At 76.3% G+C, this 56,928-nt stretch carries 47 protein-coding genes and 1 riboswitch (2 of these 48 cut by a window edge); of the genes, 16 read left to right on the top strand and 31 right to left on the bottom strand.

Going from position 1 to position 56,928, the window contains the following annotated elements:
- From ACFSJS_RS08290 to ACFSJS_RS08315, 6 genes are all read right to left on the bottom strand, one after another.
- A protein-coding gene (locus tag ACFSJS_RS08290) for an NADP-dependent isocitrate dehydrogenase (protein ID WP_380898444.1) crosses the window boundary here: on the bottom strand, positions 1–502 show its 5' end (the start). The gene continues 1,718 nt to the left of window position 1, outside the view; only the first 502 of its 2,220 coding nucleotides appear in the window; it begins with the start codon at positions 500–502; its stop codon lies off the left edge, out of view.
- 197 nt (positions 503–699) lie between these two features.
- On the bottom strand, positions 700–1,746 hold the full coding sequence (locus ACFSJS_RS08295; RefSeq protein WP_380898446.1) for a transglycosylase family protein: 1,047 nt from the start codon (positions 1,744–1,746) through the stop codon (positions 700–702).
- 11 nt (positions 1,747–1,757) lie between these two features.
- Positions 1,758–1,958, bottom strand: a riboswitch (cyclic di-AMP (ydaO/yuaA leader).
- Between the two features lie 406 nt (positions 1,959–2,364).
- On the bottom strand, positions 2,365–3,117 hold the full coding sequence (locus tag ACFSJS_RS08300; RefSeq protein WP_380898448.1) for an ABC transporter ATP-binding protein: 753 nt from the start codon (positions 3,115–3,117) through the stop codon (positions 2,365–2,367).
- A 43-nt stretch (positions 3,118–3,160) separates the two neighbouring features.
- Positions 3,161–4,111, bottom strand: a complete 951-nt coding sequence (locus tag ACFSJS_RS08305) for an ABC transporter ATP-binding protein (protein WP_380898450.1) — start codon at positions 4,109–4,111, stop codon at positions 3,161–3,163.
- Positions 4,108–6,933 (bottom strand): thioesterase domain-containing protein, encoded by a 2,826-nt coding sequence (locus ACFSJS_RS08310; protein WP_380898452.1) that lies wholly within the window; start codon positions 6,931–6,933, stop codon positions 4,108–4,110. The genes ACFSJS_RS08305 and ACFSJS_RS08310 overlap by 4 nt, the downstream gene beginning before the upstream one ends.
- Before the next feature lies 1 nt (position 6,934).
- Positions 6,935–10,255: an FtsX-like permease family protein gene (locus tag ACFSJS_RS08315; RefSeq protein WP_380898454.1), complete on the bottom strand. Its 3,321-nt coding sequence runs from the start codon at positions 10,253–10,255 to the stop codon at positions 6,935–6,937.
- 345 nt (positions 10,256–10,600) lie between these two features.
- Between ACFSJS_RS08315 and shc the strand changes: the two genes are divergently transcribed.
- A complete protein-coding gene (shc, locus tag ACFSJS_RS08320) occupies positions 10,601–12,604 on the top strand; it encodes a squalene--hopene cyclase (protein ID WP_380898456.1) in 2,004 nt (667 codons plus the stop codon).
- A gap of 48 nt (positions 12,605–12,652) precedes the next feature.
- Here shc and ACFSJS_RS08325 read toward each other — a convergent pair whose 3' ends face one another.
- The 5 genes from ACFSJS_RS08325 to ACFSJS_RS08345 form a co-directional block, all read right to left on the bottom strand.
- A complete protein-coding gene (locus ACFSJS_RS08325; RefSeq protein ID WP_380898458.1) occupies positions 12,653–13,477 on the bottom strand; it encodes a hypothetical protein in 825 nt (274 codons plus the stop codon).
- Positions 13,474–14,106, bottom strand: coding sequence for an ABC transporter ATP-binding protein (locus ACFSJS_RS08330; protein ID WP_380898460.1), 633 nt, complete (start codon positions 14,104–14,106; stop codon positions 13,474–13,476). The genes ACFSJS_RS08325 and ACFSJS_RS08330 overlap by 4 nt, the downstream gene beginning before the upstream one ends.
- A 14-nt stretch (positions 14,107–14,120) precedes the next feature.
- The gene (locus ACFSJS_RS08335) at positions 14,121–15,020 is read right to left on the bottom strand and encodes a UbiA family prenyltransferase (RefSeq protein WP_380898462.1); all 900 of its coding nucleotides are present in this window, start codon (positions 15,018–15,020) and stop codon (positions 14,121–14,123) included.
- Between the two features lie 56 nt (positions 15,021–15,076).
- On the bottom strand, positions 15,077–16,144 hold the full coding sequence (locus tag ACFSJS_RS08340; protein WP_380898463.1) for a polyprenyl synthetase family protein: 1,068 nt from the start codon (positions 16,142–16,144) through the stop codon (positions 15,077–15,079).
- Between the two features lie 600 nt (positions 16,145–16,744).
- Positions 16,745–17,392, bottom strand: coding sequence for a class I SAM-dependent DNA methyltransferase (locus ACFSJS_RS08345; protein WP_380898465.1), 648 nt, complete (start codon positions 17,390–17,392; stop codon positions 16,745–16,747).
- 898 nt (positions 17,393–18,290) lie between these two features.
- On the opposite strand from ACFSJS_RS08345, the gene ACFSJS_RS08350 reads away from it, so the two are divergent.
- Positions 18,291–19,679 carry an MFS transporter gene (locus ACFSJS_RS08350; protein ID WP_380898467.1) on the top strand — a complete coding sequence of 463 codons (1,389 nt, stop codon included), beginning with the start codon at positions 18,291–18,293 and terminating at the stop codon, positions 19,677–19,679.
- A 36-nt stretch (positions 19,680–19,715) separates the two neighbouring features.
- Here the strand turns inward: ACFSJS_RS08350 and ACFSJS_RS08355 are convergent, their stop codons facing one another.
- From ACFSJS_RS08355 to ACFSJS_RS08375, 5 genes are all read right to left on the bottom strand, one after another.
- A complete protein-coding gene (locus tag ACFSJS_RS08355; RefSeq protein WP_380898469.1) occupies positions 19,716–21,608 on the bottom strand; it encodes a helix-turn-helix domain-containing protein in 1,893 nt (630 codons plus the stop codon).
- Between the two features lie 104 nt (positions 21,609–21,712).
- Complete coding sequence (locus ACFSJS_RS08360) at positions 21,713–22,576, bottom strand: 3-hydroxybutyrate dehydrogenase (protein ID WP_380898471.1); 864 nt, start codon at positions 22,574–22,576, stop codon at positions 21,713–21,715.
- Positions 22,577–22,586: 10 nt separating this feature from the next.
- A complete protein-coding gene (locus tag ACFSJS_RS08365) occupies positions 22,587–23,114 on the bottom strand; it encodes an NUDIX hydrolase (RefSeq protein ID WP_380898473.1) in 528 nt (175 codons plus the stop codon).
- Between the two features lie 77 nt (positions 23,115–23,191).
- Positions 23,192–23,992: a glutamate racemase gene (locus ACFSJS_RS08370; protein WP_380898474.1), complete on the bottom strand. Its 801-nt coding sequence runs from the start codon at positions 23,990–23,992 to the stop codon at positions 23,192–23,194.
- 87 nt (positions 23,993–24,079) lie between these two features.
- Positions 24,080–25,369: a TerD family protein gene (locus tag ACFSJS_RS08375; protein ID WP_380898476.1), complete on the bottom strand. Its 1,290-nt coding sequence runs from the start codon at positions 25,367–25,369 to the stop codon at positions 24,080–24,082.
- Positions 25,370–25,622: 253 nt separating this feature from the next.
- On the opposite strand from ACFSJS_RS08375, the gene ACFSJS_RS08380 reads away from it, so the two are divergent.
- Positions 25,623–26,120: a DUF6643 family protein gene (locus ACFSJS_RS08380; RefSeq protein ID WP_380898478.1), complete on the top strand. Its 498-nt coding sequence runs from the start codon at positions 25,623–25,625 to the stop codon at positions 26,118–26,120.
- 703 nt (positions 26,121–26,823) lie between these two features.
- Here the strand turns inward: ACFSJS_RS08380 and ACFSJS_RS08385 are convergent.
- Positions 26,824–28,134: a GAF domain-containing protein gene (locus ACFSJS_RS08385; protein WP_380898480.1), complete on the bottom strand. Its 1,311-nt coding sequence runs from the start codon at positions 28,132–28,134 to the stop codon at positions 26,824–26,826.
- 218 nt (positions 28,135–28,352) lie between these two features.
- Entirely contained in the window at positions 28,353–29,291 is a 939-nt protein-coding gene (locus ACFSJS_RS08390; protein ID WP_380898482.1) for a universal stress protein, read from the bottom strand.
- 258 nt (positions 29,292–29,549) lie between these two features.
- On the opposite strand from ACFSJS_RS08390, the gene ACFSJS_RS08395 reads away from it, so the two are divergent.
- Both ACFSJS_RS08395 and ACFSJS_RS08400 read left to right on the top strand, forming a co-directional pair.
- The gene (locus ACFSJS_RS08395) at positions 29,550–30,131 is read left to right on the top strand and encodes an Rv1733c family protein (protein WP_380898484.1); all 582 of its coding nucleotides are present in this window, start codon (positions 29,550–29,552) and stop codon (positions 30,129–30,131) included.
- A gap of 142 nt (positions 30,132–30,273) precedes the next feature.
- Positions 30,274–32,748: a right-handed parallel beta-helix repeat-containing protein gene (locus tag ACFSJS_RS08400; RefSeq protein WP_380898486.1), complete on the top strand. Its 2,475-nt coding sequence runs from the start codon at positions 30,274–30,276 to the stop codon at positions 32,746–32,748.
- Between the two features lie 52 nt (positions 32,749–32,800).
- Here ACFSJS_RS08400 and ACFSJS_RS08405 read toward each other — a convergent pair whose 3' ends face one another.
- Positions 32,801–35,251: a hypothetical protein gene (locus ACFSJS_RS08405; protein WP_380898488.1), complete on the bottom strand. Its 2,451-nt coding sequence runs from the start codon at positions 35,249–35,251 to the stop codon at positions 32,801–32,803.
- Between the two features lie 215 nt (positions 35,252–35,466).
- On the opposite strand from ACFSJS_RS08405, the gene ACFSJS_RS08410 reads away from it, so the two are divergent.
- The 3 genes from ACFSJS_RS08410 to ACFSJS_RS08420 all read left to right on the top strand — a co-directional run bounded on the left by ACFSJS_RS08410 (position 35,467) and on the right by ACFSJS_RS08420 (position 37,715).
- Positions 35,467–36,303: a DeoR/GlpR family DNA-binding transcription regulator gene (locus ACFSJS_RS08410; RefSeq protein ID WP_380898490.1), complete on the top strand. Its 837-nt coding sequence runs from the start codon at positions 35,467–35,469 to the stop codon at positions 36,301–36,303.
- A gap of 236 nt (positions 36,304–36,539) precedes the next feature.
- Complete coding sequence (locus ACFSJS_RS08415; RefSeq protein WP_380898492.1) at positions 36,540–36,866, top strand: hypothetical protein; 327 nt, start codon at positions 36,540–36,542, stop codon at positions 36,864–36,866.
- Positions 36,867–37,106: 240 nt separating this feature from the next.
- Complete coding sequence (locus ACFSJS_RS08420) at positions 37,107–37,715, top strand: ATP-binding protein (RefSeq protein WP_380898493.1); 609 nt, start codon at positions 37,107–37,109, stop codon at positions 37,713–37,715.
- A gap of 66 nt (positions 37,716–37,781) precedes the next feature.
- Here the strand turns inward: ACFSJS_RS08420 and ACFSJS_RS08425 are convergent, their stop codons facing one another.
- A complete protein-coding gene (locus ACFSJS_RS08425; protein WP_380898495.1) occupies positions 37,782–39,014 on the bottom strand; it encodes an ROK family protein in 1,233 nt (410 codons plus the stop codon).
- A gap of 333 nt (positions 39,015–39,347) precedes the next feature.
- Between ACFSJS_RS08425 and ACFSJS_RS08430 the strand changes: the two genes are divergently transcribed.
- Positions 39,348–40,136, top strand: a complete 789-nt coding sequence (locus ACFSJS_RS08430) for an AfsR/SARP family transcriptional regulator (RefSeq protein WP_380898497.1) — start codon at positions 39,348–39,350, stop codon at positions 40,134–40,136.
- Between the two features lie 127 nt (positions 40,137–40,263).
- On the opposite strand, the gene ACFSJS_RS08435 is transcribed toward ACFSJS_RS08430, so the two are convergent.
- A complete protein-coding gene (locus ACFSJS_RS08435) occupies positions 40,264–41,472 on the bottom strand; it encodes a geranylgeranyl reductase family protein (protein ID WP_380898499.1) in 1,209 nt (402 codons plus the stop codon).
- Positions 41,473–41,633: 161 nt separating this feature from the next.
- Between ACFSJS_RS08435 and ACFSJS_RS08440 the strand changes: the two genes are divergently transcribed.
- Entirely contained in the window at positions 41,634–43,022 is a 1,389-nt protein-coding gene (locus tag ACFSJS_RS08440) for a dipeptidase (protein WP_380898501.1), read from the top strand.
- Positions 43,023–43,116: 94 nt separating this feature from the next.
- Here ACFSJS_RS08440 and ACFSJS_RS08445 read toward each other — a convergent pair whose 3' ends face one another.
- Both ACFSJS_RS08445 and ACFSJS_RS08450 read right to left on the bottom strand, forming a co-directional pair.
- Positions 43,117–44,154 carry an NUDIX hydrolase gene (locus ACFSJS_RS08445; protein ID WP_380898503.1) on the bottom strand — a complete coding sequence of 346 codons (1,038 nt, stop codon included), beginning with the start codon at positions 44,152–44,154 and terminating at the stop codon, positions 43,117–43,119.
- 138 nt (positions 44,155–44,292) lie between these two features.
- On the bottom strand, positions 44,293–45,234 hold the full coding sequence (locus ACFSJS_RS08450; RefSeq protein ID WP_380898504.1) for an ROK family protein: 942 nt from the start codon (positions 45,232–45,234) through the stop codon (positions 44,293–44,295).
- Positions 45,235–45,412: 178 nt separating this feature from the next.
- Here ACFSJS_RS08450 and ACFSJS_RS08455 point away from each other — a divergent pair, with 178 nt between their 5' ends.
- The 3 genes from ACFSJS_RS08455 (at position 45,413) to ACFSJS_RS08465 (ending at position 47,664) form a co-directional block, all read left to right on the top strand.
- On the top strand, positions 45,413–46,405 hold the full coding sequence (locus ACFSJS_RS08455; RefSeq protein WP_380898933.1) for a LacI family DNA-binding transcriptional regulator: 993 nt from the start codon (positions 45,413–45,415) through the stop codon (positions 46,403–46,405).
- Positions 46,406–46,492: 87 nt separating this feature from the next.
- Positions 46,493–47,266 carry an SDR family NAD(P)-dependent oxidoreductase gene (locus tag ACFSJS_RS08460; protein ID WP_380898506.1) on the top strand — a complete coding sequence of 258 codons (774 nt, stop codon included), beginning with the start codon at positions 46,493–46,495 and terminating at the stop codon, positions 47,264–47,266.
- Positions 47,267–47,292: 26 nt separating this feature from the next.
- A complete protein-coding gene (locus tag ACFSJS_RS08465) occupies positions 47,293–47,664 on the top strand; it encodes a MerR family transcriptional regulator (RefSeq protein WP_380898508.1) in 372 nt (123 codons plus the stop codon).
- 98 nt (positions 47,665–47,762) lie between these two features.
- Here ACFSJS_RS08465 and ACFSJS_RS08470 read toward each other — a convergent pair whose 3' ends face one another.
- The 4 genes from ACFSJS_RS08470 to ACFSJS_RS08485 form a co-directional block, all read right to left on the bottom strand.
- On the bottom strand, positions 47,763–48,725 hold the full coding sequence (locus ACFSJS_RS08470; protein WP_380898510.1) for an electron transfer flavoprotein subunit alpha/FixB family protein: 963 nt from the start codon (positions 48,723–48,725) through the stop codon (positions 47,763–47,765).
- Between the two features lie 65 nt (positions 48,726–48,790).
- The gene (locus tag ACFSJS_RS08475; RefSeq protein WP_380898512.1) at positions 48,791–49,576 is read right to left on the bottom strand and encodes an electron transfer flavoprotein subunit beta/FixA family protein; all 786 of its coding nucleotides are present in this window, start codon (positions 49,574–49,576) and stop codon (positions 48,791–48,793) included.
- A gap of 211 nt (positions 49,577–49,787) precedes the next feature.
- Positions 49,788–50,321, bottom strand: a complete 534-nt coding sequence (locus tag ACFSJS_RS08480) for a flavin reductase family protein (RefSeq protein WP_380898514.1) — start codon at positions 50,319–50,321, stop codon at positions 49,788–49,790.
- 119 nt (positions 50,322–50,440) lie between these two features.
- A complete protein-coding gene (locus tag ACFSJS_RS08485) occupies positions 50,441–50,869 on the bottom strand; it encodes a TlpA family protein disulfide reductase (RefSeq protein ID WP_380898515.1) in 429 nt (142 codons plus the stop codon).
- Between the two features lie 161 nt (positions 50,870–51,030).
- On the opposite strand from ACFSJS_RS08485, the gene ACFSJS_RS08490 reads away from it, so the two are divergent.
- The gene (locus ACFSJS_RS08490; protein ID WP_380898517.1) at positions 51,031–51,441 is read left to right on the top strand and encodes a DUF4395 domain-containing protein; all 411 of its coding nucleotides are present in this window, start codon (positions 51,031–51,033) and stop codon (positions 51,439–51,441) included.
- Positions 51,442–51,583: 142 nt separating this feature from the next.
- Entirely contained in the window at positions 51,584–52,303 is a 720-nt protein-coding gene (locus ACFSJS_RS08495) for a lysophospholipid acyltransferase family protein (protein WP_380898519.1), read from the top strand.
- Between the two features lie 13 nt (positions 52,304–52,316).
- On the opposite strand, the gene ACFSJS_RS08500 is transcribed toward ACFSJS_RS08495, so the two are convergent.
- Genes ACFSJS_RS08500 through ACFSJS_RS08515 form a run of 4 tightly spaced genes read right to left on the bottom strand, consistent with a single transcriptional unit; the run spans position 52,317 to position 56,307 of the window.
- Positions 52,317–52,958, bottom strand: a complete 642-nt coding sequence (locus tag ACFSJS_RS08500; protein WP_380898521.1) for a transglutaminase-like domain-containing protein — start codon at positions 52,956–52,958, stop codon at positions 52,317–52,319.
- 30 nt (positions 52,959–52,988) lie between these two features.
- Complete coding sequence (locus tag ACFSJS_RS08505; RefSeq protein ID WP_380898523.1) at positions 52,989–54,077, bottom strand: threonine aldolase family protein; 1,089 nt, start codon at positions 54,075–54,077, stop codon at positions 52,989–52,991.
- Positions 54,056–54,835 carry an SDR family oxidoreductase gene (locus ACFSJS_RS08510; RefSeq protein ID WP_380898525.1) on the bottom strand — a complete coding sequence of 260 codons (780 nt, stop codon included), beginning with the start codon at positions 54,833–54,835 and terminating at the stop codon, positions 54,056–54,058. The genes ACFSJS_RS08505 and ACFSJS_RS08510 overlap by 22 nt, the downstream gene beginning before the upstream one ends.
- Positions 54,836–54,894: 59 nt before the next feature.
- Positions 54,895–56,307, bottom strand: a complete 1,413-nt coding sequence (locus ACFSJS_RS08515) for a DUF6421 family protein (RefSeq protein ID WP_380898527.1) — start codon at positions 56,305–56,307, stop codon at positions 54,895–54,897.
- Between the two features lie 321 nt (positions 56,308–56,628).
- Here ACFSJS_RS08515 and ACFSJS_RS08520 point away from each other — a divergent pair, with 321 nt between their 5' ends.
- On the top strand, positions 56,629–56,928 hold the beginning of the coding sequence (locus ACFSJS_RS08520; protein ID WP_380898529.1) for a glycerophosphodiester phosphodiesterase. 387 nt of this gene lie beyond the right edge of the window; 300 of the gene's 687 nt are visible here — the first part of the coding sequence; its start codon is at positions 56,629–56,631; its stop codon lies off the right edge, out of view.

Here is a 56,928-nt window from a genome sequence, read left to right on the forward strand (position 1 = left end):
CGGGGGTCCAGGCGCCCATGCGGTGCGGGTGGGCCTTGGCGTAGTTCTTCACCGAGGCGGGGGCGCGGCGGTCGGAGTTGCCCTCGCGCAGCACCGGGTTGACGGCGCTGCCCTTGACCTTGTCGTAGCGGGCGCGGATCTCGCGCTCCTCGTCGGTCCTGGGGTCGTCCGGGTAGTCCGGCAGGGCGTACCCCTGCTCCTGCAGTTCGGCGATCGCGGCCTTCAGCTGCGGGATCGAGGCCGAGATGTTGGGCAGCTTGATGATGTTCGCGCCGGGGGTCCTGGCCAGCTCGCCGAGTTCGGAGAGCGCGTCACCGATCCGCTGCTCCTCCTTGAGGTACTCGGGGAAGAGCGCGATGATCCGGCCCGCCAGGGAGATGTCACGGCTCTCCACGGCGACACCGGCCTTGGAGGCGTAGGCCTCGATCACCGGCAGGAACGAATAGGTCGCCAGGGCCGGGGCCTCGTCGGTGTGTGTGTAGATGATGGTCGAGTCAGTCACCGTGTGCTCCGCTCCACGTCTGCAACATTGCTCGACATCAAGATATCCCGTGACCGGCCCTCCCTCTAAGGGACCCTGCCCCTCCGGCCCCTCCGGGGCGCCCGGCGGGCCCGCCCCGCGGCCGGGACGGCCGCGGCCGCCCGGCGCCGCCCCGTGCGGGAGGGCGGCACCGGGCGGCCGGGACCGGTCGGTGCGGATCAGTACGGGCCGTTGACGTTGTCAATCGAGCCGTAGCGGTCGGCCGCGTAGTTGCAGGCCGCCACGATGTTGGCCACCGGGTCGTACTGGCTGTCGGCCGTGCCCGCGACGTGGTAGGCGTCGAAGGTCGGCTTGATGACCTGGAGCAGGCCGATGGAGGGGGTGCCGCGCTGGGCGTTGATGTCCCAGTTGTTGACCGCGTTCGGGTTGCCGCCCGACTCCCTCATGATGTTGCGGTGGATCCCCTCGTAGGTGCCGGGGATGCCGTTGGCCCGCATGATGGCCAGGGCCTCGCGGATCCAGCCGTCCAGGTTGTCCGGGTAGCTCTCGGCGGGCTGCTGCGCGGTCTGCCGGGCGTCGGGGCCCGCCTGCGCGCGCTGCGAGCGGTCGGCGCGGTCGGCACCGGTCCGGTCCGTCCGCAGGGTGAGCTCCTGACCGGGGAGGATCAGGTGCGGGTCGGCGCCCACGGTCTCCCGGTTGGCCTCGTAGACGGCCTCCCAGCCGCCCTCGACGCCGTGGTCGGTGGCGATCCCGTGGAGGGTGTCGCCGCTGACGACGGTGTAGGAGTCCGCGGCTGCGGTCTTCCCCTTCCCGCCGCTCTTCCCGGCCGGGGCGGCGGAGCCCGTCTGCGGGGCGGGGTCGTTGCCGGGCGTGCTGCCGTCCCGGCCGAGTCCGGCCGCGGGGCCGCAGGTGGGCCAGGCCCCCGGGCCCTGGAGTTCGAGCAGCTTCTCGGCGGCGGCGATCTGCTGCTCCTTGGTGGCCAGGTCGGCGCGCTGGGCGTACCGGGTGCCGCCGGCGGCCTCCCAGCTGGACTGCGAGAACTGCAGCCCGCCGTAGTAGCCGTTCCCGGTGTTGACGGACCAGTTGCCGCTGCTCTCGCACTCGGCGACCTTCTCCCACACGGAGACGGAGGCCGCGTTGGCGCTCCCCGCGGCGACCACCGGAGCCGCGATTCCCGCGCCGCCGGCCGCGGCGACCAGGGAGATGCGGGAGAGTTGACGGGTTATCAGGGGCTTGCGCGGACGGCGGTGGCGACCACGAGACATGGGTGTGAGTCCTCTCCCACGCCTGCGAGGTTAGCTGTCGGATTCGGGCCGGAGCAGCCCGGCCTCTCCCCGGTGCCCAAGGGCACCCGGAGACAAGGCTTCACCCCGAGCCGGACCGCCGGAAAACGCGCGGTCACGGCACTTACTCGGTTTCCCCGCTCCTGCCGCGGTCGACTGCGCTCCCTCCACCGGCCGGGCGGCAGGATTCGGCGTCCCGGCGGTGGAACCCCCGCGATGCAGCGGAGGCGAGGACACATAAACACAACCGATTCACGGAGACAAGGGACGGAAAAGCCGCGGTCCGCGAATGTGTCACCGAGCCGTGGATTTCGACCGCGGTGCGCACAGGATCTTCACCGGGGCGCGGCACCCCGGAGGAATCGAAAGGCGGTCAGATACCCGCTCACGGCGGACAGTCCGAAGGGAGGGAATATCGATCTTCCATTCCGGGAAGGCGGAGGAGGCCGCATGTGTGACTCCCGGCACACCTTCGGCGGCCGCTCGCTCATATCGCCCCATTGCGCGCCTATCGGTTCTATCTCCCAGGCGGGAGAAAACAGCCCGATTCACTGGATTACCGCCCCGCCGCCCCGGTGTCCGGCGGGCCCGGGACCGTCCTCACCGCTGCCCGGCCCCCTCCGCCTCCCCGGCCAGCAGGCCGTCCCGCAGCTCGAACACCCGGTCCGCGCGCTCCAGCAGGTCCTCGTCGTGCGTGGTCACCAGGGCGGTGGCGCCCTCGTCCTCCACCGCGGCGCGCAGCAGGTCCGTCACCACCCGGCGGGTCTCCGCGTCCAGCTGGCTCGTCGGCTCGTCCGCGATCAGCAGCGCCGGGCGATTCGCCAGCGCCCGGGCGATCGCCACCCGCTGCTGCTGGCCGCCGGAGAGTTCCCCGGGCCGCTGGGCGGCGTGCTCGGCCAGTCCGACCAGGGAGAGCAGGTGCCCCACCCTCTCCTCGCGCTCGCGCCAGGGGGTGCGGAGCAGCCTCAGCGGGACGCCCACGTTCTCCGCCGCGGTCAGAACGGGGACCAGCCCGAAGTTCTGGAAGACGAACCCGATCCGCTCGCGCCGGAGCCGCAGCAGCCGCTTCTCACCGGCCCGGGACAGGTCGGTGCCGTCCACCACGACCTGCCCGCCGTCGGGCCGGTCCAGGCCGCCGACCAGGTTCAGCAGCGTCGTCTTCCCCACGCCCGAGGGCCCGCGGACGGCCACCAGCTCGCCCCGCGGCACCTCCAGGTCCACCCCGCGCAGGGCGTGCACGGCGGCCGGTCCGCCGCCGTAGGTGCGCACCAGGCCCCGTACGGTGACCATCGCCTCCGGTCCCGTCCGCTCCCGCTCGCCCCGTGCGGGCGTCCCGGCGCTGCTCACGGGCATGTCGTCCTCCGCCTCCGCGGTCGTCGGTCTGCGCTTCGCCGGCCTACCCGGCATGGGAGTCGTCCCGGTGGACGGTGATGTGGTCCGGCTGCAGGGCGACGCGGGCCCGGTTGCGGATCGCCAGCTTCTCGGCGAACCCGGCCGGCAACTGGAGACGGCCCGCCCGGTCGACCGTGACGTACTCCTGGGCCACCACGACCTCGGTGCCGTGCTCGTCGACCGCCGCCCGGCGCAGCACCTCCGAGGAGGTCCGCCCGTCGCGGATGGCGACGGTGCGGCGGACGGCCGAGGCGACCGACGCGTCGTGCGTGACGATCAGGACGGTGGTGCCCAGCTCCTCGTTGACCGTGCGCATGGCCGCGAGGATCTCGTCCGCCGACCGCGAGTCCAGCTCGCCGGTCGGCTCGTCGGCCAGCAGCAGGGCCGGGGAGTTGGCCAGCGCCACGGCGATGGCCACGCGCTGCTGCTCACCGCCGGACATCCGCTCCGGCCGGCGATCGTGGCAGTGGCCGACGCCGAGCAGCTCCAGCAGCTCCCGGACCCGTCCGGCCCGCTGCCGCCGCGGCACCCGGTCACGGGCCAGCTGCATGGGCAGGCAGACGTTCTGCGCGGCCGTCAGGTAGGGCAGCAGGTTGCGCGCCGCCTGCTGCCAGACGAACCCCACCACCTCGCGCCGGTAGCGCAACCGGGCGGCCGCGTCCATCGCCACCAGGTCGAACCCGGCGACCTCGGCGGCCCCCGCCGAGGGCGTGTCCAGTCCGGCCAGGATGTTCAGCAGGGTGGACTTGCCGCTGCCGGAGGCCCCGACGAGAGCGGTCAGCTCCCCCGGCCCGACGACCAGGTCGAGGCCCTGGAGCGCCTGCACCTCGACGCCGTCCGCCGTGAAGATGCGCACCAGCCGGTCGCAGACGACCAGCGCCTCCCGCCCGGGCCGGGCCCCGCCGCGGGACCGCGCCGCCGTCCCGTCCGCCGCGGCCGCCGTCGGTCCGCTCATTCCCGCTCCCCCGTCCTCAAGCGTTCTGCCTCCTCACGCACGCCGCCCGTCCCGGCCTGCACGGCCGCGACCACGCAGGTCAGGGCGAGCAGCAGCAGCGACGGCCACACCAGCGACCCCGCGTCGGGCACCAGCGCCGCCCGCACGGTCTCCTCGCCGGCGGCACGCACCTGCGCGGTGAAGGCCAGCGGCGTCAGGTCCACACCGGGCCGCAGCAGCGCCACGGTCGCCGGCGCCGCCACCGCCCCGCCCACCACCCCGAGCACCGCCAGGGGCAGCGTCTCGGCCCACACCAGGGCGCGGCCCTGGCCCCGGCTCGCCCCCATCGCCCGCAGCCGGGCCAGGAGCGTCCGGCGCCCGGGGGCCGACTGCAGCAGCCACAGCAGCAGCGCCAGCGCACCGTAGCCGATGCCCGCGGCCACCGCCGCCGCGTGCACCAGCCGGGTGCCGTCCTGCAGCGGACCGGACTCGTAACCGGCCTCCCGCTCCGCGCGCACGGTCACCGTCACGTCCTCCCCCTCCTCCCCGGCCGCGGCCCGCAGGGCGCGGCCGTCCAGCCCGGTACCGCTCACCAGCACCGTGGTGGGGCGCAGCGCGTGGCTGCCGCGCCGGTCGGGGTGCGCCCCGGCGAAGGCGGCGGACGACACCACCGCGAACTCCCCGGTGACGGCGGGGGTGCGGCCGCGGACGGCGACGGCCCGGACGGGCGTGTCGCCGACGACGGCGTCGACCTCCGCCTCCCCGCCCTCGCCCAGGGCCTCCGCCAGGCCGGGCGAGACGACCGCGGGCACCGCTGCGCCCTCCCCGCCGGCCCGGCCCAGCTCCCCGGCCGGGAACGGCCCGTCGCCGTCGAGCCCGGTGCGGGCGGTCAGACGCGCGTAGGTCTCCGGGTCCACGGCGACCAGCGCGAAGGGGGCGGCCCGGACGCCCTTCAGGCTCCGGCCGTTCTCGATCCGCACGGCACTGGTGCCGCTCACCCCCTCGACGCGGCGGAGGCGTTCCTCCAGGTCCTCGGGGAAGACGCCGGGAACCTCCACGCGGGCGTCGGCGCCCACCTCGGCCAGCGCGGCGTGGGCCCTGCCCGCGGTGACGCCGGCCAGCACCGAGCCGCCGAAGGCCGACACCGTCAGGGCCACCACCATCGCCAGCAGGGGCAGCACCGAGGCGGCCGGGGCGCGGCCCAGGCGCGCCAGGGCCAGCGGCAGGACCAGTCCCCGGAGCCGGGCCGCCGGGCGGGCCGACAGGCGCAGCGGCAGCGGATAGACCCGCAGCAGCACCACCGCGGCCACCACCGCCGGCAGCACCGGGGCGGCGGCGGTCAGCGGATCGACGGCCGTCCCGGCACCCGGTCCGGCGCCGGTGCCGCGCCGTACGGCGACCAGCCCGCCCGACGCCAGGGCGACGACGGTGAGTTCCGCGACCGTGCGGCGGCGGGAGGGGCGGGCGGCGGCCACGTCGCCGCGCACCGGCGGGCCCGGTCTGCGGTGGGCCGCCACGGCGAGCAGGGGCAGCGTCAGGCAGGCCGCCAGGGCCACCGCCGCGCCCATCGCCAGGGACGCCGCGACCCCGGGCGCGGGCACCCACAGCAAGGCGGCCGCGGTGCCCGCCGCGGCGGCGGGGACCGCGACGGCCGAGGTCTCCCCCAGCAGCCGGAGCCCGATCCCGGGCAGGCTCCCGCCGCGGGCCCTCAGCAGCTCCAGCTCCGGGCGGCGGGCGGTGACGGTGAGGACGCCGGCCAGCACCAGCACGACCGCGGCGGCCGTCCCGACGCCGACGACCGCGGTCGTCACCAGGGCCCGGGAGGTGGCGCGCTCCTGCTCGAACGCCTCCAGCAGCCCGGCCGGGCCGTCGGCGTCCACGTCCGGGTCGGGCAGCGGGGAGCGGTCCCTCAGCCGGGCCTCGTCCGCGCCCGAGGAGAGCGAGACCAGCGCCGCGAGCAGGGCGGAGGCGTTCGCGGCCGTCACGTCCCCGACGCGCAGCGGATGGTGCCCGTAGATCGCGGCCCCGCCGTCGCAGCGCAGCAGCACCTCGCGCGCGCCGCTGTCGATCAGCGCGGTGAAGTGCCAGTACTCCAGCGGGGGCGGCATCTTGGTGGGCACGGCGCGCAGGCTGGGCTCCAGCAGGTCGGTCTCGATCCTCCAGTGGGCGGAGTCCGGGTCGCGGGGGGCGGCGACGCCGCTGACGCGCACCGTCACCGGGGTGCCGGTGACGTCGGGGAAGACGACGGTGGAGCCCGTCTTGAGGTTCATGGTCTTTGCGGTGCGCTCGGTGACCACGGCCTCGACGGTGTCCTCGCGCACCGTGGGCGAGGGCATCCGGCCGGAGACCAGCCGCAGGTGCCTCTCCGCCTGCAGCGGCGCGGTGTGGAGGGTCAGCTGGGGGTCGATCCCGGAGGGGCGGGGCAGCCCGTGCCCGTCGACCGTGACGGGCTCCTTGGTGCGGATGCCGTTCACCGCCCGGTCGCGGTCCGGTGCCAGGGGCGGGCGGGCGGCGTCCCGCAGGGCCCGCGCCCCCTCTTCCAGCGCCGCCGGGCCGGGGAGCCGGTACCCGTCGCGCACCGCCACGTGGTGGACGTCCGCGGTGACCGTGACGCTGCGCCGCTCCAGCGGCGCGCCGGCCAGGGCCTGCCGCAGCTCCTCGTCCTCCTGGGCGGCGGTCTGCCGCGGCACGGCGGCGGCCAGGAAGGCCGTCACCAGGACCAGCAGGCCCATCGCCAGGGAGCCGGCCGCCGACGTCCGCAGCCGGGCGCGGACCCAGGGGGCCGCCGCGCCCCGCGCGCCGGGGGCGGTGCGGGCCGTCTCCCGCCGTTCGCCGTCGGCCATGTCACTCCTCCATCCTGCGCAGCGCGTCGGCGGGGCGCCCGCGCCGCGCGGCGGCGGCCGCGGTCACCGCCGCCGGGACGGCCGCCGCGACGGCCGCCAGGACGGGCAGGAGCCAGCCGGGCAGGACCACGGCCACGTCGGGTTCGGGCCGCGCCCCCTGCGCGGTCACGACGGTCAGGGGCACGATCAGGCGGGTCAGCGCCACGCCCGCGAGGGCACCGAGTCCCACGGCCGCCACCGCCAGGAAGCCCTGTTCGGCGGCGATCGACGCGGCGATCCGCGGCCGGGGGGCGCCCAGGGCCCGCAGCACGGCGAGGTCGTCGGCGCGTTCGCGCAGGGCCCCGACGGTGACCACCGCGAAGGCGGCGAGAGCGAGGAGCGCGCCGGCGAGCGCGACGGCCGTCAGGGCCGTGCGGGGTCCGGCGCCCAGCGGATCGGAGGCCAGCTCGCGGGCCAGTTCGTCGCGCACGACCAGCGTCATCCCCTCGGGGCGGGCGCGCAGCGCCCCGGCCACCTGGGCGTCCCGGCCCGGCTCGGCCGCCAGCCACCACTCGGCGGGCTGCACCCCCTGGGCGGAGCGGGCCAGCAGTGCGTCCTGGAGGGTGCGCAGGTCCATCAGCAGGGCTCCTCCGGCGGCCTCCCCGTCGTGCGCGGAGAGGGTGGGCAGGGCGCGCACCGCCCCGGCGACGCGGACGTCCAGGCGGACGCCGGAGACCTCCACGGTGGTCGTCTGGCCGACCCGCGCGCCCTGGGCCGCGAGGAAGGCGTCGGTGGCCACGGCCGCCGGCACCCCGGGGTCGCCGGCGACGCGCAGGGTGAGCGTGCCGCGGTGGCGGCTCTCCCACGGCGGGGGCTCCGGTTGCGCCCCGCTGCCGTAGCGGACGTCGAACACGGTCCCCTTCCGGGCGGCGGCGGGGGTGCCGGCCTCCATCTCCACGTACCCGCGCTCCGGCGCGGCCCGGAAGTCCGGGTCGTCGACCCGGGCCAGGGCCTGCCAGTCCGCGTCCGCGGGCCCCTCCACCTCGGTGGTGCCACCGCCGGTGACGGCCCGCAGCCCGTCGACGGTCAGCCGCAGCCGCTCGGGGCGGTCCGGCAGGGGGTGGTCGACCGTCAGCCGGACCAGGCCCAGCGGCCCGGCGGGGGCGCCCGCGGCGCCGGCCGCGGCGGCGAAGTCCGCCGTCAGCCCGTGGGTTTCGCCGTCGGCGGGGAGCGTTCCCAGGGAGAAGGTGTGGGGGGTGCCGTACCGGTCCCGGAAGACGGCCCTCACCTCCCCCTGCCCGACGGCGGCGCCCCCGCCGCGCCCGGACCCGTCGGCCCGCAGCCGCGCGGCGAGGACCAGCCGCCGGGTGTCGGCGGGCAGGACGATGCCGGACGGCTCGCGGCCGCCGGGGCGCAGCGGGGCGTAGAGCCGGCCGGCGGGTGCGTCCGCCAGGTCCGGGCGCAGGCGCACCACGTCGGCCGCCCGCCGGGTGTCCATCGCCAGCAGGGTCGCCGTGCGGTTTCCGGTGAGCACGACCCGCTCGCGCGCCACGGGTGCGACGGCCGCGATCCCGTCGATCCCGTCGTACGCGCCGCCCTGCCCGAAGACGGGGGTGGAGGAGCCGGTGACCCTCAGGTCGGCGCCGGCGGCGTGGTCGGCCCGGTCCTGCTGCGACCGGTCCCAGCTCGCTGCCTGGCCCGCGGTGAGGGTGACCGCGGCCACGGCCAGGACCCCCAGCAGCATCGGCCCGGCGGCGCGGCCCGGGCGCCGCGAGAGCTGCCAGTGGGCGGCGGCCGTGGCGAGTCCCCGGCTCCGCCCGGCCGCCCAGCGGGTGGCCCGCAGCACCGCGGGCAGCAGCCGGACCGCCGGGACCGCCGCGGCCAGCAGGCAGCACGCGGGCGCCAGGACGAGGACGGGGTCGGCGCCGAGCAGTCCGCCGCCCCCCGGGGACGCCCCGCCGTCCTCCGCGTGCCGCGCCAGCTGCTGGTAGGCCGCCACGGCGACGGCCAGCAGCCCGGCGTCGGCCCCGGCGCGCAGCGCGGTGCCGACGGCCGGACGGCGCAGCCGGGCGGACCGCTCCCGCACGTAGGCGCCCCGGCGGCGCAGGGCGGGTGCGGTCAGCACGGCCGCGCAGCCCAGCGCCGTCGCGGCGGCGACCGCCCAGGTGCGGCCGTCGGCCGCCCCGGGGGCCCGGACCCCGGCGAGCGCCCGGGGGCCGTACCCGGCCAGCAGTTCCGTCAGGGGTCCGGCCGCCAGCGCGGCGACGACGGCGGCGGGGAGCGCCAGCAGCAGGGCCTCGGCGGCCGTGAGGGCCGCGAGCCGCCGGCCGGTGCCGCCCCTGGCCCGCAGCAGGGCGCCCTCCCCGGCGCGCGGCTCGTGCAGCGCGCCGGCCACCAGGACGATCGCGCATCCGGCCAGCAGGGCCAGCTCGGCCGCGCCCACCAGCACCGCCGACCGGCTCACCCGCAGCGACCGCTCCGCCTCGGCCAGCAGCCCGGGCAGCCCGGTGCCGGCCTCCACGCCCGGGACGGCGCCGAGGCGTTCGGCGGCGCGCTCCGCGGACTCCCGGATCCGGTCGGCCCGGTCGGCGGTCACCGTCGAGAAGTCGGCGCGGGCCTGCCAGGACACGGCGGCCGGCGCGGCCCGGCCGCCGGTGAGGGCCGAGGGGTCGGCGAGCAGCGGCCCGTAGGTGGTGAAGTCGACCGTGCGGATCCCCCGGCCGGCCAGCGGGTCGAGCCGCCAGTAGGGGTCGTCGCGGTCGGCCGGGCGGTACAGGCCCGTCACCCGGACCTCCAGCGGCTCGCCGTCGCGCCGGTCGGCGAGGGTCACGCGGTCCCCGGGCTCCAGGCCCAGGGCCCGGGCGGCGGTCTCGTGCACCGCGACCGGGACGGCGCCCTCCTCCCCGTCCCGCACCGGACCGGGGCGCGCTCCGGCGGTGAAGGCCACGCGGGAGGCGTCGAAGGTGGCCAGCAGCGTCAGCCGGGGTCCGTCGCCGTCCCCGTGCTCCCCCTCCACCGCCCGCGCGTCGCGCGGCAGTTGGTACGGGCCCGTCCTGGTGCTGGCGTGGACGCTCACGGGCAGTCCGCCGTAGGCGTCCTCGGCGGCCTCGCGCACCAGGGCGTCCAGCCGCTCCCGGTCCGCGGCCCCGACGTCGGCCTCGGCCTCCAGCAGCGCCCGCGCGGCCGACCGGTCGGTGAGCACCCGGCGCAGCCCGGCGTCGGCCACGGCGTCCCCGTACGCCGCGAGCGCGGTCAGCGCGCAGCCGGTGAGCGTGACGGTGAACAGCACGGCGGCGACCAGCGACCGCTGCGCCCACGCCCGGCGGACGAGGAATCCCAGCACGCTACCCCCGTGGCGTCTCCCCCGATTCCGGTAAGCGATCACCGCTCACCGGACGCCCCAGTGTGCCCGATCCTCCGTGAAAAGTCAGCCGGTTGTTCGGATTCCCCGGTGCGCCTGCGGGACCGGCCGCCGCGCCCTCCGGCCGGGCCGGTGCCGGCGGGTCCCGCGCGCCCCGGTGCGAACTTCCGCCGGTTATGGGTAGTTTTTGCTCACACGTCCCTCGCGAGGCCGCCGTGCCCGCGGCACGCGCCGCCGACGCCCCGGCCCCGGTGCCCGGTGCCCGGCGGCGCGTCCCGAGGGCGTCCACACACCAGACCCAGACCACGAGTGATGTGCGGGAGTGCCATGACGACGACGGCCGGCGGCGCGTCACGAACCAACGACCCGGTCCCCGCGGCGGACGCCCTCGCGCGTTACGCCCTCCCCGCCTCCCACCCGGTGGAGGAGGCGGCCCGGCGGGCGGTGCTGCGGGCCGCGGAGCACCTGCTGGCGCGGCAGCACGCCGAGGGGTACTGGAAGGGCGTCACGCAGTCCGACGTCGCCTACGAGGCCCAGGACCTGCTCCTGCGCCGGTTCCTGGGGATCCGGGACGAGCGCGTGACCGCGGCGACCGGCCGGTGGATCCGTTCGCGGCAGCGCGCGGACGGCACCTGGTCGCTCGTCCACGACGGCCCCGGCCACCTGGGCACCACCATCCAGGCCTACGTGGCCCTCAGGCTCGCCGGAGACCGTCCGGACCAGGCGCACATGCTCCGGTGCGCCGCGTGGGTCCGCAGCAGCGGCGGCGTGGCGGCCGGCGAACTGACGGCCCGCATCTGGCTCGCCCTGTTCGGCTGGTGGAGCTGGGACGACCTGCCCGAGGTGCCCCCCGAGATCATCGCGCTGCCGGCTCGGGCGCCCCTGAGCATCCACTCCTTCAACTCCTGGATCCGCCTGGTGCTCGTGCCGCTGGCGGTCGTCAGCGCGCACCGGCCGGTGAGGCCGGCGCCCTTCGGCATCGAGGAGCTGTTCGCCCCCGGCGGTCCGCCCGCCGGCCCGGCGGCCGCGGGCCCGCATGGCGGCTGGGAAGGCGCGTTCCGGCGCCTGGACCGCGTCCTGCGCGCCTGCCGCGGGGCCACCCCCGGCCCGGTGCGCCGGGCGGCGCTGACGGCGTGCGTCCGCTGGATCCTCGAACGCCAGGAGGCGGACGGCAGCTGGGGCGGGTTCGGCCCGATGACCGGCTACGCGGTGCTGGCCCTGCACGCGCAGGGCTTCCCGCTGGACCACCCGGTGCTCAGGGCCGCCCTCGGCGCCCTCGAGGACAGCGCGGTCTGGACCGGGGACGGCATGCGGATGACGGAGACGGTCCAGTCCCCGGTCTGGGACACCGCCCTGTCCGTCACCGCGCTCGCCGACGCGGGAGTGCCCGCCGGCCACCCGGCGCTGCTGGGGGCCGCGGACTGGCTGCTCACCCGGCAGACCACGCGGCCCGGCGACTGGGCCGTGCGGCGGCCCCGTCTCGCCCCGGGCGGCTGGTCCTTCGAGTTCCACAACCAGACCTACCCCGACAACGACGACACCTCCGAGGTGATCCTCGCGCTGCGCCGGGTGGCCCCCCGCGACGAGGCCCGCGTCGACGACGCCGTGGAGAGGGCGGCGCGGTGGACCGGCGGCATGCAGAGCCGGGACGGCGGATGGGGCGCCTTCGACGCCGACAGCACCGGCACGCTGGTCAACAGGCTCCCCTTCTTCGACATCGGCGACTACTGCGCCGACCCGCCCACCGCCGACGTCACCGCCCACGTGGTGGAGATGCTCGCCGCCCTGGGGCGGCGGGACGACCCCCGCACACGGCGCGGCGTCCGATGGCTGCTGGACCACCAGGAGGACAGCGGCGCGTGGTTCGGCCGCTGGGGGATGAACCACCTCTACGGCACCGGCTGCGCCGTCCCCGCCCTCGTCGCCGCCGGCGTCCCGCACGACGCCCCCGCCGTCCGGCGCGCCGTCGCCTGGCTGGCCTCCGTGCAGAACGCCGACGGCGGCTGGGGGGAGGACTGGCGCTCGTACGACGACCCGGCGTTCGCCGGCCGGGGCCCGTCCACACCGTCGCAGACGGCCTGGGCGCTGCTCGCGCTGTTGGCCGCAGGAGAGCGGGACGGCTCCGCGGTCCGGGCCGGGGTGGCCTGGCTGACCGGGGCGCAGACGGAGGACGGCTCCTGGGAGGAGCCGCAGTTCACCGGCACGGGCGTCCCCGGGGTGCAGGCCCTCAACTACGGCCTGTACCGGCACGTCTTCCCGCTCACCGCCCTGGGCCGCTACACCCGGCGGCAGAACACCGGGGCCGTCTCGGCCCGGTCCGCGCCGAACTGAACGCCCTTCCGCCCTCCGCCCGCGGGCGGAGGGCGGAAGGCGGCACCGCTAACCGGACACCGGCGGGAGGACCGGCGCGGCCGTCTCCGGCGGTGCGGGCGGCGCCGCCGCGACGGCCGTGCCGTAGGAGCGGGTGCGGACGTGGAAGACGGCCAGGGCGAGGGCGCCGGCCGCGGCCGACCAGACGAGGGGCAGCAGGGCGTGGTCCCAGGGGCCGGCGGAGGTGAAGGCCCCGGCCAGCGCCGACTGGTTCGCGCCGTACAGCGGGAGGGCGCCGCGGCCGGCGACGTCGACCACGTTCAGGGACGGGTTCTGCAGGCCGGTGTCGAGCAGGCCGAGCATGATGACCAGGAAGAACCCCTCCAGCTCCCCGCGCACCACGGTGCCCAGCAGCAGGCCGATGCCGCCGTAGGCGAGACCGGCGCCGAGGGCGGCGAGGGCGAGGGGGGCCGGCTGCCGCACGGGGGTCGAGACGACCAGCAGGGCCGTGGTGTAGAGGGCCAGGAGGACGGCGACGACGACGAGGGCGGCGACCTTCGCCAGCAGCAGGGGGACCCGGGGGTAGCCGGCCAGCACCAGCCGGCGGTCCATCTCCCCGGCCTTGAAGGTCTCCATGAACATCATGAACCCGCTGACCATCGTCACGGCACCGAGCGCGTTGGTCACCTGGCCGACGTGGTTGGCCTGGGCGGCGGCCTGGGAGACCGCGGCGTCGAGGGGGAAGCGCACCGTCCGGGCGGAGGCGCACACGTGCGTCACGGCGATCCACACCGGGATGAACGCGCCCGCCAGGACCACCGCCAGGCGGTTGCGCCGGTGGCCCAGCAGGGTGCAGCCCAGCATGGCGGCGAACGCCGCCCCGTGGCGTGTCATCGGATGTGCTCCTCGCGGACCAGACGGCCCTCGCGCAGGTGGCGGACCGCGTCGAAGTGGTGGAGGTCGTGCAGCAGGTGCGAGACCACGACGATCGACCGCCCCTCGCCGCGCAGCCGGTCCGCCAGGGCCCAGAAACGCTGGTGGGTGTCCCAGTCGAAGCCCTGGTAGGGCTCGTCCAGCACCAACAGCTGCGGATCGTGCATGAGGGCGAGCAGCAGGTTGAGCTTCTGCCGCGTCCCCCCGCTGAGCTCCCCGGCGCGCCGGTGCAGGCAGTCGGCGAAGCCGAGGAGCTCCATCAGCTCGCGGGCCCGCTCCAGGGCCGGCAGCCGGTAGGCCACCTGGAACAGCCTCAGGTGCTGCAGGACGGTGAACGTGTCGTTCAGCACGGACAGTTGCGGGCAGTACCCCAGCGACCCGGTCCGCACCACCGTTCCCCTCTCGGGTGTCAGCTGCCCCACGGCGATCCGGAGCAGCGTGCTCTTGCCGGCGCCGTTGCTGCCGACGACCCCGACCAGCGCCCCGGCGGGCACGTCGAGGTCGGCGCCGCGCAGGACCTGCCTGCGGCCGTACGCCTTCCACACCCCGCTGATCCGCAGCCGCGACTGCCGCCCGTCTTCCGTCCGCACGTCGGCCCCTCCGGTCAGCGGAGTGTGTAGAGGGTGGAGGCGAGGGCGAGGGTGTACCACTGCTCCACCAGGCGGTAGGTGCGCTGGTCCTCCTCCGGTCCGCGCAGCAGCACCACCCGGGCCGCCAGCAGCAGGCTCAGGCCGCCCAGGAGCACGTCCGTGGCGACGATCCACCAGTGCGGGCCGGCGGGCGCCATCAGGAAGTGGTGGATGGCCGCGGGGCCGACGGCGAAACCGGCGCACAGGAAGACCCGGGTGCGCCTCTCCCCGAAGACCAGGGGCATGGTGGAGCGGCGGACCGCGCGGTCGCCGGTGATGTCGCGGAGGTCCTGGACGGACATGAGGAAGGTCACGGTGACCGTCAGGGTCACGATCCACCGCCAGGCGTCCGGTGTGAGGGCGGTGACCATCTCCCACGCGGCCGCCAGCTGGGCGATGACCCCGATCCCGGCGTAGAGGTTCCGGCCCGCCCAGTGGCGGCCCCAGCCGTACTCGTGCTGGAGCAGGGAGAGGATCTGCCACAGCAGCGCCCACTCCAGGACGCCGAGGCAGTAGCCGTACGCGGGGAAGGCGATCCGGACGGCGGCCAGGCGCAGCCGGGCGCCGCGGATGCTGCTGTCGCCGGTGACCAGCGGGCGGAAGGGCTTGTTGACACGGTCCTCCTCCACGCCGACGAGCTGGTTGGCCAGGGTGTGCTCGTAGACGAACAGCCAGAAGTACAGCGCGCCCAGGGCGACCGCGACCACGGCCTCGTGGAGGGCCAGCCGCGCGTGGACGGCGGCCGCCGTCACGAAGCAGGTGGCGGGGAACACGGTGGTCCAGCGGTCGGCGCGGATGAAGAGCCAGCTCAGGCGGATCTCCCGCCAGACGGTCTGCAGCACCGCCGCGGGAGCGCGGGTCGTCAGGGTGGTCATCGCTCGGTTCCGTACTCCGTGCTCCTCGGGCGGGCGGCCCACGGCCCGCCCCTGTCTCAGGCCGTCCGGCGTACGGCCGCCTCCGCGACGGCCTCCAGCGTGCGGACCACGCCGTGCGGGAAGGGCGCCGAGGCCAGGGCGTCCAGGGCCTGCCGGTGCCTCTCCTCGATCATGCGCTCGACCGCGGCCCGGGCCCCGGTGCCGGTGAGGATGGCGCGGACCTCCGCGGCCTCCTGCTCGCCCAGGTGCGGATCGCCGATCAGCGCGCGCAGCCGCGCGGCCTCGGCGGGGCCGGCGGCCCGCAGGGCGTGGACGATGAGGCTGGTGCACTTGCCCTCGCGCAGATCGTCCAGGTGCGACTTGCCCATCCGGTCCGGGTCGCCGAACACCCCGAGCACGTCGTCCCGGAGCTGGAACGCCTCGCCGAGGGGAACCCCGTAGGCGCTGCAGGCGTCCATGACCGGCTGCCCGCCGCCGGCGAGGGCGGCCCCCACCTGCAGGGGCCTTTCGACGGTGTACTTGGCCGTCTTGTAGCGGACGACGGTCAGGGCCGTCTCGACGCTCACGTCGAGGTCGCCGGTGGTCAGCAGGTCGAGGTGCTGACCGGCGATCAGCTCGGCGCGCGCGAGGTCGACGCAGCGCAGGACGGCCGTGCGGTGGGCGTCGGGCATGGGTGTGGTGTGCAGGAGCTCGTCGGACCAGACGAGGGCGAGGTCGCCCACCAGGATGGCCCCGGCGGCACCGAACCGCTCGGCCATCGACGGCAGGCGGTGGTGGCCGGCCAGCAGCCGGTGGATCGTGGGGCGCCCGCGCCGGCTGTCGGCCGCGTCCATGATGTCGTCGTGGATGAGGGCGCAGGCGTGGGCCAGTTCGATGGAGGCGGCCAGCCGGACGGCCGGTGCGGAACTCCCCTGTCCTCCCGCCGCGTGCCATCCGGTCACGCACAGCAGGGGGCGGACCCGCTTCCCTCCGACGAGGAAGTCGCGCAACAGGAGGGCGAGTGCCGACTGGCCGGGCACGGAGGCGGAGTGCGCCTTCTGCGTCAGGAACTCGCCCAGCAGGTCGTCGATCGCCGCGCGGGGGGCGAAGAAGTCGGACTCGGCCGACAGCGTCTCAACACTCATGGCAGGCGCGCGTCCCCCGTCCGGAGCCTGCCCCGTGCGCCCGCCCGGCAGGGCGGGGGACCCCCCGCCGGGCGGGCGCACGGCCGCCGCATGCGGTGCCGGGCCGGTGCCGGTGTCCGGGGCCGCGGCGTGTGCCGCCCGGCACGGCCGGACTCCGCCGGGCGGGTTCGTGGTTCATTCATCCGATCCCTCGGTCGGCACCTGCACGAATCCGGTCGGAAGTGCGGGCGCAGCGAATTTGCACCGAAAATACGCTGGTTCGCCCCTTATGTCATTCACCGTCCGCCCACCGTTTCCCCGGTTGTGCGGCCGACGGCCGAAGCACACCCCATAAGCGCTGGTCAGCGCCGCTCGCCGAGGGCCGGGAAGACACCGCCGCGCCGCGGGCGGCGAGTCCGCCGCCCGCGGTGTGCACGAGCCGGCCGGCGCCACCGCCCCGGCCCGCTCCCGGAGCCGCGGCGCCGCTCCGGACCCCTCGCAACCCCCTCCGCGCACCGGCAGCCCGGACGGTGCCGCCACGCCTCGCCCTTTCCGGAGCCCGGGGCGGGCTCCCGCCCGGCGGACCGCACGCGGCCGCGTGCCCGGCCGGACAGCTCTCGCTCAGGCCTTGCGGGCCAGTAGCTGGACCTCCTGGAACTGCCGCCGGTCGGTGGGCTGGGGCTCGCGGACCATCCGGGCCACCTCGGCCAGCCCGGAGTCGCGCAGCATCCCGGCGAGGTGGTCGGGCGACCACCGGTAGGCCGGCGCGACCGTGTGGTCGAAGACCTGCGTCGGACGAGACGGGCCGTCACTCGCCCAGAAGCCGATCAGAAGGTGGCCGCCGGGCGCCAGCACACGGTGGAACTCCACGAGCACGGCGGGGAGTTCGCGCGGCGGGGTGTGGATGACGGACCAACGGGAGAGGACACCGCCCAGCACGCCGTCGGCGATGTCCAGCGCGGCCATCGAGCCCACGTCGAACCGCAGCCCCGGATAGGCCTGCCGAGCCAGCTCGACCATCGCGGGCGAGGCGTCGACGCCGAACACCGCCACTCCCAGCTCGCCCAGGTGGGCGGTGATGTGGCCGGGCCCGCACCCCAGGTCCGCGACCCGGCCGTCCCCACTGCCACGGACCAGTTCGGCGAAGGCGCCCAGGACCGCGCGGTCCAGGGGCCTGTCGCGCAGTTCGCCGCGGAACAGCTGCGCATAGGTGGAGGCGACGGCGTCGTAGGCCTCGCGAGTGGCACCGAGGACATCGTGTTCGACCATGCCCGCGACAGTAGCGCCCGGCACCGAGGCGGGCCCGGGGAACCACGACCCTCCCGTCCGTCCGGGCCGCCGCCGGCGGCTCGCCGGGCGAGCCTGGCCGGGAGGTCGGTCCACTGCCGGTCCCCTGTCCCCGCAGCCGGCGTCAACCCGGCACGGGAGAGGGGGGACAAGCAGCGGTGTGGGTTTTCAGCCGCCACCGGACCAGCACGGGGAGCGGCACGGCACCTTCGGGCGGTACTCGGGCGATGCGACTCGGCGGTCCTCTCCGCGCCCCTGCCGACACCGACTTCCTCGAACCCCAGGCGCGCCGTGACCGCGTCGCCGATCGGCACCACCATCGAGTGGTACGGCAACTCACTCGGTCGAAGCTTGTACCGGCAGTCTTCCCTCCTCCGACTCTGCGAAGTCGGCACCGACCCAACACCGGAGAGGTCGCTGCTGGTCGAGGGGTGCAAGTCTGCACGGTTCTGCAGGCAGCGCCCCTGAGGAACCGTCCCCGCAGGTGCGGGGAGCACGTGAGCAGGAGTCGCATCGCGGCGGTCGATCAGGGACCATCCCCGCGGGTGCGGGGAGCACACTGAGTGACCTGCGACTTTATCTGCCGGAACCGCGGTTCCCGAGCGGTTTCGAGAACTCCGGCACACCTGCCATGTGGCGCCCACCGCCCTCGACTTGCCATCTTGCCCGCGCCCCGGGAGGCATCCTACGAGCCGATGCCCCTCCTCCGGTCCCGCCGTGCCCCTCGCGGGGGCGCCGGCCGCGGTGGCCGCCTCCATGGTGGGTGCGCGCACTCCCGCGCCCGAAACTGTGGCTTCCCGCCACATACGCCTCCCACCTGTGTGTTCCTACGGTGTGGCGACACGCAACCGTCCCCGTCGAACGCCAGGAAGTGGTGCCGATGTCCTCCTCCGCGGCCGCTCCGCCGACGCCCTCGAACCTCAGGCGCGTCGTGACCGCGTCCCTGATCGGCACCACCATCGAGTGGTACGACTTCTTCCTGTACGGGTCGGCCGCCGCGCTCGTCTTCGACAAGCTGTTCTTCCCCGGCTCCGATCCGCTGGTGGGCACCCTGCTGGCCTTCCTGACCTACGCCGTGGGCTTCGTCGCCCGCCCGGTGGGCGCGCTGGTCTTCGGCCACTACGGCGACCGGCTCGGCCGCAAGCGGCTGCTGGTGGTCAGCCTGCTGATGATGGGCGGCGCCACCTTCGCCATCGGGCTGCTGCCCACCCACGCCCAGATCGGCTCGGCGGCGGCGGTGCTGCTGACCGTGCTGCGGCTGGTGCAGGGCTTCGCGCTCGGCGGCGAGTGGGGCGGCGCGGTGCTGCTGGTCTCCGAGCACGGTGACGCCCGCAGGCGCGGCTACTGGGCCTCGTGGCCGCAGACCGGGGCGCCCGCGGGCCAGTTGCTGGCCACCGCCGTGCTGGCGGTGCTCACCGCGGTGCTGCCGGACGCGGCGTTCGAGTCCTGGGGCTGGCGCGTGCCGTTCCTGCTCTCCGGGGTGCTGGTGCTGCTGGGCCTGTGGATCCGGCTCTCGGTGGACGAATCGCCCGTGTTCAAGGCGGCACTGGCCAGGGCCGAGGCGCGGAAGGCCGAGGAGCGGGAGGCGGAGGCCACGCCGCTGCTGACCGTGCTGCGGGAGCACCGGCGCGACGTGCTGACCGCGATGGGCGCCCGGATGGCCGAGAACATCGGCTACTACGTCATCACGGCCTTCGTCCTGACCTACGGCACCAAGCACCTGGAGATGGACCGGCAGACGGTGCTCAACGCGGTGCTGGTCGCCTCCGCGGTCCACTTCGCGGTCATCCCCGCGTGGGGCGCGCTGTCGGACCGGTGGGGCCGCCGCCCGGTCTACCTGCTGGGCGCGGTCGGCATCGGCCTGTGGGCGTTCCCCTTCTTCCGGTTGCTGGACACCGAGGACTTCGGCCCGGTGCTGCTGGCCGTCACCGTCGGGCTGGTCCTGCACGGGGCGATGTACGCGCCCCAGGCGGCGTTCTTCTCGGAGCTGTTCGCGACCCGGGTGCGCTACTCCGGGGCCTCGATCGGCGCGCAGTTCTCGTCGGTGGCGGCCGGAGCCCCCGCCCCGCTGATCGCCACCGCTCTGCTGGCGGACTTCGGCAGCGCCACCCCGGTCGCGCTGTACCTGATCGCCGCCGCGCTGCTGACCGTGCTGGCGGTCGGTGCCGCGAAGGAGACCCGCATGCGGGACCTGGAGCGGATCGGCGAGGACGGCCGGGAGGCCGGTGCCGGGGCGGCCGCGGACCCGGCGCCGGCGAAGTCCCTCTGAGGCGCGGCCGCCGCCCGCCCCGGCGGGCGGCGGCGGTCAGCGGGCGGCCATCCGGTGCAGCCGCAGCGCCAACTGCACCTCCAGGGCCCGCTCCGGGCTCTGCCAGTCGCTCCCCAGCAGCCGGCCGACCCGTTCCAGCCGCTGGGCCACGGTGTTGACGTGGACGTGGAGGACGTCCTTGGTGCGGACCGGGCTGGCACCGGAGGCGAAGTACGCCTCCAGGGTCCCCACCAGGTCCGTGCCGCGGCGCTCGTCGTAGTCCAGGACCGGGCCCAGGGTGCGGCGGACGAAGCCCCCCACGTCCCGGCCGTCGGCCAGGAGCAGCCCGAGGAAGCCCAGGTCGTCGGCGGCCGCGCCGTCCCCGTGCCGGCCCAGCAGCCGCAGGGTGTCCAGGCAGCGGCGGGCCTCGTCGCAGGCGGCGGCGACCGTGCCGGGCGCCGCGGCGGGCGCGGGCACCGGCGGGGACGCCCCGACGGTGACGGGGACGTGGACGGCGGCGCCGAGCTGGGCGGCGACCTGCCGCGCGGTGTCCCCGGCGCTCTCGCCCCCGCGCAGCGGCAGCAGGAGCACGGTGCCGCCGTCGCGGACGGCGGCCAGGCCGTGCCGGGTGGCGGCCAGGTGGGAGGCGGCCGACCACAGCCGCTGCCGGTCGGTGGTCTCCCGCTGCCCGGTTCCCCCGGTGGCCGGGCGGGCGGCGAGGACGACGTGGGGGACGTCGAGGTCGGCGCCGAGCCGGGCGGCGCGCTCGCGCAGCAGCCGGGGGTCGCGGCCGGTCGCGTCCAGCAGGTCGTCCAGGAGTTCGCCGCGCACCCGCTGCTCGGCCTCGCCGGCCGAGCGGCGGGCGAGCAGCAGCAGGGAGGTGACCATGGCCGCGCGCTCCAGGGTGCGCTGGTCCACCGGGTCCAGCTCGCGGTGCCCGCCCAGCACCAGGGCGCCCAGCAGTTCGCCGCCCGCGGAGACGGCGGCCACCCAGGCGTCGCCGTCGCGTACCGCGTGGCCGTCGCGCCGGGAGCGCTCGACGGCCCGGGCGCGCGCCCCCTCGCCCTCGGCGAACTCGACCGTTCCGGCCAGGACCTCGGAGACCGCGGCGGCCACGTCCTCCACGCCCCCGCCGCGCAGCACCAGTTCGGTGAGGCGGTCGTGCACCTCCGAGGAGCGTTCGATGGCGGCGCTGCGGTCGCGGATGATGGCGTTGGCCGCCTCCAGCTCGGCCATCGCCTCGCGGGTCTCGGCCAGCAGCCGGGCGGTGTCGATGGCGACGGCGGCGTGGGCGGCGAAGGAGGCCAGGAGGGCGACCTGTTCGCGTTCGAAGACGCGCACCCGGCGGTCGGCGGCGTACAGCACGCCGATCACCTCGCGGCCCAGGACCAGCGGCACGCCCAGGATCGCCACCAGGCCCTCGTCGCGGACGCCGGAGTCGATGGTGCGGGTGTGCAGGAAGCGCTCGTCGCGCATGTAGTCGTCGGTGACGTAGGGGCGGGCCGTCTGCGCGACCAGTCCGCCCAGCCCCTCCCCCAGGCCCAGGCGGAGCTGCTGGAAGCGGGCGGAGACCGATCCCTCGGTGACGCGCATGTAGGTGTCGCCGCGCTCGGGGTCGTTGAGGGTCAGGTAGGCGACCTCGGCGCCCAGCAGCGAGCGGGCGCGCTGCACGATGGCCCGCAGCACGTCGTCCAGGCCCCGCACCCCGGCCAGGTCGTGCGCCGTCTCGAACAGCGCGGTCAGCTCCGCCTCGCGCCTGCGGCGCCCCTCCAGTTCGGAGCGCACCCGCAGGGCGAGCAGGCGGGCGCGGTCGTGGCCGCGCAGCCCCGGGCGCTCGTACTCCTCGGCCGGCGCGCCGCGGGCGAGGAGTTCGAGGAACTCCAGGGGCGCCGTCCCGGAGGGACCGGCGGGCCGGGCGGAGGCGGGTTCGGGGGCGGGGTGCTGGGACATGGGCACAGGGATACCTGCCGGTCGTGCGGGTGCGCCAGGGCCGGTGCGCCGGGGATGCGCCGGAGGTGCGTCCGTCGTGCGCCGGCGCGGACCGGGCGCGCGGGTCAGTGCGCCGTCCAGCCGCCGTCCATCACCAGGGAGGTGCCGGTGACGAAGGACGCCTGCGGGCCGCACAGGTAGGCGACGGCCTCGGCGACCTCCTCGGGCTCGATCAGCCGCTTGACGGCGGCGTCGGCGAGCATGATCTCGGAGACCACGCGGTCGGCGGGTATGCCGTGCGCCCTCGACTGGTCGGCTATCTGCTTCTCCACCAGCGGGGTGCGCACGTAGGCGGGGTTGACGCAGTTGGAGGTGACGCCGTGCGCGGCGCCCTCCAGGGCGACCACCTTCGACAGGCCCTCCAGGCCGTGCTTGGCGCTGACGTAGGCGGACTTGTAGGCGGAGGCGCGCAGACCGTGGACGGAGGAGATGTTGACGATCCGCCCCCAGCCCCGGGCGTACATGTGGGGCAGGGCGCCGCGCACCAGGCGGAAGGGGGCCTCCAGCATCACCGTCAGCACGGTGTGGAAGACCTCCGGCGGGAACTCCTGGACGGGGCGCACCAGTTGCAGCCCGGCGTTGTTGACCAGCACGTCCGTCCCGGCGGCCGCCCGCTCCGCGGCGTCGAGGTCGGTGAGGTCGAGGTGGACGGGCTCCACCTCGCCGGGCAGTCCGGCCGCCGGGCCGGTCAGCCTCTTCAGCCCCTCGGCGTCCCGGTCCACCGCGCGCACCCGGGCGCCCGCGGCGACCAGTCGCAGGACGCAGGCCCGGCCGATGCCCCCGGCGGCGCCGGTGACCAGGGCGGTGCGCCCGCCGAGGTCGAGGGGCGCGGCCGCGGGCCCGGTGCCGCCGGCGGGACGGGGCCGGGGGGCGGGGCCGGCGGGGGCCGGGGGAACGGGCTCGGTACGCGGGGTTCGCGGCGCGGTCATGGCCAGCACCCTAGGCAGGGGCCGCTCCCTCACCGATGGGCCGCGCACCCATACTTCGGGTGTCGACGGTGGTCTCGAACCACGTGGGAGCGCCGTCCTGCCGCGCCCGCCGGATGCGTGTCAGCGCGAACTCCTCCAGCGGCGGCAGGGCGTCCGGCGCGAACCACCCCACCTCCACCGACTCCTCGTCGTTGACCCGCGCCTCGCCGCCGACCGCCCGGCACCGGAAGGTCATGTCCACGAACTGGCAGACGTCGCCGTTGGGGTACTGCACCGGGGCCAGGGTCTGCACCAGCACCAACCGTTCGGGCACGGCGTGGACGGCGGTCTCCTCGTGCACCTCGCGGACCGCCGCGTCGGCGGGCTGCTCCCCGGGCTCGGGGATGCCGCCGATGACCGACCAGCGGCCGTTGTCGGCCCGCCGGCCGAGGAGGACCCGGTCCGCGTCGTCGAGGACGACCGCGGTGACCCCGGGCAGGAAGAGCAGTTGCCGGCCCGCGCTGGCGCGCAGCCGCCGGATGAATTCGGGAGTCGCCATGCGGCGAGCCTACGCACGGATCCCGCCCGGGGCCGTACACGGGCGCCGGCCGGCGACGGCGGGTCCGCCCCCCCCGCTCAGCCGGCGGCCCGGACGGCCCCGGACCCGGCCTCGGCCAGCAGCCGCCCCTCGGCGTAGCTCCGCGCGGGGCGGGGAAGCCCGGCCGGACGGCCGCCGAGGAGGACGGTGAGGCCTCCGGTGGGTGCCGCCTGCGGATCGGGGGCCAGGCCGGTGCGGCGCAGTGCCTGGGCCGCGACCGCGGCGGCCGATCCGTACAGGGCGGGTCCGGGTGCCCCCTCCGCGGCGAGGGCGGCGCGGATGCGGTCGGCGACCAGCTCGTAGTGGGTGCAGCCGAGCACCACGGCCCGCACTCCGCGGGGGGTGAGGGCGGCCGCGGCCGCGACGGCGGCGTCGACGGCGCCGGTGTCGCCGCTCTCCACCGCGTCGGCCAGGCCGTGGCAGGGCACCTCGGTGATCTCGGCCCCGCCGCCGAAGTCCGCGATGAGGCGGCGCTGGTAGGGGCTGCCGGTGGTGGCGGGGGTGGCCCAGACCGCCACGGAGCCGCCGCCGGCGGCGGCCGGCTTGACCGCGGGCACGGTGCCGACGACGGGCACCGCGGGCTCCAGCTCGGCGCGCAGCACCGGCAGGGCGTGCACGGAGGCGGTGTTGCAGGCGACGATCAGCGCGTCGGGGCCGTAGCGGGCGGCCGCGCGCGCGCAGGCCAGGGCGCGGCCGGTGATGTCGTCGGCCGTCCTCGGTCCCCAGGGCATGCCGCCGGGGTCGCTGGACAGGACGAGGTCGGCGTCGGGTCGTGCGCGCCGCACCGCGGCGGCGGCGGCCAGCAGCCCGATCCCGGAGTCCAGAAGGGCGATCTTCACGGAGTACAGCCTACGGGCACCGGTCCGGGACGTCCTCGCCGGAGGCCCTGCGGGGGGACGGGCGCGGCGCGGCCGGCGCGCCCGTCGTCACTTGCGGCCGGGCGTCCACTGCATCCCCCAGCCGTAGGCGTGGTCCACGGTGCGCTGCGGACTCACCCCGCGTTCGGGGATCAGGTAGCGCGACTCGCGCTGGACGACGAGGTCTCCGCCGGTGTTGGTGATCAGCGCCAGGGCGCAGACGGGCGAGGGGACGGTGCACTCGTCGAGGGAGAAGTCGATGGGGGCGCCGCCGTGCGGGGTGAGGGTGACCGTGGCGTTGAGGTCGGAGAAGCTGCGGGCGCCCTCGTAGATCGTGACGAAGACGAGGATGCGCCGGAAGCGCTCCTTGTGGTCGAGGTTGATCGTCAGGTTCTCGCCGGCCTCGACCGCGCCGGTGCGGTCGTCGCCGTCGAGGTGGATGTACGGCGGCCGGTGCAGCGAGCCGAAGGCGTTGCCGAGGGCCTGGACGACCCCCTTGCTGCCGTCGGCGAGCTCGTACAGGGCGCACAGGTCCAGATCGAGGCCGGCGTGCAGGGCCATGGCCCGTCCCAGCCGGGCGCCCCAGCCCTTGGACTGCCTGTGCACCTGCCAGTTGAGGTTGACCCGCATCGCGCCGGAGGTGCCGCCCTGCTTGGCCAGGGAGACCCGCGGCGCCTCCTTGGTGAGCGTGACCTTGGTCAGCCGCACGGGCTGCGGCGCCGCCGGGGGCGCGGGGTCGGGCGCGGGGGGCGCGGGCGGCGGCTGGGGGGCGGGTGCGGGTGCCGTGGGCGCCGGGGCGGGGGCGGGCGGGGCGGGGGCGGGCGGGGCGGCGGGCCCCTCGTCGACCGTGATCCCGAAGTCGGCCGCCAGTCCGGCCAGTCCGCTGTCGTAGCCCTGGCCGACGGCGCGGAACTTCCAGGCGCCCTGCCGGCGGTACAGCTCGCCCAGGACGAAGGCCGTCTCCACCGTGGCGTCCCGGCTGTCGAACCGGGCGAGTTCGGCACCCCCGGCGGCGTCGAGCACCCGCACGTACAGTCCGGGCACCCGGCCGAAGGCGCCCCCGTCCGCCGACGCGGCGACGACGATCGTCTCGACGGCGGGCTCCACCCGCGCCAGGTCGACGGCGAGGGTGTCCGTCACGGAGCCGCCCGCGGGGCGCTTGCCCTCGTGGCGGACGGCGCCGGAGGCGTGCCGCGCCTGGTTGTAGAAGACGAAGTCGCCGTCGGAGCGCACCCTGCCCGAGACCAGCAGCAGCGCCGACGCGTCCACGTCCGGCGCCCCGGGGCCGGTGCGCCACCCGACCTCCACGCGGACCGAGTCCGCGGGGACCGGGACGTTGGTGCCCTTGAGCATGCTCATCGCTTCCCCTCCGCCTGCCGTCCGCCCCGCGCCCGCGGCACGGTCTCGATCCCAACCTACTCGCACTCGGCGGCGCTCACGCGGGGGAGCGCGGCGCCCGGCCTCCCACCGGATGTTCCCGGGGACATCCGGGAACGGAACGGCTGTTTTCCCCGTCTTTGACCACAGCGGTGGTCGATGGCCACCGAGACCCCGTCAAATGACCTTCGGATCGCTCTCCCCAACCAGCACATCGTGGGCTTAACTTATGAGCATGACGTCCCCCCGCAGCACCTACGGCGGCGGTGGCTACTACAGCACGCCGTCCTTCGCTGACACCCCGATCTACGACAGCCTGGTCGCCGAGCGGGGCAAGCCTCAGATCGCTCCCATCCGCGTCCCGGCGGCCCCCTACGAGACCGCCGACCACCTGCCGGCCCTCCCGGCCGCGCTGCCCGCGCTGCCCTCCGGGCCCTCCTACCAGGCGCAGCAGCCGACTCCGGCGCGGGGCTACCCGGCCGCGGGCCACCAGCCCGCACCCGGGCAGCAGCCCGCGCCGCTGCAGCAGGCTCCCGCGCCCTACATCCCCCAGCAGGCCACCGCCCCGCGGGGCGGCTACGGCTATCCGAACCAGCCCCAGCCGCAGATGCGTCCGGTCGCCGCCCCGCGCCCGGCGCCGCCGCGGCAGATGCCCGCCCCCGCCCCGGCCCCGGGCCCGTACCCCGCGTACGAGGAGCCGTACGGCCACCCGTACCAGGGGCGCGGTTACTGAGCCACCGGCAGGGCGGCGGTACGGGCGCACGGGCGTGTCCGTACCCCCGCCCGGCGGAACGGCGCGCGGGCGTCGGCGCCGGACGCACCGCCGCGTGATCTCGGGGACTGTCGGGGACCGGTGCCGGACGGCGGCCGGTCCGGACGGACGGCGTGCGGTCCGGAACGGCCCGCCCGGTGCGGGCCCGCTCCGCCTTCGTGGGACCCCGTCGGGCGATCGCCCGGCGGGGTCCTGTGCGTCCGCCGCCGCGGGCGGGCCGCGGGAGCGGGGACGGGACGGCGGGGGGCACGGACCGCGGGGACGCGGGAGGCGGTGCGGCGGAACGGGGGCGAGGACCCCGTACGCGTCGGGCGCCCGCCGGCACGCGCGCCCTGCTCGCCGTCAAGCAGGCCGCGCGGCTCCGCCGCACCACCCGGGCCTCCGGGAGGAGGGCGCCGCTCCACGCCGCTCCCCCCGGGGCGCGCACTGCCCGCGGGGGCAGCCCCTCCCGGCGCCGGCGGCCACGGGGCCGTTCGTCCTGGATGGAACCAGGTACCGCCGTGCGCCCGGAGTCCTTCGGTGTCGTCCTCGCGGAACGGCCGGGGCCCACCGCGGCGGCCGGCCCGCGGCGGTGCCGCGGACCGGCCCGGCGGTGGATGCGCACCGTCACACTAGGGACCGGGAGGTTGCGGGAAGGTTGCGTGCCCCCGCGCGGGCGGCACGGTCAGCGGGCGGCGCCGACGGCGCGGGAGCCGACCCCGAAGGCGTCCCGCAGACACCGCAGGCGGGCGGCGGGCACCGCCCTCGCCTCCGGCGGCACCGCGCCGACCAGCGCCTCCCATACCTCCAGGTCGTCCTCGCCCCACGGGGTGCGCACCCAGGCGCCCAGCAGCTCCGGGTCCCTGCGGGCCAGCAGGGCCTGCCGCAGCCGGTCCTCCAGCGCCCGCCGCAGCCGCATCACGCCGGGCGCCTCGGACAGCGGCAGCAGCGGGCCGCGGTAGGCGGTCAGCGCGGCGCCCGGGTCCCCGGCGGCCAGGGCGCCGTCGACGGCCTCCAGGTCGGTGGCCAGGCGGCCGGTCAGGCGGTAGGGGCGGGAGGCCAGCAGGGGCCCCAGCAGCCTGCGCAGCCGGGAGAGTTCGGCGCGCAGGGTGACGGGGGTGACGTCGCGGTCGCCGTACAGCTCCAGGGCCAGCCGGTCGCCGGAGAGCCCGTCGGGGTGGGCGGCGAGCAGCAGCAGGATCTCGCTGTGCCGCCGCCCCAGCCGCACCGACCCGTCCCCGGCGCGGGCGCCGGCCCGGCCCGGTGCGGGGGGCCCGGTGTGGAGCAGCGCCTCGTCGCGGCCCAGCACCTCCAGCAGGGGGGCCGGTGCGGCGGCCGGTTCGAGGGAGGCCAGATGGGCCTCGGCCGCGCGGGCGGTGGCCTGGACGAGCGCGAGGCTGTGGGGGGAGGCGAGGTGGTCGCCCCCGGTGATGTCCACGGCGCCCAGCAGGCGGCGGGTGCGCGGATCCCGGACAGGGGCGGCGGCGCAGCTCCAGGGCTGCACGGGGCGGCAGTAGTGCTCGGCGGCGAAGATCTGCACCGGGTGGCCGACGGCGAGGACGGTGCCCGGCGCGTTGGTCCCGGCGTGCGCCTCGTCCCAGCGGGCGCCGGGCATGAAGTTCATCCTCTCGGCGCGCTGTCTGACCTGCGGGGGGCCTTCCACCCACAGCATCCGGCCGTGCTCGTCGCACACCGACAGCAGGTGGGCGCCGTCCTCGGCGATGGTGCCCAGCAGTTCCCGGAACAGCGGCATGACCCGGGCCAGGGGGTGCGCCGCGCGGTAGGCCTCCAGGTCCCGGTCGGTGAGGTCGACGCTGGCCACGTGGTCCGGTCCGACCGAGGCCCTGGCCGACCGCCGCCAGGAGTCGGCCACCAGGCCCCTCACCGGCACACCGATCTCACCGCCGGCGAGGAACGCCTCGTGGGCGCGGCGCACCGCCACCGCCCGTTCGGCCGGGTCCGCGCCCGCCTCCAGCGCCAGCCATTGCTTGAGCACGCAGTCATCGTGCTGCCGCGGAAGGCGCGACTGCAACGGGGTGGGGGGCACGGAGTGTCGTGCGGGAGCGTGCACCCCGGCGCGCAACACCTTGCACCACCAGCGAGTGGGGGGGCACGGGCATGCGCCCCTCGCCGCACGAACGCGCGGTGGACGCGCCCCCGGCTGTCCGCGGGAGCGGCGTCGCCGCCGCGGGCCTTCCGCCCCGACCCGCCCGGTCAGCCGGTGGGGACGAGCACCACGGGGCAGTGGGCGTGGTGCAGCACGGCGTGGGCGACCGGCCCCAGGTGCATCCCGAAGCGGCGGTGGCGGCGGTGGGCGGCGAGGACCACCAGGTCCGCCTCCGCGCTGGCCTCCACCAGCAGGTGGCCGGGGCCCGCGTACGCCGTCTCGGTACGGGCGTCGACGTCCGGGTACTCCTCGCGCAGCCCGGCGACGGCCTCCAGCGGGACGTTCTCCTCGTAGCGCGCCTGCTGTTCGGCGATCTCCTCCAGGTAGCGGGTGGGTGGCGGGGCCAGGGCGCCGGTGGCGTGCAGTGGCAGTTCCCAGGCGTGCAGCACCCGCAGCGCCGCCGCCCTCCGCCGGGCCTCCTCGAAGCCGTAGCGCACCGGATCGCCGTCCGTCCCGTACTCCACGCCGACGACGACGGTGTGGTGCAGGCGGTCGTTGTCGCCGCGGACGACCATCAGCGGCCCCTCGATGTGCGCGGCCACCCGCAGGCTCACCGAGCCCAGCAGCAGCCCGGTGAACCCGCCGTGGCCGCGGGTGCCGACGACGGTCAGCACGGCCCGCCGGCCGGCGTGCACCAGGGCGGCGACGGCGGTCTCGTCGGTGACGGCCGGCTCCACCCGCAGCCCCGGGGCGCTCTCCCGGGCTCGTTCGGCCGCCGCCTCCGCCACCTGCCGGAGGTGCCGGCGCAGGGCGCGGCGGTGCTCGTCGCCGGCGCCCGCCGCTCCCCGCCCCGGCCCTGCGCCGCCGCCCTCCTCCCCCGCGGTGCCGCCCCCGGCGGCGGCGAAGCGGTACGGGGGCATGCCGCACAGGACCTCCAGCGGAGCCCCCCTCAGGACCGCCTCCTCCACGGCCCGGTCCAGGGCGCGCAGGGAGCGGTCCGAGCCGTCGACGCCGACCACGACGGGGGACTGGGAAGAGCTGCTCACGGGCCTCACCTCGTCCACGGCGGATACGGACGGTCCATCAGTCCCCGCCCCGGGCCCGCCGGACACCGGTGTCCCCCGGAAGGGGGCCAGCGCGCCGGTCCGCTCCCCTCCCCTCCCCGTGCGTCGGCGGGTCGGCGGCTGCGCGGCTCCCGCGGGTGCCACTACGCTCGTCGAGGGAAGAGGAAACGGTGCTTCCGCCGCCCGGTCCCGCCCGGGACCGGGGGCGGCGGGCTCCGGGGGACGAGGGGGTGAACGGTCGTGCGGTCGATCACCTGGCTGTGGCGCCGGCGGGGCAACCCGCTGTACCGGGGCACCGACCGCGTGGAGGGCCTGCTGGCCCTGTGCGCCGTCCTGCTGGTGCTCCTCGCCGCGCCCGCCGCCGCGGTGTGGGGCGGCCGGGCCGCCCACGGGACGCTGTCGGAGATCGTGCGGGAGCAGCACCGGCAGCGGCACCAGGTGTGGGCGACGGTGATCGGGACGTCGGCCGACGCGTCCGCGGGCCCGGAGGCGGGTTCCGGGCGGGTGGCCGCCACCTGGACGGCCGCCGACGGCACCACCCGCTCGGGCACCGTCCTCACCGACCGCGCGGCCGGGCCGGGGGACAGGCTGCGGGTGTGGATCGACGCCCGCGGCGAGCCCACCACCCGCCCGATGGATCCCGGCACCGCCGCCTCGCACGCCGCCCTGGCCGGCGCCGGGACGGGCGTGGTCACCGCGGGCCTGGTGGAGTTCGCGCGGCGGCTCGCCGTACGGCGGCTGATGGTCCGCCGCTACGCGCGCTGGGAGGAGGAGTGGACCCGGGTCGGCCCCGACTGGGGGCGGGCCGGGCGGTCGAACTGACCTGCGGTCACCCGTGGCCGGGCCCTCGCGCCGCCGGCGGCCGGACCGGTCCTCCCACCCGTCCGGCACACGCTACGGTGGTGCTCCGGATGGGCGCGGCAGCGCGATCGAGGTTCGCACGAGGTTTGGGGCGGGACGGTCCATGGCACAGGGCTCGGTCCAGGTGACGCACACCAGCACGTCGCGGTGGCGGCGCCGAACGGGCGACTACGCCACTCTCTCCGCCGCCCTGCAGGCCGCCGGCGACGGCGACGTGCTGACCGTGGCACCCGGCACCTACCGCGAGAACCTGGTGATCGAACGCGCCGTCACCCTGCGCGGCCCCGAGCGCGGGGAGGCCGGCTCGGTGCGGATCGCGCCGCCCGACGGGGTCGCGCTGACCGTGCGCGCCGCGGCCGTCGTGCGGGACCTCCAGATCGAGGGGCAGGACGCGGCGGCGCCCGCGCTGCTGATCGAGGAGTGCACCGCGGAGCTGTCGGACCTGCGGGTGGTGACGCGCTCGGCGGCCGGTGTCGAGGTGCGCTCCGGCGCCAGGCCGACCCTGCGCCGCTGCACGGTCGACAACCCCGCCGGACTCGGCATCGGCATCGGCGGCGGCGCGGGCGGCCTGTTCGAGGAGTGCGAGGTGGTGGCGGCCGGGCAGTCCGGCGTGTCGGTGCACGGCGGCGCCCATCCCCGCCTGGAGCGCTGCCGCGTCCACCACGCCTCGGGCGCCGGGCTGTCCCTGACCGGGGAGGGCAGCGCGGTGGAGGCCGTGGGCTGCGAGGTGTACGAGATCCGGGGCGCCGGGGTGCAGGTCGCCGCGCGGGCGTCCGGGCACCTGTCGGAGTGCCGGGTGCACCGCACCTCCTCCGACGGCGTCACCCTCGACACCGACGCGGTGCTCACCCTCGCCGACTGCGAGATCCACGACATCCCGGAGAACGCGGTCGACCTGCGGTCCCGCTCGGTGCTCACCCTGACCCGCTCCGCCGTGCGCCGCTTCGGCCGCAACGGCCTGTCCGTGTGGGACCCGGGCACCCGGGTGGACGCCAACGGCTGCGAGATCGGCGAGAGCACCGGCGACTACCCGGCGGTGTGGGTGAGCGACGGCGCCTCGGCCGTGCTGGACTCCTGCCGCGTGCACGACGTGCCCGACGCCCTGTTCGTCCTGGACCGGGGCTCGCGGGCCGACGTCCTGGACAGCGACCTGACCCAGGTGCGCAACACCGCGGTGTCGGTGAGCGACGGCGGCACGGTGCAGCTGGACGACTGCCGCATCCGGGAGGCCGCGACCGGCGCCTGGTTCCGGGACCACGGCAGCGGCGGAACCCTGGCCGGCTGCACGATCGACGGCGCCGGCACGGGCGTGATCGTCACCAAGGGCGCGGACCCCGCCGTCGAGCGCTGCACCGTCACCGACCCCGTCGAGGCGGGCTTCTACGTCTCCGCCGAGGGGCGGGGCACCTTCACCGGCTGCCGGGTCACCGGCTCGCACGGCTACGGCTTCCACGTGATCGACGGCTGCCGCACCGTGCTGCGCCGCTGCCGCACCGAGCGCTGCGCGCGCGGCGGCTACGAGTTCGCCGCCGAGGGGCCGGTGGTGGAGGACTGCACCAGCGACCGGAGCGCCGCACCGGTCGGGCCGCCGGCCGGCCCCGCGCCCTCCGCGTCCGCGGCGGATCCGGCCGCCCGCGCCGCCGGGCTGCTCGGCGGCATACCCCAGCAGCAGCCGGCCGGGCCGTCCCCGTGGCCCGCCGCCCCGGGCGGCTCCGACGGTTCCGGCGGCCCCGACGGTTCCGGCGGGGCGGGCGGGGCCCCGCGCCCGGCGAAGGAGGTGCTGGGCGAACTCGACGCGCTGGTGGGCCTGGAGAGCGTCAAGAAGGAGGTCCGGGCCCTCATCGACATGATCGAGGTCGGCCGCCGGCGCCGGGAGGCGGGCCTGAAGGCGGCCTCCGTGCGCAGGCACCTGGTCTTCACCGGCTCCCCCGGCACCGGCAAGACCACCGTCGCCCGGCTCTACGGGGAGATCCTGCACTCGCTGGGGGTGCTGGAGCGCGGCCACCTGGTGGAGGTCTCCCGGGTGGACCTGGTGGGCGAGCACATCGGCTCGACCGCCCTGCGCACCCAGGAGGCGTTCGACCGGGCGCGCGGCGGCGTGCTCTTCATCGACGAGGCGTACGCCCTCTCCCCCGAGGACTCCGGCCGGGACTTCGGCCGGGAGGCGATCGACACCCTGGTGAAGCTGATGGAGGACCACCGCGACGAGGTGGTCGTCATCGTCGCCGGGTACACCGCGGAGATGAAGCGCTTCCTGGAGGTCAACCCGGGCGTGGCCTCACGCTTCTCACGGACCATCACCTTCGGCGACTACGCGCCCGAGGAGCTGCTGCGGATCGTCGGGCAGCAGGCCGAGGAGCACGAGTACCAGCTCGCCGAGGGGACGGCGGAGGCACTGCTGGAGTACTTCACCGAGCTGCCCAAGGGGCCGTCCTTCGGCAACGGCCGCACGGCGCGGCAGACCTTCGAGGCGATGGTCGAGCGGCACGCGGGCCGGGTCGCCCAGCTGGACGACCCCGACACCGACGACCTGACGCTGCTCCACCCCGAGGACCTTCCGGCCCTCGCCCGGGACTGAGGGGCGCCCGGCGCGGGACGTCGCGCGGGGTCCGCGGCCGCCGCCTGCCGGGCTATCCGGCCGGTGCGCCGCTCTCCTCCCGGTGCGGCCCTCCGTCCGCCTCCGGCCCCCCGGCGGGGACGGGCTTCCCCGCGGGGGCGCCCTGGGACGGCACCGCCGCCCCGTCGCGCACCGCCGCCAGCCGGTCCAGCAGGGCGGCGCGCTCGGCGTCGAAGGCCGGGTCGGCCTGGTAGTCGCCGTGGCCGAGGACGGGCTCGGGCAGCGGGTGCTCGGGGGTGCGGCCGTACTGCAGCGGGTCCCGCAGCGGGCCGCGGTCCACCTCCGGCTCCCCGTCCTCCCCGCCGACCAGCACCGGGCCGCCGATCGGGTCGGTGAGCCGCCACAGGTTCCGCCAGCAGTCCACCTCCTCGCTCAGGGCACGCAGCGGGCCGGGGCCGAAGCAGGACGGGAACCAGCGCCCGTAGAGCCGCTCCAGCGGGGACCCGTAGGTCAGCAGCGCCACGCGTCCGCGGGTGACCGGATCGAGCTGCCAGACGGCCGCGGCGGCCAGCACGCTGCCCTGGGAGTGGCCGGAGATCACCAGCCGTCCGCCGGTCCGCGCGGTCCAGGTGCACATCCGCCAGGTCAGGTCCGGCACCGCGCGCTCGGCGTAGCAGGGGGGCGCGAAGGGGTGGGCCGCGCGCGGCCAGAAGGTGCCCACGTCCCACAGGATGCCGATGGTGCGGCGGGCGGCCGCGTCGCGGTAGGCGCGGCGTCCCACCGTCACCAGCAGCACCACCAGCGCGCCCATCAGCCAGGAGCCGAGCGCCTGGACCGCGTCGGCGACCGCGGGCAGCGGTCCGGGCCAGGTCCGTGCCGCCGGTCCGGGCGGCAGTCCGGTGCGGGCCGCGCCCGCCAGCGCGCCGCCGCCCAGCAGCAGCGTGGCGGCGGTGACGGAGGCGATCAGGGCGGGCGCGGCGTCGGTGAGCCGCGCCCAGGCGACGGCACGGGCGATCTGGCGGCTGCGGGAGGCCAGTTCGCGGGGCTCGCCCTCGTAGGCGTCGACGATCCCCGGGGTGAGCCGGCGGCGTTCGCGCGCCGCGTGCACCGCGGCGCCCAGCGCGAAGGCGAGGACGACCAGCAGCAGCAGGGGGATCACGGCGGCCTGCCAGCTCAGCAGTACCGGCGGTCCGGCGATGGCGCCCCCGGCCACGCCCGGGGTGCCGTCCTTGTCCAGCCAGTCGGCCACGCGCTGGGCCGCCCCTCCGGTCAGCACCCCGCCGAGCGCGCACGCCAGCAGCGCCACCGCGGCGCCCCCGAGGCCGCCCATGGCGCACCGCCCGGCGCACGAGCCGGGGGGTGCCGCCCGGTGCAGCACGTACGCGGTGACGGCGAGGGCGGCCGCCAGGGCTCCCTGCAGCAGCGTGAGCCAGGCGAACGCGCCGGTGCCCGGGAGCTGGGCGGAGGAGGACCATCCCGGGCGGGGCCAGGCGGCGTACCCGGCGACCAGCACCAGCACCCCCAGCGCGGCGCCGGGGAGGACCGTCGAGGCCAGCCGGTCGATCCCCTCGTCCGGTTCGGACTCGGTGCGCCCCTTGCGGGCCACGACCAGCACGGTGGCCGCCCAGCCCGCCGTGACGGCGGCGGCCGCCGCCCAGCCCCAGGCGGCCGGGACCGGACCGCCGGGCCGCCGGTCGTGGTCGAGGGCCGCGGCCAGCAGCGCGGTCGCCACCGTCAGCAGTCCGGCGGCGGTGTGCGCGGCGCGCAGCCGGGAGACCAGGCGGCGGCCGTACCAGAAACCGGGCAGGGACAGCGCGGGCCGCTCCCCGCCGGGCTGGGGATGGGCCGGCCCCGGCGGCCGCGGGGGCGGCGAGGCGGACTCGTAGGCGCTCCAGGTGCGGTGCGACAGCCACCACAGCAGGGCCGTGAGCCCGGCGGGCAGCAGCGCGGCCAGGACGAGCCGCCGGCCGGGCTGCGACCACCACCCCCCGGCGATCGGGTCCAGCCAGGACTTGCCGCCGGTGCAGCGCGCGGAGGCCGCGCACTGCCAGGCGACCAGGTCGAGGGCGACCTCGCAGGCGGCGGCGGTCAGCAGGACGGTCAGGGAGAGCGCCACCAGCCGGACCAGCACGTCGTAGATCCGCTGGGCCGGATGCCGGGCGGGTGCGGCCGGGCGCATCCAGTGGGCGAGGTTGGCGACCATGAACGGCAGCAGGAGCAGCCACAGGGCCCGCGCGCTGTTGCCGGAGGTGAGGTTGGACCAGCAGTACGCCTCGGGGATGGGGCGGGCGCGGCCGGCCGCCGGTCCGCCGGGGCGCTCCCCCTCGGGGTCCTGCGGGCGGCCCTCGGCGTCCGCGTCGTCGGTGCGGCGGTGGATGCCCGCGGTGCCGTCCCCGGTGACGCGCACGGTGCGCGGGTCGCCCAGCATCTCCTGCGGCGTGGTCCCGCCCACCCCGTGCACCAGGAGTTCCAGGGCCGGTTCGCGGTGCTCGGCCGCCGGTGGTCCCGGCCGGTTCTCGGACATGTCACGGCCCCCGATCTGTGTGTCCTGCGCCTGCCGACTCCCGTGCGGCGCAACCAGGATGGGGGGTGCACGCCGTCCGGCGCACCCCGTCCGGTCCGTCGGCGCGTCACCGCCGTGCCGCGGCGGCGCCGGGGGGCCGTGGAAGGATGGGACCGAACAGGTGCCCGTACGACCGCGCATACGACCACCGGTGGGGAGAAGGGACGGACCAGCAGGTGAGCGAGAACCAGAACCTCCTGGCGGAGCAGCGGCGCGCGCTCATCCTCGACGAGGTCAGACGGCGCGGCGGGGTGCGCGTCAACGAGCTGACGCGCAGGCTGAACGTCTCGGACATGACGGTGCGCCGCGATCTGGACGCGCTGGCCCGGCAGGGCGCCCTGGAGAAGGTGCACGGCGGAGCGGTGCCGGTGTCGGGGGCGAGCACCCACGAACCGGGGTTCGAGGCGAAGTCGTCCCTGGAGCTGGGCGCCAAGGAGGAGATAGCCCGGGCGGCGGCGGCGATGGCGGTCCCGGGGAGCGCGATCGCGCTCTCGGGCGGGACGACGACGTACGCGCTGGCCCGGCACCTGCTGGACGTGCCGGAGCTGACGGTGGTGACCAACTCCGTGCGGGTGGCGGACGTCTTCCACGCCGCGCAGCGGGCGGACGGCGGCGGTGAGGGCGCGGCCACGGTGGTGCTCACCGGCGGGGTGCGCACCCCCTCGGACTCGCTGGTGGGGCCGGTGGCGGACGCGGCGATCCGCTCCCTCCACTTCGACGTGCTGTTCCTGGGCGTGCACGGCATATCCGCCGAGGCGGGCCTGTCCACGCCCAACCTGGCCGAGGCCGAGACCAACCGCCGTCTGGTGCGCTCGGCCCGGCGGGTGGTCGTCGTGGCGGACCACACCAAGTGGGGGACGGTGGGGCTCAGTTCGTTCGCCTCGCTGGAGGAGGTGGACACGCTGGTGACCGACGGCGGGATGCCCGCGGGGACGCGCGCCGAGATCGGCGAGCTCCTGCCGGGCCTGGAGCTGGTGGTCGCGGGCGGGGAGGCCGGCCGCACGGGGGGCTGAGCGCGGGGGCCGAGCGCGGGGGCCGAGCGCGCGGCGCCGGCGTCGCCGCGCCGTGAGCGCGCGGTCGCGCGGAGGGGAGCGTTCCGCGCTTCGGTGCGCGTACTGCCGTCCCCGCACCCTGGCGCACCGCCGGGGAGGGGTGCAGACTGCATGGCAGGGCACCCGGTGGGGGTGGCGCCGGTGACGGCCCGGCCGCGGGGGCGGGCCGGCGGTGACGAGGCGGGAGGCGGTGCGCTGTGGCGGAGCCCGAGTTCAGTGCCACCGGAGTACGGATAGCGCGGTGGCTGCGGTCGCTCACCCGGGCCGGGCAGGTCGTCGTCCGCGACGGCCGGCTGGTGCTGCTGACCAGCTACGGCCGGGAGATCGACAGCGCCCCGGTGGAGCAGGTCCGTATCAGCGGGGCGTGGTACGCCGCGCCGGACCGGGCACTGGCGACGATCAACGGCAACCGGTACGCGCTGCGCCTGAAGGGCCAGATGCGCGACGGGCTGATGGCCGCGCTGCACGGTGCCCGGAGCCGGGTCCCCGGCATCGCGGCGGAGCGGCGGGCGGCACCCCGCTGAGCGGCGGCCGGCCGGCGGTGCCCACCGCACGGGCCCGCGCCCCGCGCCCCTCCCCGTCCGGCGGGCCGCCGTCACGGGTCCGCGGAGGTCCCCTGCCGGTGCGTTGCCCCTTTGACACGCCCGGCTTGCACCCTTTCACCACCTGAATCACGCTGATGCTTGTGTCGTAGCGGCCGTCAGCACGCTTGACGCGCTCTCCGTCGTCCGGAACCCTCAACCGCCATTCAGGGAGCCGCAGTCGTGATCAGCCACCCCAGTACGTCCGGCCGGCAGCGGACGGTGGAGTTCCAGGCCCTCCCCTCGCAGGCCGGACAGGTCCGCAGAATCGTTTCTGCTCAGCTGCGCTACTGGAAACTGGACGCGCTCGTCGGCCCGGCGTCCAGCGGCGTCGCCGAACTGCTCTGCGACGTCCACCGCCAGGCGGGCCCCGACCGGCGCTGCACCGTGGAGATCGCCCTGTGCCTGGGCGAACTGACGATCTCCGTGCGCGACGAGCCGTGCCCGCCCGCCGGCCGCCCCGCCGGATTCCTCGCCGGAGGGTTCCTCGCCGGCGGGTACCTCGCCGGCGGGGTCCGCGGCGCACGGCGCGACGACGCCGACAGGGCGGTGCGGCTCGTCCTGCCGGTGCCGTCCCAGACCGTCCCGTCCGCCGCCCCCGCGGAGCCCCGGGAGCCCGCCGGAACCGCCCGGGACGCGGCGCGGGCGGCGCAGGACGGGCCGCCGCCCTCTCCTCCGCCCGCGCCGGAGCCGCTGCCGCGTCCCGACGGGTCCCTGCCCCGCTCCCCGGCGCCCGCACCCGTGCGCACGGCCGTGCGCACGGGCGGGCAGACCCCGGCCCGGCCCGTCTGACCGGACCCGGCCGGCCCGGGGCGCCCGGCGGCGCCCGCCCCGGTGTGTCCCGGCCCGGCCGGGTCCTCAGCCCTGCTGTATCACCATGGGGTCGTCCAGGACGGGCTGCCAGGCCAGTTCCGCGGCGCCGACCAGGCTGCTGTGCTCCAGGGCGCAGGCGAGCACCGGCACGCTCCCGCCGCGCCCCCACAGGCTGCGCTCCCCCATGACCGCGTGCAGCCGCTCGGCGTCCGCCTCCAGCAGCGCGCTGTGCAGGCCGCCCAGGAGGATCCGGTCGGGGTTGAGGATGTTGACCAGCCCGGCCAGGCCGAGGCCGAGCCGGTCGATCAGGAGGCGGGCGGCGTCGCGTACCGCCGGGTCGCTGCCGTACCCGGTGCGGAGCAGTTCCAGGGCGCGCCGGAGCATGCCGGTCTCCGGACCGGGTTCGCGCCCGGCCGCCTCCAGGAAGGCCAGCGGGTCGGTCTCCACGTCCAGGCAGCCCTGCCCGCCGCAGTGGCAGGGCCGGCCGTCCGGGTCCACGGTCAGGTGCCCGACCTCCATGGCCAGCCCCGAACTGCCGGTGTGCAGCCGGCCGTCCAGGACCAGTGCGCCGCCGACCCCGCGGTGCCCGGTGGCCACGCACAGCAGGTCGCGGGCGCCGCGCCCGGCGCCGTGGCGGTGCTCGGCCAGCGCCACGAGGTTCATGTCGTTGGCGGCGTGGCCGGTCGCCGGCTCGTCCCCGGACGGGCCCGTGACGCCCGCCTCGGCCAGGCAGCGGGTGAAGATCTCCCGCACGGGTGCGCCCGGCGGCCAGGCCAGGTGCAGCGGGTTGAGGGCGGTGCCCTCGGGTTCGGCGACGGCGGAGGGCACGGCCAGGCCCGCCCCCAGGCAGCGCCGTCCGGTCTCCCGCAGCAGCCGGACCCCGGCCCCCACGACCTCGGTGAGGACCTGCGCCGGGTCGGCCTCCACGGTCAGGGCGCCCGGCTCGGTGGCGACGATGCGGCCGCCCAGCCCGACCAGGGCGGCGCGGAAGCCGTCGGCGTGCACCTGCGCGGCGAGCACGACCGGACCGTCGGGGTCGACCGACAACCGGTGGGAGGGGCGGCCCTGCGTGCCCGCGGCGACCCCGGGCCGGGAGTCGACCGTGATCAGCCCCAGCGCCTCCAGCTCGGCGGCCACGGCCCCCGCGGTCGCCCGGGTCACGCCGAGCTCCGCGGTCAGCACCGCGCGGGTGGGCGCACGTCCGGTGTGCACGAGTTCCAGCGCCGGGCCGAGGGCGCCGCGGCCTCTCTCCAGCCTTGTTGTACGCGTCGGGGTCACCGCTCCATTCTGTCTTTGTACCGCTCCCGAACAAAGCGGGGCGGGCCGCGTACCGCCCCGGGCTCCGCCGGCGGCCGGCGGCCGCCCCGCCGGGCCTCACCCGGCCGGCCCCCCGAGGGGCCGGGAAGGGGACGGGCCGCCGTCGGAATCCGGCCGCCGCGGCGGGGAGGCGCAGGGGGCTCCCCCGGGGACGTGCCACCGGGGCCGGCCCGCGTCCCCGCCCGCGTGCGGTCCCGCGCGGCCGCACCGGCGCGACCCGCCGGCCGTTCGCCGGGAGATCCACTGGAACGCCCCCGAGGACGTAGGCTCATGGGGCAGCGAGGGAGGGCGCACATGGCTGAGGGTCTGCGATTCGAACTGCTCGGTCCGCTGCGAGCCTTGCGCGACGGGACCGAGGTGCCGCTGGGACCGCCCCGGCAGCGGGCGGTGCTCGCCGTCCTGCTGCTCCAGGAGGGCCGGCCGATGTCGTACGAGGCGCTGGTGAGCGCGGTCTGGGGCGGCGAACCGCCGTCCCACGTGCGGAACCTGGCGCAGAAGTACGTCTCCGGACTGCGCCGGGCCTTCACGGCGGCAGGCGGGGGGAGCTCGTCCCCGGAACTGGTGTGGACCGGCAGCGGTTACCGGCTGGAGAACGCGAGGATCGACGACCTGGCGGAGCGGCGGACGCTGCTGCGCGAGGCGCTGTCCGCGCGCGAGTCGGGCGACCTGCACCGGGCGGGCGCGCTGGCGAGGCAGGCGGAGGAGCTGTGGCGCGGCGAGTTCGCCGAGGGGCTCACCGGTCCCTACCTGGACGGGGAGCGGCGCCGCTGGGCGGAGAAGCGGCTGATGGTGCTGGAGACGCGCCTGGCGGGCGATCTGGAGCTGGGCCGGTACCGCGAGTGCGTCCCCGAGCTGACCCGGCAGGTGGCCGAACACCCCCTGCGCGAGCGGCTGGTGGGGCTCCTGATGCTGGCGCTGTACCGCAGCGGCCGCCCCTCGGACGCCCTGCTGGTCTACGAGGAGACGCGGCGGCGGCTCGCGGAGGAGGCGAACTCCGAACCCGGCCCGGCCCTGCGCGAGCTGCACGCGCGGATCACGCGTCAGGACCCCTCGCCGGTGCCGGAGTCGGCGCTGGCGTCCTGACCGGGCACGGTGCCGCAACCGGGCGGCCGGGGCCGGCCCGCTCCGTGACGGCGGCGGCCCCGGCGCGGGCCCGCACCCCGGGCTCGCCGGGCCGCCCGCCGGGGGCGCTCCCCGGCGTTCTCGGCGCTCAGCGGTCCAGCCGCTCCAGGGCCCGCTGGGCCACGGGGTGGGTGCGGACGAGTTCGCCCAGGGTGGTCGTCCCCCGCGTGATCCTCGCGAAGGCGTTCCAGGCGGGGCGGAAGCCGGTGAGCACCGCGTGCAGCAGCGTCGGGCGGCGGGCGAAGACGGCGTGCATCCGGCTCCCCACGCCCATCTCCACGCCCAGCCCCGACTTGACGGCGAAGGCGTAGTTCAGGGCCTGGCGGCGGGCGTCCACCGCGTCGTGCGCCTCGGCGATCCGCACGGCCCACTCCCCGGCCAGCCGTCCGGAGCGCAGGGCGAAGGAGATGCCCTCGCGCGTCCAGGGCTCCAGCAGCCCGGCGGCGTCACCGCAGACCAGGACCCGGCCGCGGGAGAGCGGGGAGTCCGCCGCGCGGCAGCGGGTCAGGTGCCCCGAGGAGATCTCGGGTTCGAAGCCGGCCAGCCCCAGACGGGCGATGAAGTCCTCCAGGTAGCGCTTGGTCGCGGCGCCCTCGCCGCGGGCGGAGATCACCCCGACCGTGAGCGTGTCCCCCTTGGGGAAGACCCAGCCGTAACTGCCGGGCAGCGGCCCCCAGTCGATGAGGACGCGCCCCGCCCAGTCCTCCGCCACCGGCGGCGGCACCGGGATCTCGGCCTCCAGGCCCAGGTCCACCTGCTCGACCTTGACCCCGACGTGGGCCCCTATCCGGCTGGCGCTGCCGTCCGCGCCGACCACGGCACGGGCCAGCACCGTCCGCCCGTCGGCGAGGACCACGGCGACGGTGCGCCGGTCGGGGACGGCCGGCCCGTGCTGCTCGACGCGGGTGACGCCGGCGCCCGTCCACAGCTCCGCGCCCGCCTTCTGCGCGGACTCCACCAGCGCCTGGTCGAACTCGGGCCGGTTGACCAGCCCGAACAGCATGGTCCGGGAGCGGCGGGTGCGGGCGAACCTGCCGTTGAGCGAGAAGGTGACCGCGTGCACCCGGTCGCGCAGCGGCAGTTCGAAACCGGGCGGCAGGGCGTCCCGGGACGGCCCGATGATGCCGCCGCCGCAGGTCTTGTACCGCGGGAGCTCGGCCTTCTCCACCAGCAGGACCCTGCGTCCGGCGACGGCCGCGGCGTACGCCGCCGAGGCCCCGGCGGGCCCCGCTCCCACCACCACGACGTCCCACACCGGGTTCTGCCCGTCCGTGCCCTCGGCGTTCTCGCTGCTCACGTGTGTTACCGCTCCCGCTTAGCCGCTACCGGTTACCGCCGCATCCTAGGACCTGCGGCCGCGCGCACCCCCTGTGGGAGTATCGGCACCACGTATCCGCCTGTACGTCCGGTGATCCCGTCCACAGGCACACAACGCAGCACCCCGAAGGAGCGTTCCCCATGACACAGGGCAGCCGCCCCTCGCCCACCCGATCAGGGCTGGAGGCCACCGTCACCTCGCTGATGCCCAGGGCCCGGGCCGAGCTCGCCGAGCTGGTGGCCTTCCGGTCGGTGGCCGATCCGGCGCAGTTCCCGCCCGAGGAGTGCGCGGCGGCGGCCGAGTGGGTGGCCGGCGCGCTGCGCGCCGAGGGCTTCACGGACGTGGCGCTGCTGGACACCCCCGACGGCACCCAGTCGGTGTACGGCTTCCTGCCCGGCCCGGCCGGCGCGCCGACCGTGCTGCTCTACGCCCACTACGACGTGCAGCCCCCGCTGGACGAGGCCGCCTGGCTCTCCCCGCCGTTCACCCTCACCGAGCGCGACGGCCGGTGGTACGGGCGCGGCGCCGCCGACTGCAAGGGCGGCCTCATCATGCACCTGCTCGCGCTGCGCGCCCTGAAGGCCAACGGCGGGGTGCCGGTCGGCGTCAAGGTGATCGCCGAGGGGTCGGAGGAGACGGGCACCGGCGGGCTGGAGCGCTACGCCGAGCAGCATCCAGAGCTGCTGGCCGCCGACGCCATCGTCATCGGGGACTCCGGCAACTTCCGCGTCGGCCTGCCCACCGTCACCGCCACCCTGCGGGGAATGACCATGGTGACGGTCGAGGTCGACACGCTGGAGGGCAACCTGCACTCCGGCCAGTTCGGCGGGGCCGCCCCGGACGCGCTCGCCGCGCTGATCCGCATGCTGGACTCGCTGCGGGCCGAGGACGGTTCCACGGCCGTCGACGGCCTGGCCGCGGACGCCTCCTGGGAGGGGCTGCAGTACGCGGAGGAGGACTTCCGCGCGGACGCCAGGGTCCTGGACGGGGTGGAGCTGATCGGCTCGGGCACCGTCGCCGACCGGATCTGGGCCCGCCCGGCCGTCACCGTGCTCGGCATCGACTGCCCGTCGGTCGTCGGCGCCACCCCGTCGGTGCAGGCCAGTGCCCGGGCGCTGGTCAGCCTGCGGGTCCCGCCGGGCGCGGACGCCGCCGAGGCCACCAAGCTGCTCACCGCCCACCTGGAGTCCCACGCGCCCTGGGGCGCCCGGGTGCGGGTCGAGCAGGTGGGCGAGGGCCAGCCGTTCCGCGCGGACACCACCAGCCCGGCGTACAGCGCCATGGCCGAGGCGATGCGCGAGGCGTACGACGGCGCCGAGATGCAGACGGCCGGCATGGGCGGCTCGATCCCGCTGTGCAACACCCTGGGCACGCTCTACCCCGAGGCCGAGATCCTGCTGATCGGCCTGAGCGAGCCGGAGGCGCAGATCCACGCCGCCAACGAGAGCGTCTCCCCCGAGGAGCTGCGGCGGCTGTCGGTCGCCGAGGCGCTGTTCCTGCACCGGTACGCCGCGGCGCGGCGGGGCTGACCGCCGTCCGTCCGCCCGCTCGCCCGGTGCGATCCGGCGGGCGGGCCGCCGCGGCGCCGCGCGGGACGCCCGCCCGCGCGGTGCCGCGGCGGCCTCACGTGCCGACCGGTGTCCCCGCCTCCAGGTTGAGCGTGACGCCCCGCTCCCGGGCGCGCAGGGCCCAGCGCAGCCGCTCCATCCGCACCGGGGGCAGCAGTCCGGCGGCCTCGTCCTCGGTGACGAACCGCCAGCCGCGCAGTTCGGCGCCGGGCAGCAGCAGGCCGCGCGCCGCGGCGGCGGGCAGCCGGCCGCCGTCGAACAGCATCCGCAGGCCGCCGTAGCCGGGCGGCCGGGGCGGCTCCCAGTCGACGACGAGCAGCCGGGGCGCGGCGTCCAGCCGCAGGCCCAGTTCCTCCGCCACCTCGCGCACCCCGGCGCGGGCGGGCGGCTCGCCGGGCTCGACGACGCCGCCGGGGAACTCCCAGCCGGGTTTGTAGGTCGGGTCGACCAGCAGCACCCGGTCCTCCTCGTCGAACAGCAGGACTCCGGCCGCCACGGTCTCCGCGGTCGGCTCCGGGGTCTGCACGATCTCGCAGGCGCCGTTCCCGGCGCGCAGCGCCGCCGCCACCCGTTCGGCGGTCTGCGCCGGGGTGAGGGAGGAGGTGTCCAGGGTGTACGCGTCGGCCCTCAGCCAGTCCAGCGCGCGCCGGTACGCCGGGAGGCGCCCCAGGCACCGGGCGCGCACCGCCGCGCGGCCCCCCTCGTCCCCGGGTCTCCCCTCGCGCCGGGCGATGCGCTCCCGAAGGACCGTCTCCCCCACCTCCAGCAGCACGTGCCGCACGGGGATGCGGCGGGCGGCGAGCCCACCGAAGATCTCGTCGCGGTACTCCTGCCGCAGGAGCGTCATCGGCGTCACCAGGGTTCCGCCCACCTCGCCGTGGAGGGCGGCGGCCGTGTCCACCACGAGCCGCCGCCACGCGGGCAGGTCCTGGCAGTCCGCCACCTCGTCCAGACGCTTGCGGGGCAGGGCCGTGCGCAGGCCGGCACCGACCAGTCCGGGGTCGAAGAGGACGCTTTCGGGCAGCAGTCCGACCAGTTCGCGGGCCACGGTGGTCTTGCCCGCGCCGAAGGCGCCGTTCAGCCAGACGATCACGGGTCCCCCTCCTCCGTCGTCCCCGGTTCCCTGCCCGCTGCGACCGGCCCCGGAAACGCGCTCCCGGCGCCGCCCCGCCCGCACGGCACCGGCCGGCGCCCCGTGCGGGCAGGGCGGCTCGCGGCCCCCGGTCCGGGCTCACGGCGTCCGGGCCAGCGCCTCCCGGCAGGCCGCGGCGGCCCCCACCAGCCCGGCGTCCGTCCCCGTCCGGGCCGGGGCGATCTCCAGGCCCCGGACGAAGGAGAGCGTGGCGTACTCGGCCAGTGTCCGCCGCAGCGGCCCGAACAGCACCTCGCCGGCCTGGGCGACGCCCCCGCCGATCACCGCGATCTCGATCTCCACCAGGGTCGCGGTCGCCGCGATCCCGGCCGCCAGCGCCCGCGCGGCCCGCTCGAAGGAGGCGGCCGCCACCGGGTCCCCCTCCCGCGCGGCGGCCGCGACCGCGCGGGCGCTGGTGTCGCCGTCCGGGCCGGGCCGCCAGCCGTTCTCCAGGGCCCGCCGGGCGATGTTGGGGCCGCTGGCCAGCCTCTCCACGCAGCCGCGGGCGCCGCACGGGCAGGGTTCGCCGTCGAGGTCCACGCTGATGTGGCCGATGTGCCCGGCGTTCCCGGTCGGGCCGGCGTGCAGCCGCCCGTCCAGGACCAGCCCGCCGCCCACGCCGGTGGAGACCACCATGCACAGGGCGTTGCCGCGGCCGCGTGCCGCGCCCTGCCAGTGTTCGGCCGCGGTGATCGCCACGCCGTCGCCGACCAGGGTCACGGGCAGCTCCCCGACGGCGGCGCGCACCCCGTCGACCAGCGGGTAGTCGCGCCAGCCGGGGATGTTGACCGGGCTCACCGTGCCGCGCCGGGCGTCCACCGGACCGGCGCTGCCGATGCCCACGGCGGCCACCCGCGGCCACGCGGCGGCGGCCCGCAGTTCGCCGAGCACCTCGGTCACCGCCCGCATCACGCTCCGGCCCGGCTCCCGGGCCGGGGTCGGACGCTGGGTCCGCAGCAGCAGTCCGCCGTCGCCGTCCACCAGCGCGCCTGCGATTTTGGTGCCGCCGATGTCGAGGGCAGCGAAAAGATCCTGGTCCATGAGCGGCAAGTCTCACCTATCTCTGACAACGTTGTCCACTCCCCTCGTCCGCCCTATGCTCGTGCACCGGCGCGTACCCCCGAGACCGTCTCACCGCCGACGACAGGACAGGAGCGCAGTGGCCGACACCCCCCGCACCGCCCGCACCGCCAAGCACCGCTACGGGCTGCGGCCGACGATGAAGGACGTGGCCGCCCGTGCCGGGGTGGGCCTGAAGACGGTCTCCCGGGTCGTCAACGGCGAGCCGGGCGTCACCCCGGACACCGAACGCCGGGTTCAGGAGGCCATCACCGCGCTGGGCTTCCGCCGCAACGACAGCGCCCGCATCCTGCGCAAGGGCCGCACCGCGAGCATCGGGCTGGTCCTGGAGGACCTGGCCGACCCCTTCTACGCACCGCTCAGCCGCGCCGTCGAGGAGGTCGCGCGGGCCCACGGGGCCCTGCTGATCAACGGCTCCAGCGCCGAGGACGGCGAGCGCGAGCGGGAACTGGTCCTGGCCCTGTGCGCCCGGCGCGTGGACGGCCTGGTCGTCGTCCCCGCCGGTGGCGACCACCGCTACCTGGAGCCGGAGATCGCCGCCGGGGTGGCCACCGTCTTCGTGGACCGCCCGGCCGCCGGCATCGAGGCCGACACGGTGCTCTCGGACAACTTCGGCGGCGCCCGCGCCGGCGTCGCCCACCTCATCGCCCGCGGCCACCGCCGCATCGGCTTCATCGGCGACCTGCCGCGCATCCACACCGCCGCCGAGCGGCTGCGCGGCTACCGCGCCGCGATGGCCGGGGCCGGGCTGCCGGTGGACGAGTCCTGGGTCGCGCTCGGCCCGACCGGCCCCGACCGCGTACGGGCCGACACCGAGCGCATGCTGGCGGACCGGGGCCCGGGCCCGGTCACCGCCCTGTTCACCGCCAACAACCGGGTGACCGTCACCGTGGTGCGGGTCCTGGCCGGGCGGCAGCGGCGTGTGGCGCTGGTGGGCTTCGACGACTTCGAGCTGGCCGACCTGCTCACTCCGCCGGTCACCGTCGTCGCCCAGGAGCCCGCCCTGCTGGGCCGCAAGGCGGCCGAACTGCTCTTCCGCCGCCTGGAAGGCTCGGGCGACGCCCCGCAGCGCCTGGAGCTGCCCACCCGGCTGGTCCCGCGCGGGTCGGGGGAGGTGCCGCCGCAGCCCTGACCGCTTCCGGGCACCGCCCGCCGCCCGGGCTGCGCTCCGCCGCCCGGCTTGACCCTGACGCCTGCGTCAGGGTCGGACGATGGCGCCATGGAGACCGAGACCGCACGGCACAGCGCCGGCACCTTCCGCAGGACCGTCCTGGTCACCGGGGCCGGTACCGGCATCGGACGGGCCACGGCCCGCGCGTTCGCCGCCGAGGGCGCGAACGTGATCGCGGTGGGACGGCGCCCGGGTCCGCTGGAGGAGACGGCCGAGGGGCACCCCGGCATCACCCCGCTGCCGGCCGACATCACCGCCCGGGGCGCGCCCGAGCGCCTCGTGGAGGCCGCGCTGGAGGAGCACGGACGGCTGGACGTCCTGGTCAACAACGCCGGGATCGTCCTCGGCGGCTCCCTCGACACCCTCTCCGAGGATGTGATCGGCCCGCTCCTGGCCACCGACCTGGTCGCGCCCGTCCTGCTGGCCCGCGCCGCGCTGCCCGTCCTGGAGGCCCCGGGCGGGGTGATCGTCAACGTCGGCACGGCGGTGGGGCAGCGGGCCTGGCCGGGCAACTCCCTCTACGCGGCGGCCAAGGCCGCCCTGGACTCGCTGACCCGCAGCTGGGCGGTGGAGCTGGCGCCCCGCGGGATCCGGGTCGCCGCGGTCGCGCCCGGCGCGATCGACACCCCGATCGGCGAGCACCGGGGGCTGACGCCGGAGCAGCGGGCCGAGGTGCGGGCGTGGCAGCTGGCGCACACCCCGCTGGGGCGGATCGGGCGGCCGGAGGAGGTCGCCGGGATGATCGTCCGGCTCGCGGCGCCGGAGGCCTCCTTCGTCACCGGGGTGGTGGTTCCGGTGGACGGCGGGGCGGTCGTGGCGTGAGAGTGGTGCCGCTGGGGGTGAGGGGAATGCGCATCGGCGAGCTGGCACGGGCGACGGGGACGACGCCCCGGGCGCTGCGGCACTACGAGCAGGCGGGGCTGCTCCGCTCGGAACGGGCCCGCAACGGCTACCGGGTCTACGGCGAGCAGGCGGTGGTGCGCGTGCGCAACATCCGCCGCCTGCTGGATGTCGGGCTCACCCTGGAGGACGTACGGGTGTTCGCGCCCTGCCTGGACGGGGACATGACCGCGGCCCCGCCGTCCGGGCGGGGCCTGGAGGTGGTGCTGGAGCGGCTGGCCGTGCTGGAGGAGCGCATCGCCGCCCAGAGCGCGGTGCGGGACCGGCTGGCGGCGGCGCTGCGGGAGGCGACCGGAGGCCGGATGCGCCCGGTGGCCTGAGCGGCGCCGCGCCCGCGGCACCGCCTCCGGACGCGGTGGGGCCGCGCGACCGGTCCGGTCGCGCGGCCCCACCGCGTGGTCCGGCGTGCGCCCGGGGCTCAGCCCTTGCGGGCCTTGACCTCCTGGGTCAGCTTCGGGACGACGTCGAACAGGTCGCCGACGACGCCGTAGTCGACCAGCTCGAAGATCGGGGCCTCGGAGTCCTTGTTGACGGCCACGATGGTCTTCGAGGTCTGCATGCCGGCCCGGTGCTGGATGGCGCCGGAGATGCCCGCCGCGATGTACAGCTGCGGCGAGACGGACTTGCCGGTCTGGCCGACCTGGTGGGTGTGCGGGTACCAGCCCGCGTCCACCGCGGCGCGCGAGGCGCCGACGGCCGCGCCGAGGGCGTCGGCCAGCTCCTCGATGATCGAGAAGTTCTCGGCGCCGTTGACGCCGCGGCCGCCGGAGACCACGATCGCGGCCTCGGTCAGCTCCGGGCGGCCGGTGGACTCGCGCGGGGTGCGGGAGACGACCCTGGTGCCGGTGGCCTTCTCGCCGAAGGCCACCGTGAGCTGCTCGACCGTGCCGGCGGCCGGAGCGGCCTCGGGGGCGGCGGAGTTGGGCTTGACGGTGATGACCGGGGTGCCCTTGGTGACGCGGGACCTGGTGGTGAAGGAGGCGGCGAAGACCGACTGGGTCGCCACCGGGCCGGAGTCGCCGGCCTCCAGGTCGACGGCGTCGGTGATGATGCCGGAGCCGATGCGCAGCGCCAGGCGGGCCGCGATCTCCTTGCCCTCCGCGGAGGAGGGGACCAGGACGGCGGCCGGGGAGACGGCCTCGTAGGCGGCCTGGAGGGCGTCCACCTTCGGCACGACGAGGTAGTCGGCGAACTCGGGCGCGTCGGCGGCGAGGACCTTCACCGCGCCGTACTCGGCGAGCGTGGCGGCGGCGGTGTCGGCGCCGGCGCCCAGGTGCACGGCGACCGGGTCGCCGATGCGGCGGGCCAGGGTCAGCAGTTCGAGGGTGGGCTTGCGGACGGCGCCGTCCACGTGGTCGACGTAGACAAGGACTTCAGCCATGGATCTGCTCTCCTGCGAGGATTGCGAGGGCGGGTGAGGATGCGGGGCGCGAGCGCCCCGTGGGCTCAGATGAACTTCTGGCCCGCGAGGAACTCGGCGAGCTGCTTGGCGCCCTCGCCCTCGTCCGTGACGATCGTGCCCGCGGTGCGCGCCGGGCGCTCCGTGGCGTCGTCGACCGTGGTCCAGGAGCCCCCGAGGCCGACCTCGTCGGCGTCGATGTCCAGGTCGCCCAGGTCCAGGGACTGGACCGGCTTCTTCTTGGCGGCCATGATGCCCTTGAAGGAGGGGTAGCGCGCCTCACCGGACTGGTCGGTCACCGAGACCACGGCCGGCAGGGCGGCTTCGAGCTGCTCGGTGGCGGCGTCGCCGTCGCGGCGGCCGGTGACCTTGCCGTCCGCCACGGAGACCTCGGACAGGAGCGTCACCTGCGGCACGCCCAGCCGCTCGGACAGCAGCGCGGGCAGCACGCCCATGGTGCCGTCGGTGGAGGCCATGCCGCACACGACCAGGTCGTAGCCGGTCTTCTCGATCGCCTTGGCCAGCACCAGGGAGGTGCCGATCACGTCGGTGCCGTGCAGGTCGTCGTCCTCCACGTGCACCGCCTTGTCGGCGCCCATGGACAGCGCCTTGCGCAGGGCGTCCTTGGCGTCCTCGGGGCCGACGGTCAGCACGGTGACCTCCGCGTCGTCGGCGTCCTCGGCGATCTGGAGGGCCTGCTCGACGGCGTACTCGTCCAGCTCCGACAGCAGACCGTCCACGTCGTCGCGGTCGACGGTCAGGTCGTCGGCGAAGTGCCGGTCGCCGGTGGCGTCGGGCACGTACTTCACACAGACAACGATCCTCAAGCTCACGCCGGCTCTCCTACTGCGTCGTCATTACGGGCTGCCTTGCCTCACAGGCAGCATAGGCGCCTGATCGAGGCGGGTTCCGGTCCGGTGGGGCCGGCTCTCCGTCCAGGATATTACTCGTCAGTACACCCAGCCTTCTTCCCGTAGGCAAGGCCGGTGAACTGTGACCTTGCCAACGGTCCGGGCGGTGGAGAGGGGCCGCGCGGCCGCCGGCTCAGCGGGGGGCGCCCCTCTCGCCGAGGGCGCCGTAGTCACCCGCGTGGTAGAGCAGCGGACGGCCCGCACCCGAGGGGTCGCCGTCCACCACCTCGGCCAGGACCACCCGGTGGTCGCCGGTGGGGACGCGGGCGACCACCGCGCAGACCAGCCAGGCGAGCACGCCCTCCAGCACGGGCACCCCGTGCGGTCCCGGGCGCCAGCGGGTGGGCGGGGCGAAGCGGTCGGCGCCCGGACGGGCGAAGGTGGCGGCCAGCTCGCGCTGGTGCTCGCCCAGGATGTGGACCCCCACGTGCTCCGCCTCGGCCACGGCGGGCCAGACGGAGGAGGCGGTGGCGATGTTGAAGGAGACCAGCGGGGGCTCGGCGGCGACGGAGGCCAGGGAGGTGGCGGTGAAGCCGGCGGGGCGGCCGCGCCCGCGGGCGGTGATCACGGCGACCCCGGCGGCGTGCCGCCGGAAGACGGCACGCAGCAGCCCGGGGCCGAAGTCCGCCGCCCCCGGGGCCCGCCGGGTGCCGCCCGGTGCGCTCATATGAGATCCCCTGACCACATCGTGCCAGGCTGGCGACCGGGGACGATCTCCGTCAACCCCGGCCGGCGAGATGCGACCGGGGTCACGCGGCGGGCGGCCCCCGCCCCCGGCGCCGGCCGTCACGCGGCCCCCTCGACCGCCTCGCCGAGCGCGGCGATCACGTCGGCCTTGCGCGGCTGCCCGGAGGCCCGCCGCACGATCCGCCCCCGCGCGTCCAGCACCAGGACGGTGGGGGTGCGCAGGATGCCCAGCGACCGCACCAGGTCCAGCCGGGCCTCGGCGTCGATCTCCACGTGGACGACCCCCCCGACCAGGCCGGCGACCTCCGCCAGGATCCGCCGCGTGGCCCGGCAGGGCTGGCAGAAGGCGCTGGAGAACTGCACCAGCGTGGCCCTCTCGCCCAGCCTCCCGACGCCGAGCGCCTCGGCCGTCACCCTCTCCTCCGCGTCCCTCACGCGCACCGTCATCCTTCCGTCGCGCCGTCCGTGCCACAGCCCGAAGGCGCCGGCCAGCGCCAGCACCGCCAGGCACACGATCAGTCCCGCCATGCACCTTCCCGTCCTCGCCGCGCGCGTCGCCCCGCCGCGTCCGGGGGAGCGCGCCCCGCGCCCCCCGCATCCTCCCCCCGCCGTTCCACAGCGCCGCCGGCCGGGTCGCCGATTCCCGCACTCGACCCCCGGCGCCCCCGCCGATGGGGAATGCTGGCGCCATGAGGGTCGACATACGAGGAACGAGGTTCGCCGCCTCCGTGACCACCGCGGTCCTGGCCGCGGTCCTGGTCACCGGGAGCTTCCGGCTGCTGGCCGCGCAGGCGCTGGTGTTCGCCGCCGGGGCGCTCCTCGGGGTGGGGCGCTCCCCCTACGGGCTGGTCTTCCGCACCCTGGTCGGGCCCCGGCTGGGACCCCCGGTGGAGTTCGAGGCCGCGGGGCCGCCCCGGTTCGCGCAGGGCGTCGGCCTGGTCTTCGCCCTGGCCGGCCTGGTGGGGTACGGCGCCGGGCCGCTGTGGCTGGGCACGGCGGCGGTCGCCTGCGCGCTCGCGGCGGCCTTCCTCAACGCGGCGTTCGGCTACTGCCTGGGCTGCGAGGTCTACCTGGCGCTGCGCCGGGCCACCGCCTCCTGACGGCCCGTCGGGCGGCCGGGGGCGGGAAAGTGACGAAAATCTCCCGCCTCCGGTACTGGCCAGGGAAGTTACGGCAGCGTAGGTTCGGGTAGGTCCACAGGGAGAACCCTCCCCAGGCAGCTTCTCCAGAAGGGTCCTCCCCATGGCAGAACTCGTGTACCCGCCCGTCATCGGCGCCGCCCACACCCTCTTCAAAGCGCTCGACCTGCGCTTCGACATGGAGGGCACCGAGCACGTGCCGCAGCGCGGCGGCGCGGTGCTGGCCAGCAATCACATCGGTTACCTCGACTTCGTCTTCGCCGGGCTGACCGCCCGTCCCGCGAAGCGGCTGGTGCGCTTCATGGCCAAGGAGTCGGTCTTCCGGCACAAGGTGTCGGGGCCGCTGATGCGGGCCATGAAGCACATCCCCGTGGACCGCTCCCAGGGCGAGCACGCCTACCGGCACGCCCTGCGGGCGCTGCGCTCCGGCGAGATCATCGGCGTCTTCCCCGAGGCGACGATCTCGGAGTCGTTCACGCTGAAGAAGTTCAAGACGGGTGCTGCCCGGATGGCCCAGGAGGCCGGCGTCCCGCTGCTGCCGGTGGCGCTGTGGGGCACCCAGCGGCTGTGGACCAAGGGGCACAAGCGGGACTTCGGCCGCAACCACTTCCCGATCACCATCCGGGTGGGCGAACCGCTGCACCCGGCCGAGGGCGAGACGGCCGCGGGGCTGACCGAGCGGCTGCGCGAGCGCGTCCAGGAGCTGCTGGAGGCGGCACAGCGCGCCTACCCGGTGCGGCCCAAGGGGCCGGACGACACCTGGTGGATCCCCGCCCACCTGGGCGGCACCGCTCCGGCTCCGGCCGCGGCCGGAGCCCTGTAGGCCGCGGCTCCGCTCACTCCGCGCCGGCCGGCGCGGTCGGCTCCGGCTCCCCGAGGGACCGGGGGAGCAGCAGTTCCAGGTGCGCCCGGTCGCGGGCCGACCTGAGCGCGGTCAGGACCGGCTCGGGCGGCGCGGCGTACAGCAGCGGGATGTCGTACTCCCCCGCCGCCCGGTCCGGCGTGAAGGCCAGGCGCTCGCCGTCGAGCGAGAAGCGGGCGTCCACCCCCGGCTTGTTGCCCCGCGGGTCCTGCCGGGCCCAGGGGCGGCCGGGCAGCCTCACCGCGACCAGGCCGTGGACGACGTCCAGCTTCTGGTAGCACAGGGCGGTCGGGATGCCCTCGTGGCGCAGCAGCGCGGCCGGCGCGTGGGACTTGGCGTGGCAGATGCCGTTGCGGGTGGCGAGCACGTCGGAGGCGCGCCAGGCCACCCGCGGGTCGCCGCTGTCGAAGGAGTGCGGGACGGTGTCGCGGACGAAGTCGAAGGCGGCCTCCGCGTACCGCACGAGGGCGGCGGCGTCCTCGGTGTCGCCCGTCCTCCCGCCCGTCAGCGCCCGCAGCCGCGAGGCCGTTCCGGCCACCAGCGGATGCCGGTGGTCGACGGCCTCGTCGGCCGCGAGGTAGGCGGACGTGTCCGGGGTCTGCTGGATCAGCTCCACGCCCGGCACCCTACAGACGGCCGGGGCCGGTCACCTCCCCATTTCCTCCCGCAGCGCGGCGACGAAGCCGTCCACGTCCTCCTCGGTGGTGTCGAAGGAGCACATCCAGCGCACGTCGCCGGCGGCCTCGTCCCAGAAGTAGAAGCGGTAGCGCTTGCGCAGCCGCTCGCTGACGTCGTGCGGGAGCCGGGCGAAGACGGCGTTGGCCTCGACGGGGTGGAGGACCTCCACCCCGTCGACGGTGCGCACGCCCGCCGCGAGCCGCTGCGCCATGGCGTTGGCGTGGGAGGCGCTGCGCAGCCACAGGTCGCCGGCGAGCAGGGCCTCGAACTGCACGGAGACGAACCGCATCTTGGAGGCCAGCTGCATCGACAGCTTGCGCAGGTGCTTCATGGCCCGCACCGCGCCGGGGTCGAGCACGACGACGGCCTCGCCCAGGAGCATGCCGTTCTTGGTGCCGCCGAAGGAGAGCACGTCCACGCCCGCGTCCGTGGTGAACGCCCGCAGGGGCGCCCCCAGGGCAGCGGCCGCGTTGGCGATGCGGGCACCGTCGAGGTGCACCCGCATGCCGTGCTGGTGGGCCGCCTCGCACACCGCCCGGATCTCCTCGGGCGTGTAGACGGTGCCCAGCTCGGTGTTCTGGGTGATGGAGACGACCTGGGGCATCGCCCGGTGCTCGTCGTCGAAGCCGTAGGCCTCCCGCTCGACCAGCTCGGGGGTGAGCTTGCCGTGCTCGGTGGGCACGGTGAGCAGCTTCAGGCCGCCGACGCGCTCGGGGGCGCCGCACTCGTCCACGTTGATGTGGGCGGTCTCGGCCGTGATCACCGCTCCCCAGCGGTCGGTGAGCGCCTGGAGGGCGACGACGTTGGCACCGGTGCCGTTGAAGACGGGGAAGGCCTCCGCGGCGGGCCCGAAGTGGGCCCGGAAGACCTCCTGCAGGTGCGCGGTGTACTCGTCCCCGCCGTAGGCGGCCTGGTGGCCGCCGTTGGCGAGGGCGAGGGCCGCCAGGATCTCCGGGTGCACGCCGGCGTAGTTGTCGCTGGCGAAACCGCGCACCGCAGGATCGTGGCGGCGCCGGGCGTCGGTCGGGTGGGCCTCTACGGTTGCGGGGTCAGCCACAGGCGGTGTCCGTTCACTTCCTCGGTGGGCTCGTCCCAGATGCCGGCGATGGACCGGGCCAGGTCCCCGACGTCGGTGAAGCCCTCGAACTTGGCATTCGGGCGCTCGGCGCGCATCGCATCGTTGACCAGCGCCTTGACCACCAGGATGGCAGCCGCGGCCGGCGGCCCGGCATCCGACCCCCTGCCCGCCTTGCGGAAGGAGTCGGCCAGCGCCAGGGTCCACGCCTCGGCGGCGGCCTTGGCCGCGGCGTAGGCGGCGTTGCCCGCGGTGGGCCTGGTGGCGCCGGAGGCGCTGACGAGGACGTAGCGGCCCTTCCCGCTGCGGCGCAGCGCGCCCTCGAAGGCCAGGGAGGTGTGCTGGACGGTGCGCACCAGCAGCTTCTCCAGCAGGTCCCAGTGGGACAGGTCGGTCTCGGCGAAGGCGGCCGAGCCGCGCCAGCCGCCGACCAGGTGGACCAGCCCGTCGACCCGCCCGTACTCCTTCTCGATGCGGGTGGCCCACTCCCGGGTGGCCTCCAGGTCGAGCAGGTCGATGATGTCACCGGTGACGGTGGCACCGCCGTGCGCGAAGCGGGCGCGGTCCACGGCCGCCGCCAGCTTCTCGGCGTCGTAGTCGGCGGCCACGACCGTGGCGCCCCGCTCGGCCAGGCGCAGCAGGGCGGCCTGCCCGGCCGCGCCGGCCGCGCCGGCCACGGCGACGACGGCCCCCTCCAGCGGTCCGCCGTTGCCGTTCCCGTTGCCGTGCGTACTGGTCATCGTGCTGGCCCCTCTGTGGTCGCTGTTCCCGGTGGTGGGGTTCCCCCCGCGGCCCGCGCTCACGCCGCGACCGGGACGGCGGTGTCGGCGGTGATGCCCTTGGTCGAGGCGATCACATCGCGCAGCTTCCTGGCGAGCGCCTCGTAGAACATGCTCAGCGGGAACTCGTCCGGGTGCACCTCGTCCACCAGCTTGCGGGGCGGGAGGCTGAGGTCGAGGGCGTCGGGGCCCTTGGCCCAGGTGGAGCCCGGGTGCGGGGCGAGGTAGGTGGAGACCAGCTCGTAGGCCTTGAACCAGTGGACCAGCTTGGGGCGGTCGATGCCCTCGCGGTAGAGGGTCTCGATCTCCTCGCGCAGGCGGACGGTCACCTCACGGGCCCGCTGCCAGTCGATGGAGAGCCGGTTGTCCCTCCAGCGCAGGGCGTCGTGCCGGTGGAGGTAGGCGAAGAGCAGCTGGCCGCCCAGTCCGTCGTAGTTGCGGTTGCGCTCACCGGTGACGGGGAAGCGGAAGAGGCGCTCCAGCAGCACCGCGTACTGCACGTCCCGGCCCTGCGCGTAGCCGTCGGCCTCCAGCCGCACGGCCTCGTGGAAGGCGGTGAGGTCGCAGCGCAGCTCCTCGATGCCGTACATCCAGAACGGCTGCCGCTGCTTGATCATGAAGGGGTCGAAGGGCAGGTCGCCGTGGCTGTGGGTGCGGTCGTGGACCATGTCCCACAGCACGAAGGTCTGCTGGGCGCGCTGCTGGTCGGCCAGCAGGCCGCGGGCGTCCTCGGGCAGCTCCAGCTTGGTGACCTCGCAGGCGGCCTCGACGACGCGGCGGAAGCGGGCCGCCTCGCGGTCGCAGAAGATGCCGCCCCAGGTGAACCGCTCGGGCACCTCGCGCACGGCGACGGTCTCGGGGAACAGGACCGCGGAGTGGGTGTCGTAGCCGCCGGTGAAGTCCTCGAAGGTGATGCCGAGGAAGAGCGGGTTGTCGTAGCGGGTGCGCTCCAGCTCCGCCAGCCAGTCCGGCCAGACCACGCGCAGGACGACGGCCTCCAGGTTGCGGTTCGGGTTGCCGTTCTGCGTGTACATCGGGAAGACGACCAGGTGCTGGAGTCCGTCGACGCGCCGGGAGGCCGGCTGGAAGGCCGTCAGGGAGTCCAGGAAGTCGGGGACGCCGAAGCCCTCGCCGGCCCAGCGGCGCAGGTCGGCGACCAGGGCGCGGTGGTAGGCGTCGTTGTGCGGGAGCAGCGGGGCGAGTTCCTCCACGGCGGCCACGACCCGTTCCAGGTGCCGCTCGACGTCGGCCCGGGCGGGGGCGTCCCCGGCCGTGAAGTCGATGGAGCCGTCCTTGGACTGGGCCGGACGGATGGCCTCGACGGCCTCCTTGAGCACCGCCCAGGCCGGGTGGTCCACGACACGGCCTGCGGACGCTCCGTCGGCGGCGTGCACACCACCCGCCATCGGCGCGGGCGAAAGGATTTCCGTCATATCTACCCCTCCACAGAAGAAATTCTCGTAGCAGCACCGTAGCTGCGGACACTTCTCTGATCAACCCGAGGAGGAGAAAATCCTTCGGCACACCACATGCACGACGCTTGTTTTTCCCGCAACGGGCCGTTGAAACCGGAGATGCGCCCGCTCCGTCCCGGAATGGGCGGCCCGGGGCCGCAGGAAGGCGCCGCAGAGGCCCGGGAGGCCCGGGGCCCCCGCAGCGCCCCGGACGCCCCGGGCGCGCCGGCCGCCGCCGCCCGTCGCTACCCTGGCGGCGCGTACGTACCGCCGGCCCCGCGAGGAAAGCGAGAACCTGCCGTGCCACTGCTCACCGTCGGGCACCGCGGAGTGATGGGCGTCGAGCCCGAGAACACCCTGCGGTCCTTCCTCCGGGCGGAGCGCGAGGGCTTCGACGTCATCGAACTGGACCTCCACCTCAGCCGCGACGGCGCGCTGGTGGTGATGCACGACGCCGACGTGGACCGCACCACCGACGGTTCGGGGCCGATCGCACGGAAGACCCTGGCCGAACTGCGCGAACTGGACGCCGGGCAGGGCGAGCGGGTCCCCGTCTTCGAGGAGGTGGCGGAGGCCGTCTCGGCGCCCCTCCAGGCCGAG

It is taken from the genome of Streptomyces desertarenae, assembly GCF_042681365.1.
Taxonomy (GTDB): domain Bacteria; phylum Actinomycetota; class Actinomycetes; order Streptomycetales; family Streptomycetaceae; genus Streptomyces; species Streptomyces desertarenae.

Coding starts and splice junctions, on each gene's coding strand:
- ACFSJS_RS08295 (WP_380898446.1), bottom strand. CDS start 1,746: ATGTCTCGTGGTCGCCACCGCCGTCCGCGCAAGCCCCTGATAACCCGT.
- ACFSJS_RS08300 (WP_380898448.1), bottom strand. CDS start 3,117: ATGCCCGTGAGCAGCGCCGGGACGCCCGCACGGGGCGAGCGGGAGCGG.
- ACFSJS_RS08305 (WP_380898450.1), bottom strand. CDS start 4,111: ATGAGCGGACCGACGGCGGCCGCGGCGGACGGGACGGCGGCGCGGTCC.
- ACFSJS_RS08310 (WP_380898452.1), bottom strand. CDS start 6,933: ATGGCCGACGGCGAACGGCGGGAGACGGCCCGCACCGCCCCCGGCGCG.
- shc (WP_380898456.1), top strand. CDS start 10,601: ATGACGACGACGGCCGGCGGCGCGTCACGAACCAACGACCCGGTCCCC.
- ACFSJS_RS08325 (WP_380898458.1), bottom strand. CDS start 13,477: ATGACACGCCACGGGGCGGCGTTCGCCGCCATGCTGGGCTGCACCCTG.
- ACFSJS_RS08335 (WP_380898462.1), bottom strand. CDS start 15,020: ATGACCACCCTGACGACCCGCGCTCCCGCGGCGGTGCTGCAGACCGTC.
- ACFSJS_RS08340 (WP_380898463.1), bottom strand. CDS start 16,144: ATGAGTGTTGAGACGCTGTCGGCCGAGTCCGACTTCTTCGCCCCCCGC.
- ACFSJS_RS08345 (WP_380898465.1), bottom strand. CDS start 17,392: ATGGTCGAACACGATGTCCTCGGTGCCACTCGCGAGGCCTACGACGCC.
- ACFSJS_RS08350 (WP_380898467.1), top strand. CDS start 18,291: ATGTCCTCCTCCGCGGCCGCTCCGCCGACGCCCTCGAACCTCAGGCGC.
- ACFSJS_RS08355 (WP_380898469.1), bottom strand. CDS start 21,608: ATGTCCCAGCACCCCGCCCCCGAACCCGCCTCCGCCCGGCCCGCCGGT.
- ACFSJS_RS08360 (WP_380898471.1), bottom strand. CDS start 22,576: ATGACCGCGCCGCGAACCCCGCGTACCGAGCCCGTTCCCCCGGCCCCC.
- ACFSJS_RS08365 (WP_380898473.1), bottom strand. CDS start 23,114: ATGGCGACTCCCGAATTCATCCGGCGGCTGCGCGCCAGCGCGGGCCGG.
- ACFSJS_RS08375 (WP_380898476.1), bottom strand. CDS start 25,369: ATGAGCATGCTCAAGGGCACCAACGTCCCGGTCCCCGCGGACTCGGTC.
- ACFSJS_RS08380 (WP_380898478.1), top strand. CDS start 25,623: ATGACGTCCCCCCGCAGCACCTACGGCGGCGGTGGCTACTACAGCACG.
- ACFSJS_RS08400 (WP_380898486.1), top strand. CDS start 30,274: ATGGCACAGGGCTCGGTCCAGGTGACGCACACCAGCACGTCGCGGTGG.
- ACFSJS_RS08405 (WP_380898488.1), bottom strand. CDS start 35,251: ATGTCCGAGAACCGGCCGGGACCACCGGCGGCCGAGCACCGCGAACCG.
- ACFSJS_RS08430 (WP_380898497.1), top strand. CDS start 39,348: ATGGCTGAGGGTCTGCGATTCGAACTGCTCGGTCCGCTGCGAGCCTTG.
- ACFSJS_RS08440 (WP_380898501.1), top strand. CDS start 41,634: ATGACACAGGGCAGCCGCCCCTCGCCCACCCGATCAGGGCTGGAGGCC.
- ACFSJS_RS08450 (WP_380898504.1), bottom strand. CDS start 45,234: ATGGACCAGGATCTTTTCGCTGCCCTCGACATCGGCGGCACCAAAATC.
- ACFSJS_RS08455 (WP_380898933.1), top strand. CDS start 45,413: ATGAAGGACGTGGCCGCCCGTGCCGGGGTGGGCCTGAAGACGGTCTCC.
- ACFSJS_RS08460 (WP_380898506.1), top strand. CDS start 46,493: ATGGAGACCGAGACCGCACGGCACAGCGCCGGCACCTTCCGCAGGACC.
- ACFSJS_RS08465 (WP_380898508.1), top strand. CDS start 47,293: ATGCGCATCGGCGAGCTGGCACGGGCGACGGGGACGACGCCCCGGGCG.
- ACFSJS_RS08470 (WP_380898510.1), bottom strand. CDS start 48,725: ATGGCTGAAGTCCTTGTCTACGTCGACCACGTGGACGGCGCCGTCCGC.
- ACFSJS_RS08480 (WP_380898514.1), bottom strand. CDS start 50,321: ATGAGCGCACCGGGCGGCACCCGGCGGGCCCCGGGGGCGGCGGACTTC.
- ACFSJS_RS08485 (WP_380898515.1), bottom strand. CDS start 50,869: ATGGCGGGACTGATCGTGTGCCTGGCGGTGCTGGCGCTGGCCGGCGCC.
- ACFSJS_RS08490 (WP_380898517.1), top strand. CDS start 51,031: ATGAGGGTCGACATACGAGGAACGAGGTTCGCCGCCTCCGTGACCACC.
- ACFSJS_RS08495 (WP_380898519.1), top strand. CDS start 51,584: ATGGCAGAACTCGTGTACCCGCCCGTCATCGGCGCCGCCCACACCCTC.
- ACFSJS_RS08510 (WP_380898525.1), bottom strand. CDS start 54,835: ATGACCAGTACGCACGGCAACGGGAACGGCAACGGCGGACCGCTGGAG.
- ACFSJS_RS08515 (WP_380898527.1), bottom strand. CDS start 56,307: ATGACGGAAATCCTTTCGCCCGCGCCGATGGCGGGTGGTGTGCACGCC.